At 65.5% G+C, this 56,372-nt stretch carries 49 protein-coding genes, 1 pseudogene and 1 riboswitch (1 of these 51 running past the window's edge); of the genes and pseudogenes, 24 read left to right on the top strand and 26 right to left on the bottom strand.

What is annotated here, in order from left to right; translation table 11 throughout:
• The 3 genes from KLP40_RS13555 to KLP40_RS13545 all read right to left on the bottom strand — a co-directional run.
• Positions 1–287, bottom strand: the 5' end (the start) of a protein-coding gene (locus tag KLP40_RS13555; RefSeq protein WP_215594348.1) for a hypothetical protein. Its footprint begins 580 nt before the window's first position; the window shows 287 of its 867 coding nt (coding positions 1–287); the start codon lies at positions 285–287; its stop codon lies off the left edge, out of view.
• Positions 288–571: 284 nt separating this feature from the next.
• Entirely contained in the window at positions 572–1,126 is a 555-nt protein-coding gene (locus KLP40_RS13550; protein ID WP_215594347.1) for an acyl-CoA thioesterase, read from the bottom strand.
• A 205-nt stretch (positions 1,127–1,331) separates the two neighbouring features.
• The gene (locus tag KLP40_RS13545; RefSeq protein WP_215594346.1) at positions 1,332–1,991 is read right to left on the bottom strand and encodes a protein-L-isoaspartate(D-aspartate) O-methyltransferase; all 660 of its coding nucleotides are present in this window, start codon (positions 1,989–1,991) and stop codon (positions 1,332–1,334) included.
• Positions 1,992–2,198: 207 nt separating this feature from the next.
• On the opposite strand from KLP40_RS13545, the gene KLP40_RS13540 reads away from it, so the two are divergent.
• From KLP40_RS13540 to KLP40_RS13525, 5 genes are all read left to right on the top strand, one after another.
• Positions 2,199–3,617, top strand: coding sequence for a sugar transferase (locus tag KLP40_RS13540; RefSeq protein ID WP_246558839.1), 1,419 nt, complete (start codon positions 2,199–2,201; stop codon positions 3,615–3,617).
• Positions 3,618–3,738: 121 nt separating this feature from the next.
• Complete coding sequence (locus tag KLP40_RS21435) at positions 3,739–3,993, top strand: GxxExxY protein (RefSeq protein WP_317196775.1); 255 nt, start codon at positions 3,739–3,741, stop codon at positions 3,991–3,993.
• On the top strand, positions 3,965–4,126 hold the full coding sequence (locus tag KLP40_RS21430) for a GxxExxY protein (RefSeq protein ID WP_317196774.1): 162 nt from the start codon (positions 3,965–3,967) through the stop codon (positions 4,124–4,126). The genes KLP40_RS21435 and KLP40_RS21430 overlap by 29 nt, the downstream gene beginning before the upstream one ends.
• A 109-nt stretch (positions 4,127–4,235) precedes the next feature.
• A complete protein-coding gene (locus KLP40_RS13530) occupies positions 4,236–4,826 on the top strand; it encodes a riboflavin synthase (RefSeq protein ID WP_215594345.1) in 591 nt (196 codons plus the stop codon).
• Between the two features lie 78 nt (positions 4,827–4,904).
• Entirely contained in the window at positions 4,905–5,954 is a 1,050-nt protein-coding gene (locus KLP40_RS13525) for a serine hydrolase domain-containing protein (RefSeq protein WP_215594344.1), read from the top strand.
• Here the strand turns inward: KLP40_RS13525 and KLP40_RS13520 are convergent.
• Complete coding sequence (locus KLP40_RS13520; protein ID WP_215594343.1) at positions 5,938–6,522, bottom strand: flavodoxin family protein; 585 nt, start codon at positions 6,520–6,522, stop codon at positions 5,938–5,940. The two genes, KLP40_RS13525 and KLP40_RS13520, sit on opposite strands and share 17 nt — an antisense overlap.
• 107 nt (positions 6,523–6,629) lie before the next feature.
• Here KLP40_RS13520 and KLP40_RS13515 point away from each other — a divergent pair, with 107 nt between their 5' ends.
• Together KLP40_RS13515 and KLP40_RS13510 are read left to right on the top strand one after the other, a co-directional pair.
• On the top strand, positions 6,630–7,211 hold the full coding sequence (locus KLP40_RS13515) for a hypothetical protein (protein WP_215594342.1): 582 nt from the start codon (positions 6,630–6,632) through the stop codon (positions 7,209–7,211).
• Positions 7,212–7,274: 63 nt separating this feature from the next.
• On the top strand, positions 7,275–7,475 hold the full coding sequence (locus tag KLP40_RS13510; protein ID WP_215594341.1) for a hypothetical protein: 201 nt from the start codon (positions 7,275–7,277) through the stop codon (positions 7,473–7,475).
• 91 nt (positions 7,476–7,566) lie between these two features.
• Here the strand turns inward: KLP40_RS13510 and KLP40_RS13505 are convergent, their stop codons facing one another.
• On the bottom strand, positions 7,567–8,157 hold the full coding sequence (locus KLP40_RS13505; protein ID WP_215594339.1) for a phosphatase PAP2 family protein: 591 nt from the start codon (positions 8,155–8,157) through the stop codon (positions 7,567–7,569).
• Positions 8,150–9,139: an oxygen-dependent coproporphyrinogen oxidase gene (gene hemF / locus KLP40_RS13500; protein WP_215594337.1), complete on the bottom strand. Its 990-nt coding sequence runs from the start codon at positions 9,137–9,139 to the stop codon at positions 8,150–8,152. Before hemF ends, KLP40_RS13505 begins: the two co-directional genes overlap by 8 nt.
• 269 nt (positions 9,140–9,408) lie before the next feature.
• Here hemF and KLP40_RS13495 point away from each other — a divergent pair, with 269 nt between their 5' ends.
• Together KLP40_RS13495 and KLP40_RS13490 are read left to right on the top strand one after the other, a co-directional pair.
• The gene (locus KLP40_RS13495; protein ID WP_215594336.1) at positions 9,409–10,437 is read left to right on the top strand and encodes an MBL fold metallo-hydrolase; all 1,029 of its coding nucleotides are present in this window, start codon (positions 9,409–9,411) and stop codon (positions 10,435–10,437) included.
• 232 nt (positions 10,438–10,669) lie between these two features.
• Entirely contained in the window at positions 10,670–11,806 is a 1,137-nt protein-coding gene (locus KLP40_RS13490; protein WP_215594335.1) for an MBL fold metallo-hydrolase, read from the top strand.
• Positions 11,807–12,010: 204 nt separating this feature from the next.
• Here KLP40_RS13490 and KLP40_RS13485 read toward each other — a convergent pair whose 3' ends face one another.
• Positions 12,011–12,556, bottom strand: coding sequence for a GNAT family N-acetyltransferase (locus KLP40_RS13485; protein ID WP_215594334.1), 546 nt, complete (start codon positions 12,554–12,556; stop codon positions 12,011–12,013).
• A 174-nt stretch (positions 12,557–12,730) separates the two neighbouring features.
• Between KLP40_RS13485 and KLP40_RS13480 the strand changes: the two genes are divergently transcribed.
• The gene (locus KLP40_RS13480) at positions 12,731–14,908 is read left to right on the top strand and encodes an alpha-ketoacid dehydrogenase subunit alpha/beta (RefSeq protein ID WP_215594333.1); all 2,178 of its coding nucleotides are present in this window, start codon (positions 12,731–12,733) and stop codon (positions 14,906–14,908) included.
• A 131-nt stretch (positions 14,909–15,039) separates the two neighbouring features.
• Here KLP40_RS13480 and KLP40_RS13475 read toward each other — a convergent pair whose 3' ends face one another.
• The gene (locus KLP40_RS13475; RefSeq protein WP_215594332.1) at positions 15,040–18,321 is read right to left on the bottom strand and encodes a T9SS type A sorting domain-containing protein; all 3,282 of its coding nucleotides are present in this window, start codon (positions 18,319–18,321) and stop codon (positions 15,040–15,042) included.
• 352 nt (positions 18,322–18,673) lie between these two features.
• A complete protein-coding gene (gene tamL, locus KLP40_RS13470; RefSeq protein ID WP_215594330.1) occupies positions 18,674–21,319 on the bottom strand; it encodes a translocation and assembly module lipoprotein TamL in 2,646 nt (881 codons plus the stop codon).
• Here tamL and KLP40_RS13465 point away from each other — a divergent pair.
• Entirely contained in the window at positions 21,310–22,056 is a 747-nt protein-coding gene (locus KLP40_RS13465; protein WP_215594329.1) for an RNA methyltransferase, read from the top strand. The genes tamL and KLP40_RS13465 overlap by 10 nt on opposite strands.
• A 123-nt stretch (positions 22,057–22,179) precedes the next feature.
• Here KLP40_RS13465 and KLP40_RS13460 read toward each other — a convergent pair whose 3' ends face one another.
• The 7 genes from KLP40_RS13460 to KLP40_RS13430 form a co-directional block, all read right to left on the bottom strand.
• Positions 22,180–23,379 (bottom strand): porin family protein, encoded by a 1,200-nt coding sequence (locus KLP40_RS13460; protein ID WP_215594327.1) that lies wholly within the window; start codon positions 23,377–23,379, stop codon positions 22,180–22,182.
• 31 nt (positions 23,380–23,410) lie between these two features.
• Positions 23,411–24,277 (bottom strand): hypothetical protein, encoded by an 867-nt coding sequence (locus KLP40_RS13455; RefSeq protein WP_215594326.1) that lies wholly within the window; start codon positions 24,275–24,277, stop codon positions 23,411–23,413.
• A complete protein-coding gene (locus KLP40_RS13450) occupies positions 24,258–24,839 on the bottom strand; it encodes an RNA polymerase sigma factor (protein ID WP_215594324.1) in 582 nt (193 codons plus the stop codon). The genes KLP40_RS13455 and KLP40_RS13450 overlap by 20 nt, the downstream gene beginning before the upstream one ends.
• Positions 24,840–25,132: 293 nt before the next feature.
• Positions 25,133–25,492: a CoA-binding protein gene (locus KLP40_RS13445; protein WP_215594322.1), complete on the bottom strand. Its 360-nt coding sequence runs from the start codon at positions 25,490–25,492 to the stop codon at positions 25,133–25,135.
• 127 nt (positions 25,493–25,619) lie between these two features.
• Positions 25,620–27,200 (bottom strand): NAD(P)/FAD-dependent oxidoreductase, encoded by a 1,581-nt coding sequence (locus tag KLP40_RS13440; protein WP_215594320.1) that lies wholly within the window; start codon positions 27,198–27,200, stop codon positions 25,620–25,622.
• Between the two features lie 193 nt (positions 27,201–27,393).
• A complete protein-coding gene (locus KLP40_RS13435; protein ID WP_215594319.1) occupies positions 27,394–27,708 on the bottom strand; it encodes a hypothetical protein in 315 nt (104 codons plus the stop codon).
• 129 nt (positions 27,709–27,837) lie between these two features.
• On the bottom strand, positions 27,838–28,254 hold the full coding sequence (locus KLP40_RS13430; RefSeq protein WP_215594317.1) for an acyl-CoA thioesterase: 417 nt from the start codon (positions 28,252–28,254) through the stop codon (positions 27,838–27,840).
• A gap of 189 nt (positions 28,255–28,443) precedes the next feature.
• A riboswitch (cobalamin riboswitch) is annotated at positions 28,444–28,649 on the bottom strand.
• Between the two features lie 289 nt (positions 28,650–28,938).
• Here KLP40_RS13430 and KLP40_RS13425 point away from each other — a divergent pair.
• From KLP40_RS13425 to KLP40_RS13415, 3 genes are all read left to right on the top strand, one after another.
• Positions 28,939–29,757 (top strand): class I SAM-dependent methyltransferase, encoded by an 819-nt coding sequence (locus KLP40_RS13425; protein ID WP_215594315.1) that lies wholly within the window; start codon positions 28,939–28,941, stop codon positions 29,755–29,757.
• A gap of 36 nt (positions 29,758–29,793) precedes the next feature.
• Positions 29,794–31,089, top strand: a complete 1,296-nt coding sequence (locus KLP40_RS13420) for an O-antigen ligase family protein (RefSeq protein WP_215594314.1) — start codon at positions 29,794–29,796, stop codon at positions 31,087–31,089.
• A 279-nt stretch (positions 31,090–31,368) separates the two neighbouring features.
• A complete protein-coding gene (locus tag KLP40_RS13415) occupies positions 31,369–31,881 on the top strand; it encodes a DUF2911 domain-containing protein (protein WP_246558837.1) in 513 nt (170 codons plus the stop codon).
• Between the two features lie 71 nt (positions 31,882–31,952).
• Here the strand turns inward: KLP40_RS13415 and KLP40_RS13410 are convergent, their stop codons facing one another.
• A complete protein-coding gene (locus tag KLP40_RS13410) occupies positions 31,953–33,176 on the bottom strand; it encodes an acyltransferase family protein (protein WP_215594312.1) in 1,224 nt (407 codons plus the stop codon).
• 2 nt (positions 33,177–33,178) lie between these two features.
• On the bottom strand, positions 33,179–34,159 hold the full coding sequence (locus KLP40_RS13405) for a tryptophan 2,3-dioxygenase family protein (protein ID WP_215594310.1): 981 nt from the start codon (positions 34,157–34,159) through the stop codon (positions 33,179–33,181).
• Positions 34,160–34,372: 213 nt separating this feature from the next.
• On the opposite strand from KLP40_RS13405, the gene sdaAB reads away from it, so the two are divergent.
• The 6 genes from sdaAB to KLP40_RS13375 all read left to right on the top strand — a co-directional run bounded on the left by sdaAB (position 34,373) and on the right by KLP40_RS13375 (position 40,450).
• Entirely contained in the window at positions 34,373–35,053 is a 681-nt protein-coding gene (sdaAB, locus tag KLP40_RS13400) for an L-serine ammonia-lyase, iron-sulfur-dependent subunit beta (RefSeq protein WP_215594308.1), read from the top strand.
• Between the two features lie 128 nt (positions 35,054–35,181).
• Positions 35,182–36,714 (top strand): TolC family protein, encoded by a 1,533-nt coding sequence (locus KLP40_RS13395; protein WP_215594307.1) that lies wholly within the window; start codon positions 35,182–35,184, stop codon positions 36,712–36,714.
• Positions 36,715–36,837: 123 nt separating this feature from the next.
• Entirely contained in the window at positions 36,838–38,256 is a 1,419-nt protein-coding gene (locus KLP40_RS13390; RefSeq protein WP_215594305.1) for an efflux RND transporter periplasmic adaptor subunit, read from the top strand.
• Between the two features lie 202 nt (positions 38,257–38,458).
• Complete coding sequence (locus tag KLP40_RS13385; protein WP_246558836.1) at positions 38,459–39,448, top strand: NAD(P)H-dependent glycerol-3-phosphate dehydrogenase; 990 nt, start codon at positions 38,459–38,461, stop codon at positions 39,446–39,448.
• Between the two features lie 156 nt (positions 39,449–39,604).
• A complete protein-coding gene (locus KLP40_RS13380) occupies positions 39,605–40,009 on the top strand; it encodes a DUF4259 domain-containing protein (protein ID WP_215594304.1) in 405 nt (134 codons plus the stop codon).
• Positions 40,010–40,021: 12 nt separating this feature from the next.
• Positions 40,022–40,450, top strand: coding sequence for an EamA family transporter (locus KLP40_RS13375; RefSeq protein WP_215594303.1), 429 nt, complete (start codon positions 40,022–40,024; stop codon positions 40,448–40,450).
• A 21-nt stretch (positions 40,451–40,471) separates the two neighbouring features.
• On the opposite strand, the gene KLP40_RS13370 is transcribed toward KLP40_RS13375, so the two are convergent.
• Positions 40,472–40,864 (bottom strand): STAS domain-containing protein, encoded by a 393-nt coding sequence (locus KLP40_RS13370; RefSeq protein ID WP_215594302.1) that lies wholly within the window; start codon positions 40,862–40,864, stop codon positions 40,472–40,474.
• 137 nt (positions 40,865–41,001) lie between these two features.
• A complete protein-coding gene (locus KLP40_RS13365) occupies positions 41,002–43,290 on the bottom strand; it encodes a sensor histidine kinase (RefSeq protein WP_215594301.1) in 2,289 nt (762 codons plus the stop codon).
• Between the two features lie 149 nt (positions 43,291–43,439).
• Between KLP40_RS13365 and KLP40_RS13360 the strand changes: the two genes are divergently transcribed.
• Positions 43,440–44,909, top strand: coding sequence for a DUF389 domain-containing protein (locus KLP40_RS13360; protein ID WP_215594299.1), 1,470 nt, complete (start codon positions 43,440–43,442; stop codon positions 44,907–44,909).
• Between the two features lie 408 nt (positions 44,910–45,317).
• Here the strand turns inward: KLP40_RS13360 and KLP40_RS13355 are convergent, their stop codons facing one another.
• Positions 45,318–47,393: a tetratricopeptide repeat-containing sensor histidine kinase gene (locus KLP40_RS13355; RefSeq protein ID WP_215594298.1), complete on the bottom strand. Its 2,076-nt coding sequence runs from the start codon at positions 47,391–47,393 to the stop codon at positions 45,318–45,320.
• Between the two features lie 318 nt (positions 47,394–47,711).
• Between KLP40_RS13355 and KLP40_RS13350 the strand changes: the two genes are divergently transcribed.
• Positions 47,712–49,136 (top strand): T9SS type A sorting domain-containing protein, encoded by a 1,425-nt coding sequence (locus KLP40_RS13350; RefSeq protein WP_215594296.1) that lies wholly within the window; start codon positions 47,712–47,714, stop codon positions 49,134–49,136.
• Between the two features lie 148 nt (positions 49,137–49,284).
• On the top strand, positions 49,285–50,175 hold the full coding sequence (locus KLP40_RS13345; RefSeq protein WP_215594294.1) for a DNA/RNA non-specific endonuclease: 891 nt from the start codon (positions 49,285–49,287) through the stop codon (positions 50,173–50,175).
• 270 nt (positions 50,176–50,445) lie between these two features.
• Here the strand turns inward: KLP40_RS13345 and KLP40_RS13340 are convergent, their stop codons facing one another.
• On the bottom strand, positions 50,446–51,045 hold the full coding sequence (locus KLP40_RS13340; protein ID WP_215594292.1) for a TlpA family protein disulfide reductase: 600 nt from the start codon (positions 51,043–51,045) through the stop codon (positions 50,446–50,448).
• Between the two features lie 336 nt (positions 51,046–51,381).
• Between KLP40_RS13340 and KLP40_RS13335 the strand changes: the two genes are divergently transcribed.
• Positions 51,382–51,915, top strand: a complete 534-nt coding sequence (locus KLP40_RS13335; RefSeq protein WP_215594290.1) for a hypothetical protein — start codon at positions 51,382–51,384, stop codon at positions 51,913–51,915.
• On the opposite strand, the gene KLP40_RS13330 is transcribed toward KLP40_RS13335, so the two are convergent.
• The 4 genes and pseudogenes from KLP40_RS13330 to KLP40_RS13315 all read right to left on the bottom strand — a co-directional run.
• Complete coding sequence (locus tag KLP40_RS13330) at positions 51,912–52,955, bottom strand: LacI family DNA-binding transcriptional regulator (protein ID WP_215594288.1); 1,044 nt, start codon at positions 52,953–52,955, stop codon at positions 51,912–51,914. The two genes, KLP40_RS13335 and KLP40_RS13330, sit on opposite strands and share 4 nt — an antisense overlap.
• Before the next feature lie 252 nt (positions 52,956–53,207).
• The gene (locus KLP40_RS13325; protein ID WP_215594287.1) at positions 53,208–54,920 is read right to left on the bottom strand and encodes a sodium:solute symporter family transporter; all 1,713 of its coding nucleotides are present in this window, start codon (positions 54,918–54,920) and stop codon (positions 53,208–53,210) included.
• A 136-nt stretch (positions 54,921–55,056) separates the two neighbouring features.
• A complete protein-coding gene (locus tag KLP40_RS13320) occupies positions 55,057–56,112 on the bottom strand; it encodes a UDP-glucose--hexose-1-phosphate uridylyltransferase (RefSeq protein WP_215594286.1) in 1,056 nt (351 codons plus the stop codon).
• A 42-nt stretch (positions 56,113–56,154) separates the two neighbouring features.
• Positions 56,155–56,372: pseudogene (locus KLP40_RS13315) on the bottom strand (IS701 family transposase); the annotation flags it as partial.

Genomic DNA, 56,372 nt, shown 5'->3' with positions numbered 1-56,372 from the left:
GGCTGCACTACGGGAGCTACTGTCGGAGCAGTCGCCACTGGAGCGGGTGCAGCCGGTGGCACCGCCACGGGGGCCGGAGTTGGCGCCACCGGCGGCGGGGCAGGCACGGCCGCGGCTGCGACGGGTGCTACGGCCGGGGCGGCGGGAGGCAGGGGTGCCGGCGGGGCTTTGGCTGGGGATACGGCTGCGGCCACTGCTTCAACGGTCCCGGCGGGTTCGGCTACCACGTACAGGGAGGCTTCAGTGTAGAAGTTCTGAAAGAAGGCGAGCGTGGCGGCGTTATCCATACAAATCGGCAAAAAGAAAGCGTACCGGCAATTTACGGCCTGCATTCCGGCGGTCCTAACCGGCGCAATGGCCCGGTGAACAGGAGCAGGCCCCAGAGCGTCATTCCGAGCGGAACCGAGGAATCTCGCGTGCTGACGGTGCAATGGTAACCCAATAGCAGGATTACTTTGGCAACCTCAGCACGCGAGATTCCTCGGCTACGGCTTCGCCTTCGCTCGGAATGACGTTCTTTCCCTAATCCCTAATCCCTAATCCCTAATCCCTAATCCCTAATCCCTAATCCCTAAGAGCCGGCCGGCTCGTCGTCGGCGGCCTGGGCCACCAGGTCGAAGAGGGCTTTGAGCTCGGTGGCATCCTGGGGAGCCATGCGCCCGCCCAGCACCAGGCGCAGCTGGCGGCGGCGCAGGGCTCCGTCGTAGAGGGCTACTTCCTCGGGCGTTTCGGGGGTGGCGTCCGGCACGTCAATCGGGCGGCCCGACTGGTCTACGGCCACGAAGGTGAAGAAGGCTTCGTTGGATTTTACCTTGGTGCCGCTGGGGATGTCCTCGGCCCACACGTCGATGTGCACTTCCATGCTGGAGCTGAACGAGCGCGTCACCTGGGCTTCGAGCGTCACCACGCTGCCGAGCTTGATGCCCTCCCGGAACGAGACGTTATCGACCGAGGCCGTCACCACGATGCGGTTGGAGTGGCGCTGGGCCGAAATGGCGGCGGCCACGTCCATCAGGTGCATCATGCGGCCGCCCATCAGGTTGTTGAGCGTGTTCGTGTCGTTGGGCAGCACCAGCTCGGTCATCCGAACGAACGAGTCTTTCACGGGCTTCTGTTTGCGCAGCATTATCGGGGTTGTTGAAATCAGCGAAGAAAGTGCAAAGGTAGGCGGTGAATGAGTGAGGTGGTGAATGAGTGAACCATTCGGTCATCCTGAGCGGAGCGAAGGACCTTGTCACGTGAGCACGGCCCCATCAACGGCTCGTTCCAACGTGATGAGGTCCTTCGCTCCGCTCAGGATGACCGAACCGTTCACTCATTCACCACTTCACTCATTCACCACTGCCCCATCCGGCTTTGCCCAGCAGGGGCACGAAGCGGAACTCTTCCAGGTCCTGACGGGAAAACTCGTCCTCGCTCTCACGCACCACGCGCACCATACGCTGGCTGGTTTCGTCGCCCACGGGGATGACCAGGGCCCCGCCCACCCGCAGCTGGCGCAGCAGGGGCCGGGGCAGGGTGGGCGCGCCGGCCGTCACCAGAATCTTGTCGAAGGGCGCGTGCTGGGGCAGGCCCAGGGAGCCGTCGCCGCAGAACAGCTGGGCCGGGCGCTGCATGGTGGTCAGGCGGCGGGCGGTGCGCTCGAACAGGACCGGGTTGTACTCGATGCTAAAGACCTGGGCCGTAAGCTCGAGCAGCACGCAGCACTGGTAGCCCGAGCCCGTCCCGATTTCCAGCACCCGGTCCTGGGGCCGGATGCCGAGCAGCTCGGTCTGGTAGGCCACCGTGTAAGGCTGGGAAATCGTCTGGCCCTCGCCGATGGGAAAGGCTTTGTCGTGGTAGGCGTGGGGCTGGAAGGCCGAGGCGAAGAACTGGTGGCGGGGCACCGCACCCACGGCCGCCAGCACCCGCTCGTCGCGGATGCCTTTGCGGCGCAGCTCTTCCACCAAGGCGCGGCGCATTCCCCGATGACGATAGGTATCAGCGTGCATGAGAGCAAGGAAAGGAGGCGAACAGTAAGCAGAACGGCGGGGGGAGCGGCGCCGGGGCGCCCGGATAGCGGCTAATTCCTACCTTTGCCCAGCTCCCCAAAATGGCCCCGGTCGCTGGGGCCGGGCAACAACTGAGGCGTAAAACTACGGCTTCAGCCCCGAAAAATCATTCCGGCGGCCCGGCTGGCCTGCTTAGCTCTCCCGCTCTTGATTCGTACTCTCCAAAAACTGAAGCTGATAGCCGCCGACTTCGGGGCGGCCCTGCTGGCGTGGGGATGTTTTTTTCTGCTGCGCAAGTACCTGCTGCGCGAAATCAGCCCCGGTTACGACCTGGCCACGGATGCCCCCTTCGTGGCCGGGGCGGCGCTGATGATTGCCACCTTCTGGACCGGCCTCTACGCCCTGCTGGGCGAGTACCACGACATTCTGCGCAAGTCCCGCCTGGCCGGGGTGATTCGCCTGGGCCAGGTGTCGGTGCTGGGGGGCGTCATCATTTTCTTCGTGCTGCTGCTCGACGACCAGGGCGTGCAGAACTACCGCAGCTACTACAAAACCATTTCGGCCTACTTCCTGCTGCACTTTACCATCTCGGCCGTGCTGCGGCTCTGGGCTGTAAGCAGCGTGCAGCGGCTGGTGCGCGGGGGCGTCATCAGCTTTAACACGCTGCTGGTGGGCTCGGGGGTGCTGGCCCGCGACACGTTTCAGGAGCTGCGCCGCACCGGCCGCCACCTGGGCCTGCGGCTGGTGGGCTTCACGCCCCTGGGCCACACCCCCGCCGACGAACAGCTGGCCGCCGAGCTGCCCGACCGGGGCTCCTACCAGCAGTTGCCGGCCCTGGTGGAGGCGCTCAACATCGAGCAGATCATTATCGCCATTGAGTCGAGCGAGCACCGCGTGATTGAGGAAATCCTGACCCTGCTGGAAGGAACCACCGCCCGCGTGAGCATCCTGCCCGACCTCTACCAGATGCTGCTGGGCTCGGTGAAGGTGAGCCACGTGTTCGGCACGCCCCTGATCGAAATCAAGCAGGACCTGCTGCCGCTCTGGCAGAAGGTGCTCAAGCGCCTGCTCGATGTGGTGGCCTCCGTGCTGTTCCTGCTGCTGGCCTGGCCGGTGTATGCCTTCACGGCCATCATGGTGAAGCTCTCCTCGCCGGGGCCGGTATTTTACTCCCAGGAGCGCATCGGGCGGCACGGGGTGCCGTTTCGCATCTATAAGTTTCGCTCCATGGTCGTCGAGGCCGAGCAGCAGGGGCCGGCCCTCTCATCCGACCACGACCCGCGCATCACCTCCTGGGGCCGCTTTATGCGGCGCGTCCGCCTCGACGAGCTGCCCCAGTTCTGGAACGTCATCCGGGGCGATATGAGCATCGTCGGGCCCCGCCCGGAGCGGCAGTTCTTCATCGACCAGATTGTGCGGCTCGCGCCCCATTACCGCCACCTGCACCGCGTGCGCCCCGGCCTCACCAGCCTCGGCCAGGTGAAATACGGCTACGCCGAAACCGTCCCCCAGATGGTCGAACGCCTCAAATTCGACATCCTTTACATCGAAAACATGAGCCTGGCCATGGACTTCCGGGTGCTGCTCTACACGCTCAAGATCATCATTGAGGGGCGGGGCAAATAAAATCACAGATGTTGCCGATGACGCCGATGTCACAGATTTGTTCTGGCGGGGTGATGCGTTCTGCTGGGGGATTTCTAATGCATTGATTTCGGTGAAACAGGGATGATTACAGGCTTTGAAGATGGGAGAGTATAAGCATCAGGAATTGACGAGGGAGGTTGTTGGGGGCGCTATGCGGGTGCATACGCAGTTAGGACCGGGGTTTCCCGCAGTGGTGTCCCAGCGGTGTCTGGCGATTGAACTGCGGGAGAGCGGGCTGGCTTTTGAGCGGGAACTGGAGTTGCCGTTGTTCTACCGGAACGAGCAGGTTGGTAGCCGCCGCGTCGATTTTCTGGGGGGAGAAGGTTGTGCTGGCAGAGCCGAAAGCGCTGAGTGACAGCATCCCGGCCCATCATGCGCAGGTACTAGATTACCTCAATGCCTACCAACTTGAAGTCGCCCAGCTTCTGAATTTCAGTGCCCCTCGTCTAACCTACAACCGTTTCGTCGGTTCTCCTCGCCCAACCTAAACCACCCACCAGCACGAATCTGCCACCAGAACGAATCAAACCCAACCAGAACAAATCCGCTACCAGAACGAATCTGTGGCATCTGTGTCATCTGCAACATCTGTGATTCATGTTTACCGGCATCATTGAAACCCTCGGCACCATTACGGCGGTGCGCCGCGACGAAACCAACCTTCACTTCACCGTGCAGTCGGGCTTTGCCCAGGAGCTGAAAATCGACCAGAGCGTGGCCCACGACGGCGTGTGCCTGACGGTGGTAGCCGTCGACGGCCTGGCCGGCACCCACGTCGTCACGGCCATCGACGAGACCCTGCAAAAAACCAATCTGAGCCAATGGGCGCCCGGCCGCCGCGTGAACCTGGAGCGCTGCCTCGCGGCCAACGGCCGCTTCGACGGCCACATCGTGCAGGGCCACGTGGACCTGACGGCCACCTGCGAAGCCGTGGAGGACCAGCACGGCAGCTGGCTCTACCGCTTCCGCCACGAAGCCGGTCCCGGGCGCGTGACGGTGGAAAAGGGCTCCATCTGCATCAACGGCACCAGCCTCACCTGCTTCAACAGCACCGACGACGGCTTCTCCGTGGCCATCATCCCCTACACCTACGCGCACACCACCTTCCAGGACCTGCGCCCCGGCGACCGGGTGAACCTGGAGTTCGACATCGTGGGCAAGTACGTGGCCAAGCTGCTGGGCAAGTAGGGGCGCGTTGCCCGCGCCCGCCAGCGGAGGCGCAAGTACCAAGCGAAACTCAAACGCCTGTCGTACTTTCAGCGCCCTATGCGCTATCTGTTTCTGGTTTTACTGCTGCTGCCCCGGCCCGCTGCTGCCCAGCAGCCGGTGGAAACCATCCTGGCGGCGGAGGCGGCGGCCGGGCGGTTCAGCGGGGCGGCCCTGGTGGTGCAGCAGGGCCGGGTGGTGGCCCGCGCGGCCCACGGCCTGGCCGACCGGCCGGGAGCGGTGCCCATCACCGACAGCACCCGCTTCCCCATCGCCTCCCTGACCAAGACGCTGACGGCCCTGCTGGTGCTGCAATTCCAGGAGCAGGGCCGGCTGCAGCTCACGGACAAGGCCTCGGCCTACCTGCCCGACCTGCCGCCCGACTGCCGGAACATTACGCTGCGGGAGCTGCTGACCCACTACGCGGGCCTGCAAAACGAGCCCGGCCGGGCCTACGCCGCCCGGCTCTCTACGGCGGAGTTCGTGCGCACTTACGTGCGGCGGAAGGCGGCCGCAAAGGCGCCCGGTTTCCACTACAACAACGTCGATTACATCCTGCTGACCCGGGTGCTGGAGGTGGTGGGCGGCCGGCCGTACGCGGAGCTGCTGCGGGAAGGCCTTCTCGCGCCGCTGGGCCTGCGCAACACGGGCGTGCTCACCGGCCGCGGCGCGGTTCCGAACCTGGCTTACGGCTACCACAACTACAGCTTCGGGGAGGGCACCGGCCAGGAGCCTTTGCTGGCCGATACGCGGGAGCTTACGAATTACGCGGGGGCGGGGGCCGTGTATTCCACCGTGGCCGACCTGGCCCGCCTGGTGCAGGCCCTGCACGGGCACCGTCTGCTCCGGCCCCGGACCATGCGGCGGCTGGTAATCCGCCCTCAGCAGCCCGACTTTATCGACTACGCCCGCGGCCGCCCCACCATCGGCTTTTACTTCAACGACCACACGTTTTCCCGCCCGGTGCTGGAGCGCCGCGGCAGCATCGAGGGCTTCAACTCCCTGCTGCTTACTACGCCCGATTTCACCACCGCCGTCATCCTGCTCTGCAACACCGACACCGGCGACCTGGAAAAAATCGGGGATGCCGTGTTCAACGCCCTCCGGTAAGCGGGCGGTGAGCCTCGGCCGCAAAGAAGCTTTCCGCCGCCCGCAGGGCCGCCGTATCCCGGAGCACGTCGCCGGGACGGGAGCCGTTGCCGAGCAGGTAGCCGCCCCAGGGCAGGTGCAGGTAGGCGGCGCTGAGTTGCAATGTTTCGCGCAGGGGCCGGGCTTCTTCGGCGCTGCCACTGCTGGCCACTACGGCCCAACAGGTTTTGCCCCGCATGCGGGCCCGGAACTCCAGGCCGGGCGTGCGCAGCCAGGCGCTCCAGTAATCGAGGTAGCGTTTGGCCGGCCCCGAGAGGGTGTACCAGTACAGGGGCGTGACCAGCACGAGGTCGGTGGCCCACAGGGTGGCTTCGAGCAGAATCTGTTCGGGGCCGGTGGGGGTGGGGTAGGGTGCATCGTGGCGCCGGTCCACGAAGGGCGGCAGGTCGAAATCAGCCAGAAACAGCCATTGCTGCTCCGTGTCGGGGGGCAGCTGCCAGGCCGCGTGCCGGGCCAGCAGCTCGCTGTTGCCGGCGCGGCGGGTGCTGCCCAGCAGGAAGAGGAAGCGGCGGGGAGCAGTGAGCGGCATGGTATCGGAGAAAAAAGCTGTACCCTATCCGGCAGGATGGAAAAAATAGGGTACAATCTTGTACCTTATCGGAGTAATAAGTTTTCATAAGGTACAGATTCTCCGCTATGCCGCGTTCAGCTATTCGTTCCAACACCCTGCCGGCCCAGGTGCGCCGGTATTTCGGGCTGCCTCAGTGGGAGCTGGCGGCGTTTCTGGGCGTTAGTCCCGAGCTGGTAAAGCATATCGAAGCCGGCCGCCGCAGCCTCAGCAGTCCGGTGCTGCTGCGCCTCAACGAGCTGGCCCGCCTGTTGCCGGCTGAGCCGGAGCCCCCCGCTACGGTTGCGCCGGCCGGCCCGGGCGCGGTTTTTCCGGGCTGGCCCGAAGCCGCGCCCGTGCTGGCCCGCCTGGATGGGTGCCAGCATCAGGCCGCCCGCCACCGCCGTCAACTGGCCCGCCTGACGGCGGCCCTGGCCCTGGCCCGGCGCTGGGAGCAGGCCCTGCCCGGCTTGCAGGCCACTGCGCCGGCCCTTACCGATACATCGGCGGGGGCGGCCCGGCGGCGGCGGTGGCTGGCGGCCCGGGAGCAGCAAACCCGGGAGGCCCTGGGGCCCGCGGCGGCAGCCCGCTACCAGCTGCTACGGGTACGGATGGAGGCCCTGGAGGCGGAGGCCGCCGCGCTGCGGGCCCTGCTGCCGGCCCACGACTAAGCGGCCCCGGAACCGGAATGCGGCCCGGCGCGTAAGAAATCGGGTACCAACTGCTATAGAATTATGTCGAAACGCGAATTAATCGAGCCCAACGAGGGCGATAAGCGCTACATCCGCCGCGACGAAGACGGCAAAATCAAGGAGTCCGTCGACCTGAACCGGTCCCTGTCCCAGGACGACCGCCACAACGCCCGCACCACCAGCAAACCCGGCCACGGCGACGAGGGCGACGGCCACACCGGCAACCGCGAGCCGGCCGGGTAGAGGCCGGAGAATACACTTAAAAAGCCCGCCGTACCAATCGGAACAGCGGGCTTTTAAGTGCTTGATGAGTTAGCCGGGAGCTGGCGCAGCGTCAGGGGGAAAGTGCCTCCTGCCCGGCCGGCCACCAGCGGGCGGCCAGCCGCTCGTAGGCGGTGGCGCAGGCCCAGGCCGTAAGCGTGCCCAGCAGGGCCCCGGCCACTACGTCGGAAGTGTAGTGGGCAGCCAGGTAGATGCGGCTGTAGCTGACGACGGCGGCCCAGCCGAAGAACAGGGCCTTGGCCACCCGGAAGCGCCGGGGCAGCACCAGGGCCATGAATACGGCCAGGGCAAAGGCGTTGGCGGCGTGGGAAGAAATAAATCCGAACTGCCCGCCGCAGCCGTTGGCCAGGTTGAGGGTGGCCGAGAGGTCGGGGTCGTGGCAGGGGCGCAGGCGGGCGAAGTAGGGCTTGAAGAAGCGGCTCGACACAACGTCGGCCAAGCCTACGCTCAGCAGCAGCAGGGGCAGCAGCAGCCGGGCCCGCCGCCCATAATAGTAGGCCAGCACCACCAGAAGAACGAAGTAGGCCGGAAACCACCCGAAGCGCTCCGTGAAAAACACCATCCACGTATCCAGGGTGGGGGTGCGGTGGGCGTTGGCCGCCACCAGCAGCCAGCGGTCCAGGGCCTGGAGCTGCTCAACCACCGGCTGCGGGCTCAGCAGTGGGCGCCACCGTCTGCCCCAGCCAGTCGATGCCGGGACGCAGCCACTGCTGGGTGGCGGCTTCTTCCGAGCCGGGGGCGGGGGGCTGGTTGTAGTGCCATTCGCACTGGGGCGGCAGGCTCATGAGGATGCTCTCGGTGCGCCCCCCGGTTTCGAGGCCGAAGCGGGTGCCCCGGTCGATGGCCAGGTTGAACTCGGCGTAGCGGCCGCGGCGCACCAGCTGCCACTGCTTCTGGGCGGCGGAGTAGGGGCGGGCGGCGTTGTGGCGCATCAGGGCGCAGTAGGTGCGCCCGTACACCTCGGCCACGGCCCGCACGAAGGCGAACAGGCTCCCGGCGTCGGCCTCTTTGCCCACAATAAGCCGGTCGAAGAAGATGCCGCCCACCCCCCGGGTTTCTTGGCGGTGGGGGATGAAGAAGTATTCGTCGGCCCACTGCTTAAAGCGCGGGTAGTAGTCGGGGTGGTGCTGCTCACAGACCTGGGCAATCTGCTCGTGAAACCAGCGGGCCTGGGTTTCGTCCACGTAAATCGGGGTCAGGTCGAGGCCGCCGCCGAACCAGGCTTCCCCGTTGCCGGCCTCGAAGTAGCGCACGTTCATGTGCGAAATGGGCACCCAGGGGCTGCGCGGGTGCTGCACCACGCTCACGCCGGTGGCGAAGTAGTTCGGGTCGGGCATGAGCAGGACCCGGGCCGCGGCCTCGCTCATCTGGCCCGTGACGCCCGAAAAGTTCACCCCGCCCTTCTCGATAATGGTGCCCTCGGTGAGTACCCGGCTGCGGCCCCCGCCGCCGCCGTGGTGCTGCCAGGCATCCTCGCGGAAGCGGCCGGAGCCGTCGGTGGCCTCCAGCTCGGCGCAGAGCCAGTCCTGAAACTGGCGCATCCAGTCCTCCACGGTGTCGCGGAAACGGGGCTGGGTACGCGGGGCGGGAAACGGGGCGGCGGCGGGAGCGGGCAGAACAGACATCGGGGCAAAGGTAAAAAACAGCGGTGGGTTTCGGGGTAAGCCGAACGCCGGAAGTACAAACCGGCCCGGCAGCACGTCATTCCGAGCTTGCCGAGGAATCTTGCGTGCTGACGTTGCAATGGTAAACCCAAGTAATCCAACGTCAGCACGCGAGATTCCTCGGCAAGCTCGGAATGACGTGCTGCGAATGACGTGCTGTTCCCCATCCATTAAAGTAAAACCCGCCGGGATTCGTCCTGTTATGGGCACCTTCGCTTTCGCTCCTGCTCATGCTCAAAACTTTCGGCGCGGCCCCTTCGCGCGATACGCAACGGCGCTTTGCCACCCTGCCCAACTACGCCGACGGGCGCTTCGAGAACCCGGGGGGCGTCCGCTTCAGCCCCTCGGAGGCGCCCATGGGCCGGATGCTGCTCGACTTCCTGCGCAAGCCCGCCACCGTGACGCCCTCCCGGCCCGTGCCCACCGTCCGCACCGATTTGCGGGCCCCGGCCCCGGCCGCGCCCACCATTGTCTGGTTCGGGCACTCCTCGTATCTGATCCGGGCCGCCGGATTGAATATTCTGGTTGACCCCGTCTTCAGCGGGGCCGCCTCGCCTTTCGCCTTCGCCGTGAAAGCCTACCCCGGCGCCGATGCCTACGGGGTGGCCGACCTGCCGCCCATCGACGTGCTGGTGCTCACCCACGACCACTACGACCACCTCGACTACGCTACCATACTGGAGCTGCGCGGGAAAGTGAAGCGCGTGGTGATGCCCCTGGGCGTGGGCGCCCACCTGCGGGCCTGGCATTTCGACCCCGAGCTGCTGACGGAGCTCAACTGGCACGAGTCGGCGGAGCTGGCCCCGGACGTGCAGCTCACGGCTACGCCCGCCCAGCACATGTCGGGCCGCCTGGCCCAGCGCCAGACGCTGTGGGCCTCCTACGTGCTGGAGCTGCCCGGCGCGCGCCTGTTTCTGGGTGGCGACAGTGGCTACGGCCCCCACTTTGCCGCCATCGGGGAGCAGTACGGGCCCTTCGATCTGGCCCTGCTCGAAAACGGCCAGTACAACCTGCACTGGCACGCCATCCACACCCTGCCCGAGGAAACCCTGCAGGCCGCCCGGGACCTGGGTGCCGCCCTGCTGCTGCCGGTGCACTGGGCCAAATTCACGCTGGCCTACCACCCCTGGAACGAGCCCATCCAGCGCCTGCTCGCGGCCGCCGACGCGGCCGGGCAGCCCGTCACGGTGCCCCGCATCGGGGAGCCCTACACCCTGGGCCAGCCGGTGCTGCGGGAGGCGTGGTGGGCGTTTGACTGACCGGAGCCCTGGATTCGCGCCACGCCATTCGATGCCTGACCGATGTAGAGACGCGTATTCGCGTCTCATCGTTGAACGATGACGTTGTACCGATAGAGCGACGACGCGGCCCCGGTATCTATGCCGTCGTTTCGAAACAATGGACGACGCTGCCCCGATACCAGATGATAACGTTACAACGAAACCGTTCAACGACGAGACGCGAATACGCGTCTCTACAGCATTTAATTGCATGAAACACACTCGTCGCACTGTTTTCCGGACGCTTCTGGGTCTTGTCGTCATCTTGCTGCTGGCTGGGGCGGCGTTTGCGGGGCTGAGTCCGCAGTTCGGGGGCAAGCCCACCGCGGCCGAAAAGGCCCGCTTTGCCCGCACCGGCCGCTACGTGGACGGGGAGTTCCGGAACCTGATTCCGACCGAGCTGATGACCGGCAGCAGCTTGGCCACGGTGATGTGGGAGTTTCTGTTCAAGAAAACGCCCGGCAAGAACCCGCCCGGCCCGCTGCCCATGCGTTTGCTCGATTCGCTCAGCCTCGTCGGTCAGTCGCCCGGGCTGCTGCGCGTAACCTGGTTCGGGCACTCGGCCAGCCTGCTCGAAATCGGGGGGCACATGATTCTGATTGACCCCATGCTGAGCCAGGAGATGGGGCCGGTTTCGTGGCTGACGCCCAACCGCTACAATCCCCGCGTGCCCATTCGCACCGAGCAGCTGCCACCCATCGACGCGGTGCTCATTTCCCACGACCACTACGACCACCTCGACTACGAAACCATCACCAAGCTCAAGGGCAAAACGGGCCTGTTCTGCGTGCCCCTGGGCGTGGCGGCCCACCTGCGGGCCTGGGGCGTGGACACCGCCCGCATCCGGCAGCTCGACTGGCACGACTCGGTGCAGGTGGGGAATCTGACCATCCTCAGCACCCCGGCCCGGCACTTTTCGGGCCGGGGGCTCACCAACCGTAACGCCACGTCCTGGAGCTCCTGGGTGGTGAAAGCGCCCGGCCAGCGCGTGTTCTACAGCGGCGACGGGGGCTACGGCCCGCACTTCGCCGCCATCGGCCGCCGCCACGGCCCCTTCGACCTGGCCCTGATGGAATGCGGCCAGTACGACCCCCACTGGGCCGACATCCACATGCTGCCCGAACAGAGCGTGCAGGCCTCCCTCGACGTGCGGGCCCGGGTGATGCTGCCCGTGCACTGGGGCGCCTTCACGGAGGCCAACCACCCCTGGAACGGCTCCGTGCAACGCGCCTCGGCGGCGGCGGCCCGCCTCGGCCAGACCCTCACCACCCCCGAGCTGGGCCAGCCCGTGACCCTCGGCGCCGGCCCGCTTCCCCAGACCCGGTGGTGGGAAGCGGTGAGTGAGTGAGTGAGTGAGTGAGTGAGTGAGTGAGTGAGTGAGTGAGTGAGTGAGTGAGTGAGTGAGTGAGTGAGTGAGTGAGTGAGTGAGTGATTAGCACGTCATTCTGAGCGAAGGCGCAGCCGAAGTAGAAGAATCTCGCGTGCAATGGTAACTTCTTATAAAAGAATTACTTTGACACGCGAGATTCTTCGACTTCGGCTGCGCCTTCGCTCAGAATGACGTGCTGTTTTTCTGCTTCACCGTCTTCCGCAGCACCTGCAGCACCAGCGGCTCGGGGTGGCGGGGGGTGCCGAAGCGGGTGTCGGTGGGGAAGGCCACGGTTTCGGGGGTGCGCTGGTAGCCCAGGCGCTCATACCAGACCAGCAGCTCGTGGCGGACGGAAATGACGGTCATGCGCACGGCCGCGCAGCCTTGGGCGCGGGCGTAGTCCTCGGCGGCCTGCACCAGCCGCCGGCCGATGCCGCCGGCCTGGAGGGTGGGCTCCACGGAGAGCATGCCCAGGTACAGCTCCGGCCCCTGCACCTGCAGAAACACGCTGCCCACCAGCTCTTCATCCGCCGCGCGGCGGGCCAGCAGGAAGGTGGCGCCGGGCCGGCCGAGCTGCTCCAGCAGATCGGCCTCGTCGGTGCGCTGCCCGGCCAGCAGGCCCGATTCGGTGGTCCAGCCCTGCTCCGAGGCTTCGCCCCGGTAGGCGCGGTTCACGAGGCGGTTGAGGGCGGGCACGTCGGCGGCCGTGGCGGGGGCAAAGCGAAGCATGAGGGAAAATGGTGAGGTGGTGAAATAGTGAGTTGGCGTTCTGTAGGCGTGGCTTGCGCGGCTGGCAAACGGGCAAGCCCGGCGCAAGTTGGGCCGCCGAAACATCAAACTCACCATTTCACTATCTCACCATTTCACCTTTCGTAACTTCGCCCCAGCACCCAACCCCCGCCCATGACCCCCGAAACCGCGCCCGCCCCGCAAACCGACTTCTCCACCACCGTTCACCCCAGTTCCGAGATCCTGCGCCGCGCTTACCGCCTGCTGCGCACCGGCGATGAGCTGGCCCGCCTCTACGAAGACAATAAGGCCGTAACGGCCAAATACGTGCACGCCACGGCCCGGGGCCACGAGGCCATCCAATTGGCCGCCGCCGCCTGCCTCATGCCCCAGGACTACGCCGCGCCCTACTACCGCGACGACTCCCTGCTGCTGGGCATCGGCCTGACGCCCTACGAGCTCATGCTTCAGCTCATGGCCAAGCGCGACGACCCCTTTTCGGGCGGGCGCACCTACTACTCCCACCCCTCGCTGCGCCGGGCCGGGTTGCCCACCATTCCGCACCAGAGCTCGGCTACCGGCATGCAGGCCATTCCCGCCACCGGCGTCGCCCAGGGCCTCAAGTACCTGGAATCAATTAAGAATTCTGAGAACGGAGCTGAAGCAGATACATCGGAAAAATCGAACGATTCAATTCTTGATTCTTCCTTGTTAATTGTTAATTCGCCGCAGGCGTCACCTCTCGTGCTGTGTTCGATTGGCGACGGGGCCATGACCGAAGGGGAGGTGAGCGAGGCCCTGCAGATGGCCGTGCTGCACCAGCTGCCCATTATTTACCTGGTCCAGGACAACGACTGGGGCATTTCGGCCACCGGCCGGGAGATGCGCACCATGAACGCCTACGAGTTTGCCGCCGGCTTCAAGGGCCTGCACCGCCTGCAAACCGACGGGGCCGATTTCCTGGCCAGCTACGCAACCATGCAGGAGGCCGCCGACTACGTGCGCGCCCGCCGCGGGCCGGTGCTGGTGCACGCTAAATGCCCCCTGCTGGGCCACCACACCAGCGGCGTGCGCCGCGAGTGGTACCGCGGCGACGACCTCGCCCAGCATGCCCAGCAGGACCCGCTGCCCCGCTTCCATGAGCAGCTGCTGAGCCTGGGCTTCGCCGAAGCCGAGCTCCAGGAGCTGGCCGACCAGGCCCGCGCCACCGTGCTGGCTGACTACGAGCGCGCCCTGGCCGCCCCCAATCCCGACCCGGCCACCTTCCAGGACCACGAATTCGCGCCCCCGGCCGTGACCGAGGAAACCGGCGAGCGAACCCCCGCCGGCGCCGATAAGGCCCTGATGGTGGACGCGGCCCTGCACGCCGTCGACGACATTCTGCGCGAGTTTCCCGAGGCCCTGTTCTACGGCCAGGACGTAGGCGGGGAGCTGGGCGGGGTGTTCCGCGAGGCCGCTTTGCTGGCCAAAAAGTACGGCGACACCCGCGTCTTTAACACGCCCATTCAGGAGGCCTACATCATCGGCAGCACGGCCGGCATGAGCGCCGTGGGGGCCAAGCCCATCGTCGAAATTCAGTTTGCCGACTACATCTGGCCCGGCCTCAACCAGCTGGTGGAGGAGCTCAGCAAATCCTGCTACCTGAGCAACGGGCAGTTCCCGGTTCAGAGCCTGATCCGGGTGCCCATCGGGGCTTACGGCGGGGGCGGGCCCTACCATTCGGGCTCCATCGAAAGCACCCTGCTCACCATCCGGGGCATCAAGGTGGTGTACCCCAGCAACGCGGCCGACATGAAGGGCCTGCTGCGCGCCGCCTTCCTCGACCCCAACCCCGTGGTGCTGCTCGAACACAAGGGCCTGTACTGGAGCAAGGTGCCCGGCACCGAGGACGCCAAAACCACCGAGCCCGCCGCCGGCTACGTCATTCCGCTGGGCAAAGCCAACGTTTTTCAGGAGGCCGACGCCCGGAAGCTGGCTAACGGCGAAACCTGTGTGGTCATCACCTACGGCATGGGCGTACACTGGGCCCGCACGGCCAGCCGGCAGTTCCCCGGCCAGGTCGAAATCCTGGATTTGCGCACCCTCAACCCCCTCGACTGGGCCGCCGTGCAGGCCGCGGTGCGCCGTCACGGCAAGGCCCTGGTGCTCACCGAGGAGCCGCTCATGAACTCCTTCGCCGAGAGCCTGGCCGGCCGCATCCAGCGCCACTGCTTCCAGCAGCTCGATGCGCCCGTGTTTACCCTCGGCGCCGCCAACCTGCCCGCCATTGCCCTCAACGTGGAGCTGGAAAAGCAGATGCTGCCCAACCCCGATAAGGTAGCCACCGCCCTCGGCGAGCTGCTCGGGTACTAACGCCCCGCCGGCTCCCGGCTCAATTGTCGGCCAGCACTCGTTCGCGTCCCTGCTCACGAACACTGACTACGCCACAAAAAAGGCCTTCCGTACGGAAGGCCTTTTTTGTGGCGTGGCAAACGGTGGCGCACTTATTCCTTCACCAGTTTCACGGTTTGATGCCCATCGGGGCCGCTGAGGCGCACTAGATAGAACCCCTTCGCCAGCGCCTGGGTCCGGAGCGGATTCAGCGTGCCGCCGGTGGCCGTCAGTTCGGCGACAATTCGACCGTCGGCAGCCAGGATAGTGACCTGATAGGGGCCGGCCGGCAGCAGCGTGAGGTCGAGGGTGGCGGCGCCCGGCGTGGGGTTGGGGTACAACCGGATCATGCCCGATTGAGGCGGGCCGTCGAAGGCCACCGTCCGGATGCCGGAATAAGTGAACTGGCCATCGGTATCGTTCTGGCGCAGGCGGTAGTAGCGGATTCCGGCCCGGGCGCCGGCCTGGCGGTCGAGGTAGCGGTAGTTGGTGGGCTGGGCGCTGGTGCCGCGGCCGGGGAGGGTGGCCACGGTTTCAAACGTTATCCCGTTGGAGGAGCGCTCTATCCCGAAGCCGGCGTTATTGACTTCCTGAGCCGTATTCCAGGTGAGCAGGGCGTCGCGGCCGCTGGCCTGGGCCCGGAAATCTACCAGCGTTACGGGCAACGGGGCCGCCACCGACCGGAACAGGGCTTCGGTATTGCTGGCATTCATTGGCAGCAGGGAAGGCTGACCGCCAAACGCTGGGTCGTGCAGGTCCACCAGGCCGTTAAAGTTGTCGTCGTGATAATAGGGGCTGTCCGGGTCGGCAAAGTTCGGGGTGCCGTCCTCGTCGCTGTCCAGCAGAAAGGCCGGCGGGGTAGTTGCGCCGTTGGCCGCCAACTCGTAATAGTTGGCTTTGGCGGGGTTTGCCAGGGCAAAAGCATTGGCTTTGCTTTGCATTTCCTGGCTAATGGCGCCATCGTTATCCGTATCGAAGCCTTCAGTCCAGTCGCTTATCTGCTGGTAGGCCGGCTGGCCGGTATGGCTGGCATTGTCGCCATCGGAGTCGGCATCGAACATATCCGGCAGGGCGGAGCCGCCGGAGTTAACCGGGCTGCCCATGGCCGTGCCGCCCGCGCCCGGGTCGTAGGTGTCGCGCAGGCCATTGTTGTTGGCATCGGTGCTGAAGTTGGCCTGCCCTTTCCGGGTAGTGTAACTGGCCGTCGTCTGGGCCTCTACCTCGTCCGTGATGCCGTCATTATCGGAATCGACGTCGAGAAAGTTGTAGTTGCGCACCGTTTGGGAGCCGGCCGTCCGCAGGTCGTTGTCGTTGTCGGAGAGGGCGTAGCGGCTGCTGTTCGTTTCGGTGTTGCCATTGCCGGAACGGTCTTCCACGGCATTGGGCAAGCCATTGGTGCCCACCACACCCACGAACTTGCTCAGGCTAGGGTTGTATTCGCTCGGGTTAGGGTTATTGATATTACGCCGCCACGTGGGATTGACGTGGTTGTTGGCCTCGAAGGCATCGGGCAGGCCGTCGCCGTCAGCGTCCAGGTCAAAGCTGTTGGGCAGGCCGTCGAGGTCGAGGTCAAAAAGGTCATTGATGCCATCGGCGTTCAGGTCACGGAAGGCTCCGAGTACCGGATGCACGTAGGCCGCATCCAGGTACACGAGCACGCCGTTGCCGTTGCTGGCGGGTACGCCGCCGGCTGTTTGCGTCTGGGGGTTGAGTCCGAACATTTCGGTTTCGTCAAGGATACCATCATTATCGTCGTCGATATCGTCCTTGTCGGCAATACCGTCGTTATCGAAGTCACAGTTGAAATCGAAGGTGTACACCTGCTCGGCGGCGGCCGAAATAAAGCCGTAGGTCCAGGTATTAAGCGTGTAGTTGTCGCCGCCCTGGTTCGTGTTGGCCCCCGTCCAGCGGTGGACGCCCAGCTCGGAAACAACGCCGTCGGGGCGGTAATTGCGGGAATCGGGCGCGGCGGGCGTGGCGGAGAAACGGTTGGTGGGCAGGTTGCGGTCGTCCCAGTAGAGGCGGTCGAAGAAGCGGTTATTGCCCTGGGAAGGCCGCACGTTCTGCACCCGCAGGCCATCGGTGTTGCCTTCCACGTCGAAGAGCGGGAAGTTAACCGGAGCCCCGTTGCTGACGAAGGTCAGGCGCAGGGTAGTGCCGGCGGCCACGGCCCGGCCCGCGTTATCGAGTCCGTTCCAGTACACGGTGGCCGGCACGTTGGCATTTACCGTTTGCTCAATCACCACGTCGTCGCCATCCTGCACGCCGTTGTTATTAATGTCGATGAGGACGGAAGTGGAGCCGGCTTCCTCGCTGATAGTGGTGAAAGCGGCGGCCCCGCGGCCGGTAATCGGGTTGCAGAACGGCTGTACGGTACGGCTGAATACGGGCAGCGGGGCGCTGGGCCAGATGGCCGGGTCAGGGTCGTTCACGAAGTTATCGTACTGGGGGTAAGTTTGCTCGCTGGTCTGGCTTTTGCGTGCGTCCGCGAAGGTGCCGGTGCGACTGGTGCCGTTGGCATTGGTCACGAAGTAGAAGGCGTAGGGGTTCATGCCGGCCAGTTCCACGGCCTTCACGTAGTAGCGGCCGGGCTGCCGCACGCTTTCCACCAGCGGGTAGAGGCTGAAGGTGGCCGACAGGCGGTTGCCGAAGGCGCCGGTAGTGAACGACCAGAACTTGCTGCGCAGGCGCCCCTTCACCTCCTGGCCCGAGGCGTCGGCGGTGGTGCGCACCGTGAAGTCCCAGAGGTCGTACTGGGATACCTTCTGGGTCTGGCTCATGGTGGCCTCGCCCTGCTGGGTGAACTCCACCCAGAAGTCCCGGTCGGTGCCGGTGGTGTTGGTGTAGGTCAGCGGGTTATAGCCGGTGGTGGCCGACGCCGTGCCCGCAATGCGCGGCCCGGCCTGCACCTGGGCGGCATCGTCGATAACGCCGGGGCCGGCGGCCAGCAAGGAGCGGCGGGTGTTGCCAGTGGCCGTGCTGTAGTTGAGCGTGCTGGTGGCCGCCGGGGTTTCCGTGCCGTTGTTGTCGTACTTGAGCGTGAGAATGAGGTTGTTCTGGTTGCCGCTACCTACTTCGCTGGCCATCCGGTGTACGCCGTAGAAGAGGGTTTCGCCTGCCTTCAGGCGCACCAGCAGCCGGTAATCGGTGCTGAAGGGCCGGCTCGAACCGCCGCTCCAGGAACTGGGCTTCAAAAACCCCTGCGACTGGTACTGGCCGCTTACAATGTTATTGAAATCGTGGGTCAGGTAGCCGGCCCGGGTGTTTGCCGTGGAGGTCAGGTTGGTAGGGGTGCCAGCGGTGTTGGGGGTGAGTTCCCGGGAGCCTTCGGCCCGGGCCAGACTAACGGGCAGGCACAGGAAGCCCGCCGCCAGCAGGCGTAAAAATGTAAGCATATTGTAAGGGGTAAGGTGGAGAGGACGCGGGTGGACAAGGAACTGCCGGAAGCAGTATTCCCAAATCGGCACAAAGAGCCGAAGCAGAGCTAACCAGAACGGCAGCTGAAAGGAGTTTAATACCTCCTGATCAGCCTAAAATCACGTAGGTGAGGAGTATGCACGAACAAATATATTAGCAATATTGATAAATACTATAAAAATACCGCTAAAGGTGTTGGAAAGCGCGTGATTGGGCTGCCTGCTACAGACTGAAAAAACCTTTTATCCCCATGGCGTTCTGATGTAAAAAGAAGCGGCTAGCCCAGGCTAGCCGCTTCCGTTCTACTTAGTAGAGGATTAATTCCCGTTTTTAGAAAGGGTAGCCAATGCCCAGGTTGAAGGCCGTCTGGTCTTCGCGGAAGCTGAACCGGCGGATGGCCCACTTGCTGCCCGGGGCAGTGGGGTCGTAGACCTTGGTGGCCACGTCGAGGCGCAGAATCAGGAAGGTGAAGTCGAAGCGGAAACCGAAGCCGGAGCCCACCGCCAATTGCCGGTAAAACTCACGCAGCTGGAACTGGGCCCCCGGCTGCTGCGGATTGGCGCGCAGCGTCCAGACGTTGCCGAAGTCAGTGAACAGGGCGCCTTTGATAAAGCTGTAGAGCGGGAAGCGGTACTCCACGTTGCCCTCCAGCAGCACTTCGCCGGGCTGCTCCAGGTTGTAGTCGCGCACCAGATTCCCGTTCTCGTCGCGCAGAAACTCGGCCGGATTGGCGGGGTCGTAGCGGTACTGGGTGTAGGAGCCCAGGCCCAGGCGGCGCGGTTTCCAGGCCCGCACGCTGGAACTGCCACCCGCAAACAGGTACTTGTCGTAGGGCACGAGGTAGGCCGTTTCGGTGGTGCGGGCGCCGTTTTCGCTCACCGACGTGATATCGGTGCGCGACAGGGCCGTGGCCAGGCCGCCGGCCAGGCGGTACACCAGGTAGGTCTGGGGCGTGAGCTTGTAGTAGCGCCGGTAGTCGGCCGTGAGCTTGGCGAAGTCGTAGATTTTGAGCTTGTTTCTCCTCAGGTCGTCGGTATAGCTGATCAGGGGCTGCTGCTGCACGAGCTGCCGGCCCAGGCCGCCCACTTCGGCAAACAGGCGCAGGTACTTGGCGTCGCGGGTTTGGTTGAAGTCGTTGGAGTTGAAAAGCGAGGTGGCGTTAAAGCTGGGAATGAACAGGTTATCGAAGCTGCGGTAGAGCGGGGAACCCTGGCGGAAGCGCAGGGCCTGGAGAGTGGAATCGAAGCGGGGGCTCAGGTCGGCGGTGCGGATGACGCTCAGGTCGAAGGGCGTGAACACGTACTGGTGAAAGGCCGAGCGCTGCCAGAGGTAGTCGAACGTGCCTTCGGCGTTGGTGCGGGTGTAGTCGGGGCGCCGCACGTAGGTATAGGAGGCGTTGAGGCGGGTGCGCGGGTTGTACTGGGCAAAGTAGCGGTTGGGCCGCCAGGGCACCAGAAACTGGGGCAGCACCAGGTTCACGTTGGCCCCGAGCTGGGTAGTAAGCTGGCTGTTGAGGGCGGCGGTGTTCTCCGCATTGTTGTTGCCGGTAATGTCGTACTGGCCCTCGAAGCCGGCCCGCACCCCAAATTCGAGCAGCTCGGCCCCGCCGAAGACGTTGCGCACCTTCAGGCGCAGGTTGGCGAAGGGCCCCACCAGTTGGGCCACGTAGGTACCGCCGCCCTCCACCGTCTCCTGGAATTTCTTGGCCGGCGAGGCGTTGATGGTGGCATCGAGCAGGCCCCGGGCCGAGTCCAGGGGCGCTTCGGGCCCGCGCACGCGCCGGTAGGTAACGGTACTGAAGCGGAACATGTCCAGGGCCGCCAGCTGGCGCTGGGTGAGCTGGGTGTTGCTGAGGCTGTACGGCTGGCCGGGGCGCACTTCCAGCTTGCGGTCCAGGGTTTTGGGGGCGAACCGGTGCTGGTAGGCCAGGTAAAACACCGAGTCGCGCACCAGCGTGTCGCGCTGGCGCCCGAAGCGTACGAGGCCGGCGTCGGTGATGAAGTTGACGTGGCGGATGGTATAGAGCCGGTGCTGGTTGCCGCGGGGCGGGTCGGCAATGAGCGTGCGCAGGCGCACGGTGGCGGGGGCGAAGCTGGTATCGGCCTCCAGGGTGATGTACTGCTGGCGGAAATCGTAGAAACCCTGGTTTTTGAGCAGGTTCTCCAGGCGGGCCCGCTCGTTGCCGATGACTTCCTCGTCGTACTGGTCGCCCACGTGCAGCAGGCTCCGGGGCTGGCTGGCCAGCACCCGCCGGGCCACGGTGGTATCGGCAATGTCGTAGTCGAGCTGGGCATAGTGGAACGCCGGCCCCTCCTGAATGCGGTAAGTAACCGTGACGCGCTGGGAATCAGTGTGGAAGGGCGACTGCAGGGCCAAGACGCGCAGGGGCGCAAACCGGCTCGTGGGCACCGTGTCGGTGGCCGTCACGGTGCTGCGGAAAAACCCCTTCGACTTAAGAAAAATGCCCAGCTGCTGCACCGAGCTGGCGGTCAGGGCCGAGTCGTAGATGACCGGGGGCTCGCCCAGGCGCATGATGGCGTTGCCCTTGTCGAGGGCCAGCTGGTGGCGGCGCACGTGCCGCTCGCGCTTGGTGAGCAGCTTGCCCACCCGGGAGGAGTCGGTGCCGGCGGCCTTGATGAGCTGGTTGTAGCGGGCGCGGTCTTCCTCCAGCTTACGCCGGATCTTCTCCTCGTTATAAAAAGAGCGTCCTAGCTGGTAGATGGCTACCTTTGGGAGCGGGAAGGTGCTGTTGGGCGTCTGCTGCACCAGCGTCTGCAGGCGCTCGGCATCGGCTTTGTCCTCGCCCTCAATCCGGACCTGGCTCAGCAGCCGCTGACCGGGCCGGAGCAGGCGCAGGGGCGAGCAGCCGCCCAGGCCGCCGGCCAGCAGCAGGCCGCCCAGGGCCACCCGCACCGTTAATTTACCTGAAAAAAGGCCCGGCAAGGGCTGGCCGTTTGTCTGCGAATATGGTTTCAAAAGCAGTAGCGAAATACGTGCACGCGCTGCACCTGAAAAAGTACCGTCTCCGGCACGGAGCATTCCTGGTTGAAGGCGGCAAGAGCGTGCGGGAGCTGCTAAGTTCCGGGATTCTAACGGAACGGCTGATAGTCACGGCTGAATTCGCCGGCAAATTTGCGGCGGAGCTGCCGCCGGGCGTGCCGGTGGAGGTGGTCACGGAGGAGGAACTCACCCGCCTGAGCACCCTGAGCACCAACAACACGGCCCTGGCCGTGGCCCGCCTGCCCGCCGAAATCCCGCTCCAACCCGCCCCCAACCAGCTGCTGCTGGCCCTCGACGAAGTGCGCGACCCCGGCAACGTGGGCACCCTCATCCGGCTGGCCGACTGGTACGGGCTGGCCGGGGTGGTCTGCTCCGAAACCTGCGCCGACCCCTGGGCGCCCAAAACGGTGGCCGCCACCATGGGCTCCTTCACCCGGGTTCCCGTCTGGCAGCGCCCCCTGCCCGCGTGGCTGGCCGCCCTGCCCGCCGGCCTGCCCGTGTACGGGGCCGACCTGCACGGCGACAACGTGCACCGTCTGCGCCTGCGCCCCCACGGCGTGCTGGTGATGGGCTCCGAAAGCCACGGCCTCACGCCGCCCGTGGAAGCCTGCCTCACCCAGCGCCTGCACATCCCCGGCCGGGGCCAGGCCGAAAGCCTCAACGTGGCCGTTTCGGCGGCCATTCTGCTGGATAATTTCTACCGGAACGAGTAGGGAGGTGGTGAAATAGTGAGCTAGTGAAATGGTGAGTTGATGTTCAAAGGCCCTAACCGCGCCACTTGCGCTAACAGGACTTGTGAATATCAACTCACCATTTCACTAGCTCACTATTTCCCCTCAGTTCAACAGCGAGAGGCCGAAGCTGATGGTCTGGGCCTGGGGGCCGCGGTTGTCCTTGAAGGTGTTGTTGAGGTTGTACTTGACAAACAGATCAATGCTGCGGATGCCGATGGTGCCCTGCAGGCCGTACTGGAAGTCCTCGAGGTTGTAGCTGCCGCGGTCCTTGTCTTTCTTGGTGCTGCCGTTGTCCTCGTACTTGATTTTGGTGTGCGAGCCCAGGCGGTAGCCCAAGAACCCGCCGGCCCCGATGCGGAATGAGTCGTGGCCCTTCTTGTCCTGGAAGCTGAGCATGGGCATCAGGGGCAGGTTGATGCTCGAAACGGCCAGCTTGCTCTTTTCCAGGTTGCGGCCCACTTCGGTGGGTTTCTGCAGGAACGTGACGCCGTTCTGGTTCACGAACTGGTAGTTGTTGTCGAGCATGTAGTTGTTGAAGGCCAGCTCGGGGCCGGTGCGCAGGAACAGGACGGAGCCCTTGCGGCCCAACCGGATATCGTAGTGCCAGTTCAGGCTCAGGTAGCGCGAGGCCACGGGCCGCAGATCCAGGGAGTTGCCGTACAGGTCACGCTGCTTGTTGGTCAGCGCATTCAGGCCCAGATCGATGTTAAAGTTGCTGTGCACGGCCCGGTTGGCCTTTTCCTGCTGCCTGGCCTTGCGCTCGGCGTTGCGCACCGAATCCGACTTGGCCGAAGTCCCCACCCGCACCGATACCCGGTCGTTGCCGCTGCCGTCGGTATTCTCATCCACCGACACGCCGAACACCCGGCCCAGGGTTACGTCCACGTGGTCGCCCGATTTGCCGGGGCGGCCCGGGCCTTTGGGGTCGTTGTGCATGGTAATGCGGATCTGCTCGGGTACCTGCTTGCCGGGCTGGTCCTTGGCGGGGTAGAACTCCATGGTCACCTGCTCCGAGGAAGAGCCCTTGCTGGCCGTTTCGGCCTGGGTAATATAGGTGTCGAGCAGCACGATGAGCGAGTCGAGCTTGTAGTTGCGCAGTTCGCGCAGCTGGGCTTTGTTCTTCACGAAGAGCGTCATGGTAGCCTGGTTGGGCAGGCGCACCAGAATCGTGTCGTCGTTGGCGGCGCGGGCGGCAGGGCGGGCCAGCGGGGCCGAGGGAACGGCGGCGGGACGGGGGCCGGCGAGGCTGGCCGAAGCCAGACCCAAAACCAGCAGGGCGGGAAGCAGGGAGGAGCGTTTCATAAGACGGGGGCGCTGGAACAGCGGCTGAGCGTTAGAGTTGAATGACTTTGGTGAGCGTGTGCCCGGCTAGGCGGGCCTGCACCGTCACGGATTCCGGTAGGCCGGCTTCCGTGAGGCTGACCCGCTCGCCCTTCACCACCTTGCCCGCCTGCCGCAGCAGGGACACCAGGCCGGGCCGGCGGTCCGCGGTCACCGGCGCCGGGGCTTCGGTGGCGGGCCGGACTTCCACCTCAATGGGGCCGGTCAGGGCCACCGCGGGGGTGGGCAGGCTGGCGGGCCGGGACAGGGCCGCCGGGGTGCTGGTGGTGGGCAGGCTGGTAGCGGTGCTGGTCAGGGAGCTGACCGACGCCGGCACGTTAGCCGACGCAACCGACGCAACCGGAGCGGCTGGAGCCGAAGGCCGACGCTCGGCGGCGGGGTCCGGTTGTACACCCGCGGACCGGGCTGCCGAAGCGGGCGTCGTAGTGGCCACTACGGGGGCGGGCTGCTGGGCCGAAGCCGCTTCGATTGCTTCTGAGGGGCTAGATGAGGGAGCGGAAGCGGGCGTTGCCTGGGCCAGCATCTTTTTTTCGGAGGGCGTTGGGTTGGTCGATTCAGTGGCAGCGGTGGCTGCTGCTTCGGGCTCCGCTGCCGATGCCGGCGCGGCACCGCGGGCGGGGGCCGTGGCGGCCAGCTCAGCTCGGCCGGCGGAGTTTAGCCCCGAGCCCGTGAGCACCCACCAGGCCCCGCCCAGCAGCGTGAGCAGGGCCACGGCGGCGGCGGCCAGCCACATGACGGGGCGGCGCTTTTGGGCGGGCTGAATTTCGGCCTCGATTTCGGCCCACACGAAGGCGGGCGGCGTGGGCGCGTGGCCCGCGAGCCGCTCGCGAAACAGCTGATCAATATCTTCCGGTTGCATACAGTTCTTTCGGTGAGGAGGTGGAGGGCCGGGCCTGCGCGTTGGCCACCGCGAGGCGGCGCTGGAGCATGCCCCGTGCCTTACTGAGCTGCGACTTACTGGTGCCCTCCGAAATACCGAGCAGCTCGCCGATTTCGGGGTGGGTGTAGCCCTCGAGGGCGTACAGGTTGAATACGGTCCGGTAGCCGGCCGGCAGCTCGGCCAGCAGGGCCAGCATGTCGTCGGCCGAGAGCTGGCTTTCGGCCGTGGCCGCCGTAGTCGGCACGTCGTAGGTCAAGTCGTCGATGGCCAGGTGCAGGGGCTCCTTGCGGCGCAGCATCCCGAGGGCCTCGTTGACCACAATGCGGCGAATCCAGCCCTCGAACGAGCCCTCGTGCCGGTACTGGTCCAGGGCCCGGAACACCTTGGTAAACCCCACGATGAGGGCTTCCTCCGCGTCCTCGCGCCGCCGCAGGTAGCGCAGGCACACCGACAACATCAGGCCCGAAAACTGCTCGTAGAGCTGTTTCTGGGCCCGGCTGCTGCCCTGGCGGCAAGCGGCAATTAACTCGGTTTCAGTCACGGGAGCAGCGTAAAGTTCGGGTCAGAAGCAGGGCGTTTGGGGCGTCAGATGCAACCTTTTCAGCAACCGTTGCCTCGGGAAGGTGAAAAGTTGAGAAGTTTTTAGGTTAGAAAGGTAGAAAGTCAAAAAACGGGTCATCCTGAGCGCAGCGAAGGACCTTCTCACGTGCGCACGAATCGTTGTTGCGAAACTCGTGCGGCCGTAAAAAAGTCCTTCGCGGCGCTCCGGATAACCCGTTTTTTAACTTTCTAACTTAAAAACTTAAAAACTTACAAACTTCCCAACTTCCCAACTCAATACTGCCCCACGCTCAGCATCACCAGGGTGCAGGCTTCCTCGGTCCGGATGCCGCGCTGCTGGGCCAGCTCCTCCAGCTCGGGGTTTTCGGTGCCGGGGTTGAAGATGATGCGCTTGGGGTTGAGGTCGAGGATGTAGTCGTACCAGGCGGGCTGGTTCTGGGGGCCCACGTAGAGCGTCACCGTATCCACGGCGTCGGCCGCGGGCCGGTCGTTGCGGATTTCGAGGCCGGCCACGTGGCCCTTGCGGATGCCCACCGGCACCACTTCGTGGCCGTGCTGCTGGAGTTGGTGCACGGCGCGGTAGGCGTAACGGGCCGGATTATCGGTAGCCCCGAGGACGAGGGTCTTTTTCATAAGAAGGTCTGAAATGAATCGGGGGCCGGCTGACGCGCCATACGCCGTCAGCCGGCCCCCGTGAAGGACCTTATCACGCAAAAGCGCCCAAATTGGTTTCGTGGCGGCTATCTTCTGCCTCACCGTTTTAAAACGTCGCCAGCACGGCTTCCGCGCACCGCTCACCGTCCATGGCGGCCGAGACGATGCCGCCGGCGTAGCCCGCGCCCTCGCCGCAGGGAAACAGGCCGCGCACTACGGGGTGCTCGAGCGTGTCCCGGTCGCGGGGGATGCGGACGGGGGAGGAAGTGCGGCTTTCCACGCCCACAATCTGGGCCACATTGGTGGCGTAACCGGGGATTTTGCGCCCGAAATTGGCAAAGCCCTGGCGCAGGCGCTCGGCCAGGCCCGCGCCCAGCACCTGCTCCATATCCACCGACACGAGGCCGGGCTGGTAGCTGGTTTCCAGGAGCTGGGCCGAGGTTTTGCCCTTCAGGAAGTCGCCCAGCAGCTGGGCCGGGGCCAGCTGGGAGTTGCCGGCCAGCTGGCAGGCGCGCTGCTCAAGCTGCTGCTGGAAGTGCAGACCGGCCAGCGGGCCGTACTGGCGCAGGTCCAGATCGGAGAGCTCCACGGCGGCCACGATGCCGGAGTTGGCGAAGCGGGAGTCGCGGCGGCTGGGGCTCATGCCGTTCACCACCACCTCGCCGGGGGCCGTGGCGGCGGGCACGATGAAGCCGCCCGGGCACATGCAGAACGAAAACACGCCCCGCTGCTCATTTTTTACCTGGGTCTGGTGGACCAGGGCATAGGAGGCGGCCGGCAGCGGGCCGCGGTCGGGGCGGCGGTACTGGGCCTGGTCGATGAGCTGCTGGGGGTGCTCCACGCGCACGCCCAACGCAAACGGTTTGGCCTCGATGAGCACGCCCCGGCGGTGGAGCAGCTCGTAGATGTCGCGGGCCGAGTGGCCGGTGGCCAGAATCACGGCGTCGGCCGTCAGCTCCTCCCCGGCGGCCGTCACCACCCCGCGCAGGCGGTTTTCGGAGAGTACCAGGTCATCCACCCGCGTCTCGAAGCGTACTTCGCCCCCGGCCGCGCGCACCGAGTCGCGCAGGGCGGCCACCACGGCGGGCAGCTTGTTGGTGCCGATGTGGGGGTGGGCGTCGACCAGAATATCGGGGGTGGCGCCGTGCTGCACCAGCAGGCGCAGGATGCGCTGCACGTCGCCGCGCTTGGTGGCGCGGGTGTAGAGCTTGCCGTCGGAGTAGGTGCCGGCCCCGCCCTCGCCAAAGCAGTAGTTGCTGTCGGGGTTCACGAGGTGCTCCTTGTTGAGGGCGGCCAGGTCGCGGCGACGGGTGCGCACGTCCTTGCCGCGCTCCAGTACAATCGGCCGGATGCCCAGCTCAATGGCCCGCAGCGCCGCAAACAGCCCGGCCGGCCCCGCGCCCACAATCAGCACCGAGCGGGTGGCCCGGCTCACGTCGGGAAACGTGAACCAGGGCCCGAACAGGTCGGCGGGCGGGGCCTGGCGGTAGATGTCGGCCCGCAGGCGCACCAGCGGCTGGCGGCCCCGGGCATCCACGGAGCGCTTGCGCAGGTGCACGAAATCGGCCTGGCCGGGCACGAGGCCGGCGGCGGCCAGCAGGGCTTCGTAGCGGGCCAGTTCGTCGTAGGCCTGCTCGGGCGGCAGCAGCAGCTCAATTTCCTGAGCCGCGGAAGGGGAGAGGGACATAGTAATGGGGAAAGGGAGTTATCCTTTTACGCGGGGCAAAGATACGCCCCCGCCCGGCTCCGACGGGAATCGGCCCCCAAATAAACCACCGGGCCCGGCCCGCGCCCGCGCCAAAAAAAAAACGCCTTTCGGAGCCGGGCCACCCAAGGGCACGCGGTTCCAAAAGGCGTTCCGAATCGCAACGGCCGGTGCGTTAGCCGTTATCGGGGGCTGCATCAGGCCGGCGCTTGGGCCAGAACTGCTCCATGCTCTCGTTGAACAGGAGCAGGGTCTGAGCCCGGATTTCGCCCGAAGGGTGACGCAGCAGCTTTCCCAGCAGATGGCGGTACATTTCGGTGGTTGCCTCGAAGCCCTGGGAGCCGATGAGCCCGTGGTGGAGCAGGTCGCAGTTGGCCGCCACCGAGTTCATCATCGAGTCGGACAGGTCCTCGCGGGCCTCATCGGCCGCCCGGAACGAGTCTTCCAGGCGCGTATTCATATCGGAAGGGTACTGCGGGTTGCGGGCCATAGCGTATGAAAAAGGAGAGAATGGATTGCTAAACCCCGCCGGCGCCGGATAAAGTTCAGTCAGGACCCGGAAAAGTCTTGTCCGACCATTCCGAAATAGTAGAATAAAAAGAAGGTCAATTTGTTATGATCAGCTCGGCTCGGTGGGAAACCGGGCCGGATCCAGGATGCGGACGGGCTTCTTGTGCTCGTCGATGGCCACGAAAGTAAACAGGCCCGACACGGCCCGGTGGCGGTCTTCGGAGTACATCTGCTCCACGAACAGCTCCACCCGCACCTTCAGGCTGGTGCGCCCCACCTGCTCCACCCGCCCGATGAGCTCGACGAGCGTGCCGCCGGGAATGGGGTGGGTGAAATCGACTTTGTCGGACGAGACGGTGACCATTTTCAGGCGCGAAAAGCGGGTGGCCGTGATGAAGGCTACCTCGTCCATCAGGTGCAGGGTGGTGCCCCCGAACAGGGTGTCGTAGTGGTTGGTGGTGTTGGGAAATACGGCCTTGAAGATGCGCGTTTCGGCGCGGTGGATTTTTTCGGCGAGGGTCAGCATACGAACAATCAGAAAAGGTGAAAAGGAGTAGAAAACGACTGGTCCGGCCGGTTTGCCGAAGCCGCCCCCTTTCTGCGTATGCCCGCTGAAGAACCCGCACCCGGCCCCGCCGGAGCCGGCCACCAACCGCGGACGGGCCCCTGGCCCGCTACGGCGTTCAGCAAGGCACCCAGGTCGCGGGGCAGCCTCCTCGGTCGAAAGCGGCGGGCAGGTCTCCTGACTTGGGCCCGGCTCCCCGCCCTTCTCACCCGCCAAAGCGGGCAATGGGTCCCGAGGGGAAGCCGGGGCCGCCGTAGCGGCCAACCCTTACAGTAGCGCGTCTGTCCGGGACTTGCACCCGGTTCCCTTTTAAGGCCTCACCCGAAAGCGGGGCCACCAGCCGCCCGCGTCTGCCGGTAAAGCAGACGAAGAACGGACCAAAGGTAGCCGCCCGGCCCGGATTTTCGCTGCCCCGCCGCGGCGGGCCAGCCAGGGCCCCGACAGGCTACCGCACGAAGCAGGCCGGCAGAACAACCAGGCCAGTCGGGCGCCGGGCCGCCGGCCTGCTTTGAGCCCGGGCGCGGGGCCAACGCGTTACCGAGGCGGCCCCTGGCAGACTTCAGGGAAACAGCAGGAAGAATCGCGGCAATGCGTCTAAATTTGCGCCCTAGAGCACCAGGTTCCGTCAGCATTCTACTCATCCAAATGATTCGCATTTCCCGGCTCTATTTCTCCGGCAGCAAGGATATCAAACAACTCATGAGCAGGTTGCTGCGGCAGCGGCAGGCCACGCTGGTGGGCAAACAGGTGCTGGAGTTGGGTGCCCACGTGACGGCTGCGGACCTGTACCCGGAGTTCTTCCGGTACCCGGCCATTGAGTGCATAAAGGCGAATCTGAACGGGGTGCTCCCCTTCGCTGAGGCCAGTTTTGATCTGGTTATTTGTCAGGAAGGCATTGAGCATATGCCCAACCAGCTGCACCTGTTTCAGGAGCTGAACCGGGTGTTACGACCCGGGGGGCGGGCTATCATCACAACGCCTAATTACTCGAACCTGCGCACCCGTCTGAGCTACTTACTGCTGGAAAGTGAAGCCTATACGCTGATGCCTCCCAACGAGGTCGATTCCGTCTGGGCGGCGGAGAATGCCCGTCACATCGACGACGTGTACCTGGGGCATATTTTCTTTGCCAACCTCACCCGGCAGCGGGCCTTGGCGGCCCTCTCGGGGCTGCGCCTAGTGGAAGTGCACCCCACGCGGGTTAACTACACTTCCCTGCTGCTGCTGCCCCTCTTTTACCCATGGCTGCGGCTGGCCGGCTGGCGGGCCCGGCAGCGGGGACTCAAAAATGGAATTCCTTCCGCCCGCCGGCCTGAAACATACGCGGAACTGGCTCAGCTCAACCAAAGCCTGACGGTGCTGGCGGGCGGCCACCTGATAGTGGAATACGAAAAACAACTGGAAACCACGGACGCGGTGCTGCTGCTCACGGGCAAGCTCACGCTGCAGAGCGCGCGCACCTGAGCCGCCGTCGGGAGCCATTATAGTGCATATTGCGTCATGCAGCAGGGGGTTGATTTTGTTCTCAGTGGCCGGTACTATCGTTCGGGGCGGCTCTCGCAGCACCTGCTGTGGCTGGCCTGCGGGGCGGGAGTAGCGGGGTTGCTGGCCTTTCGGGCCCTGATTGCGCTGAGCCCGGTAGTGGGCGTGGTGGCCGTATTAGCCAACCCCCACCTACGGTCCGTGGCTTCCCGCTACCGGCGCAACAGGGCGGCCGTATGGGCGGCGGCCCTGGTCGGGTTTCTGCTGCTGAGCGGCCTCTATACCAGCGAATGGGCCACCTGGCGCCACGAGCTGTTCCGGAGCCTGACGTGGCTGGGCGTGCCGCTGGCCTTTACCCTGGCCGTGCCCCTGAATGCGCGGCAGCGGCTGGCCGTGGGGGCGTTGTTCGTGCTGAGTGTGGCCACGGTGGGCTTGGTCACCACGGGACAGTATCTGCGCAACGTTGCCGGGGCCAACGAGGCTATTCGGGTGGGGCAGAACATGCAGGCCGCTACCGGCACGTTTCACATCGCGTTCGGGATTATGCTGGCCCAGGCTTTCTTCTGGAGCCTGCTGCTGCGCCGCAACCCGCGGGCCGGCCGGGTGCTGCGGGCCCTGCTGCTGGCGGCGGCGGCGGGCAGCGTGCTGACCCTGCACGTGCTGGCTTACCGGACCGGGCTGCTGGTGCTCTACGCGGGGCTGCTGGCCTGCGTCGGGTACTTGCTGCTGCGCCGCCACCTGGCCCTGGCAGTAGTGGTGCTGGGGGGACTGGTCCTGGGGCCCTGGCTGGCTTACTCCTCGCTTCACTCCGTACAGCGGCGGGTGGGCGCCACTATCTATGATGTGCAGCAGTATACCCAGGGCCAGGACATCAACGAGTATTCGCTGGCCCGGCGGCTGGCGGCCGTCGAAACGGCCGGTGCCCTTATCCGGCGGCACTGGCTGCTGGGGGTTGGCCCTGCCGATGCCTACGCCGCCATGCTCCACCAGTACACCTGGCGCGACTTCGGCCTGCGGCCGCAAAACCGCATCAACGTGCACAACCAGTACCTGAGTACGCTGGTGGGCGGCGGGCTCGTCGGGCTGGCACTGTGGCTGGCGCTGCTGTTCGGGCCCCTGCTGTACCGGCCCACGCGCCGCAACCCGTTTGTACTCGTCTTTATCTGCACGCAGGCGACGGCCATGATGGTAGTCGATATTCTGAGCCTGCAAATCAGCCTGAATCTGTTCGTGTTTGCCTACGGTTTTCTGGTGGTAGCCGCCGAAACGGACTATCAAATCAGCCGGGAAGAAACAGCGGCAACAGGCGCCTGATCACCGGCTTGCGCCAGCACATTTTTTCGCGTTGACTGCCGCCGCGCATCAGGCCCCGGCGCGGCGGCAGGCCGTACCGGGGGCAGCCCACAAGGGCATTACTGACCAGCGGCCCGGGCCCGGGAACGGCAAAGTTGTTGGCGGCCGGAAGCAACCTATTGCCGAACTTGAGGTATAGTTATTGCTGAAACGGCGCCACCCCCTGGTTGGACGCTTTCGCCCCGCCTCTTATTGCCTTCTATGTTCTGTACGCGTACTCCTCCCGTGCGATTTTCCGTTTTGCTTCTGCTCGCACTGGGGTTTCAGCTGACGGCCTGCTCCGAGCAGGCCCCGCAAACCGAAGAACGGGCTGCCCGGCCCAGTCCGCCCGCAGTCGTCACCACGACCGTGCCCGGCGGGGCCCGCCTCACCATCCGCTACAGCCGCCCCTCGGCCAAGGACCGCAAAGTGTTCGGCGGACTCGTACCCTACGGCCAGGTGTGGCGCACGGGAGCCAACGAGGCCACCACCTTTGCCGTTGATAAGCCCGTGCTGGTGCAGGGCCAGCCCCTGCCGGCCGGCCAGTACGCTCTGTTCACCATTCCGGCTGAAAAGGAGTGGACCATCATTTTCAACAACACGGCCAGCCAGTGGGGCGCCTACGAGTACCAGGCCGCGCAGGATACGCTCCGGGTGCCGGCCCGGCCCGTTGTCGTGCCCGAATCCCGGGAGCAGTTCACCATCTCCGCCGACAGCACCGGCCAGGTAACGCTGGCCTGGGAAAAAACGCAGGTCACGTTTGCGGTGAAGTAGCGTAGCGGGCAAGTTATTGGGCTAATCAGTGCCCCTTCTTTTCAACTATACGTCCTTCCTCTGTCCGTCTCTTATTGAGGTCGCCTCAACTGTTCTTTGCCTAATAATGCACTGCGACCCACATTCCGTAACGAGCTAGCAGTCCGGCGGAGTAAGCGGAGGGCAGGGGATTCAATCCCGGTGTAGAGGCCAAAGGCTACCAGGGAATAGACTATTAGTTTAAGCCATAGGCTGCCGGAAATATAATAATCAAATAAGGTGTCAAATACGCCCAAATGGAGTAGGTACAGAGCGTACGAACTCCGACCCAGCAGGGAGAAAAAGGCGGTTGATAGTACGTGACTGAACCATGTTCGCTCTGTAATCAGGCCATAAAAAAATAGGGTAATAGCTCCGGGTAACACAACGTTTTGCACAACGATAGACCACTGAGAAGTTGGCCAATCAGCGGTAGGAGAGTAATGAACTTTTATTATCGCCAACAGTATCGTGCAGAATAATATTCCGACCCCGCCAAGGAGCGTAGACCAGCCGGCTTTGAAGGGGTAGATGGTCCGCCAATGCAAGGCCAGGGCAATACCACACATAAATTCCGAGCAGCGCCCGAAAAAGGTGAAGCGCAGCATGAAATTCATGGAGGCCAGAAACCCGTACAAGTGATGCGGAACCAGGGCGCTGACCAGTACCAGCAAGCTGCCCAATGCTAAGAGTAGCGCTGGATAAAACAACAGGCGGCGAGGGTGTTGCCGCAACCCCAGTAGGAAAAACGGCGCGAATAGGTAGAAGCTTTCCTCAACCGTTAATGACCAAGCGGTAGGAATACCGGACAGCAGAAAAGCGCTGAAAAAGGCTTTAGTCAGAGTGAGGTTTAGAAGCAGTGTTAATAGTTTATCCTTCCATGCCACATCGGCTGCGTGCCAGTGGGCAATGGCTTCGTTCGGGAAATATTGTAACGTTAGAAAGGTGAATAGCGTCAGAATAAAATAGAGGGGATAAATTCTCGTAAATCTGTTCCAAAGATACGTTTTGAACCACGTTAATCGAATTTCAGCATGGGCCTGATAGCGATGCGCAATGAGAAAGCCGCTCAACACAAAAAAGATGGGTAGGCCTACATGGAGTTGCTGGATAAAATAGTCTAACCACCGCACCAAAACCGCCTGATGCACCTGACCCCGTAACGGGTTGAGATGAAATAGCAGTACCATGTAGCCAGCAAGTGCCCGTACCCCGGTCAGGGCCGGGAAATACGCCGCGTGGGCTCCCGGCGTCTGGTCGTTGGCAGATAGGGACATGGTTACTCCCCGCTGCCCAGTACGCTTTCTACCCAGCCCTTGCCCCAGTCGGCCAGCTCGGTTGCGGTCCAGAGTTGGGGGTAGAAGATGCGGCGCTGAAACTTGGGAGGCAGGTACTGCTGCCAGTTGGTTCCCCCGGTAGCGGCAATGGACTCGGGGTGGCGCTCCAGGTAGCGCACGGCCGATTTGTAGTGCATCAGGGGCCAGTTCACGTTCACGTTCACGTCGAGCTGCCGGAGCTGGCGCAGCAGGCGCGGGTGCTCCCGGCCCTCGGGCCCGGCGGGCAGGCGCTGCACCACGGCCCAGAGGTTGCGCTGCGCGTACTGGCGGGCGTGCTCGGTGAGCTGGCCGGTGTATTTCTTCTCGAATTCGAGCAGGGTGAGGGCCTTGGCCCCGGTTTCGACCACCGTGGCGCCGGCTTTCCAGTAGATGCAGCCCAGCAGCTCGTCGTGGGCGGCGGCCTCGCCCAGCAGGCGGCGCTGCTCCTCGGGCACGAGGTTGGTGAGGCTGGTGCTGGAGAGCTCAATCATGCGGTACTGCACGCTCTGGAAGCCCGAGGCCGGCATGAGCGCCATCCGGAACTCCAGAAACTGCTGCTTGTCCATGCCGTCCACCATCACGTCGAAGGAGTCGATCAGGTTCTCGAAGTAGCGGTTGATGCGCCCCACCCGCCGCGTGACCTCTTCCGTGGTGGGCTGGGCCAGGTCGCCGAGCTGCTCGTACTCGCAGAGGCAGAGCTTGAAGTAGAGCTCCGTAATCTGGTGGTAGATGATGAAAATCCGCTCGTCGGGGATGTTGGTCAGGGGCCGTTGCAGGCTCAGCAGGGCATCGAGCTGGATGTAGTCCCAGTAGCCCAGGTAGCGGGTGTGGTAGAGCCCTTCGAGGTAGGCGGCCAGGTCCTGGTCGTCGGCGGCGTAGCGGGTTTGCAGGCGGCGCAGCTGGGCCAGCACCGCCGGGGAGAATTCCGATTCGGGTGTCGTCATAAGCGGCGGTAAAGGTACTTTTTAATGTGATGAATGTGGTTTGAATGTGATGGAATGTGGACAGTGTAAATAATGTGATGAATGTGGTGGAATGTGGGCAATGTGAGGGAAGGTGATTGGCAACTACCACATTCCCATCACATTCTTCCCATCACCCACATTCCATCACATTCAAACCACATTCATCACATTAAAAAGTACCTTTACCCCGTTATGGCAGAGAAATCCAGTATTTTCGACATGATCGGGCCGGTGATGATCGGGCCGAGCTCCTCCCACACGGCGGGCGTAGTACGCATTGCGAGGGCGGGCATCCGCATTCTGGGCAGCACGCCCACCCACGCCGTCATCACGTTCTACAACTCCTTCGCCCGCACCTACGAGGGCCACGGCTCCGACCGTGCCATCGTGGCCGGGCTGCTGGGCATGAACACCGACGACGTGCGCATCCGCGAGGCCTTCGACCACGCCCAGGCGGCCGGCCTGCACTACACGTTCCAGGGCGTGGGCAACGCCTCCACCATGCACCCGAACACCATCCGTCTGCAACTGCGCGACGAGCGCACGGGGCTGGGCGTGGAAGTTATCGGCCAGAGCCGGGGCGGGGGCGTCATCCGGATTGTGGAAGTGGATGGGTTTCCGTCCGATTTTTCCACTTCCCTGCACACGCTCATCATCGACGCCGACGACGAAGTGGGCTCCATTGCCTTTATTGCCTCCGTTATTTCGCGCGATGAATGCAATATTGCCACTATGTTTGTCTCGCGGAAGGGCAAGCACGACGCGGCCCGGCAGTTCATCGAAATCGACTCCGAGCTGCGCCCCATCACCCTGGACTACCTGCGCCAGTTGCGCTGGGTACATCGCCTGACCTATATTCCGGCCCTCGACTGAGGCCGGGGCCGGGCCGGTTCAGGGCCGGGGGCGCGGCGTTGGTTGATTCCCGGGCCGTGGTTTCGGCGCTTCGGCTACCTTTGGCGCGCCCGTCTTCCTTATTCCAATCAGCCCCTAACTCCTGTTCCATGAAGCGTTTTTACTGGCTGCTGCTAAGTTCGGGCCTGCTGGCGGTACGGCCGGCCCTGGCCCAGGCGCCCTCCGCCACGCCCGGGCAGCCCCCTGCCGGCGCGCTGCCGGCCGCCGCGCCCACCGGCCCCTGGAGCCTGCCCGCCGCCGTGGAGTATGCCCTGGCCAACAACCTGAATGTGCGCCAGAGCCGCCTGCAAGCCCAGAGCGTGGACGTGGCCCTGCAGCAGAGCCGGGCGGCCCTGCTGCCCTCGGCCAACGTTAACGCCAGCCAGGCCTGGAACTACGGGACCACCATCAACCCGCTGACCAACGTTTTCCAGAGCCAGACCACGCGCAACAACAATTTCTCGGCCGTGTCGCAGGTAACGCTCTTTTCGGGCTTCCAGCTGCGCAATACCATCCGCCGCAACGCCCTCGACTACGAGGCCGCGCTCAGCGACGTGGAGCAGGCCCGCAACGACTTGTCGCTCAACGTGGCTTCGGCCTACCTGCAGATGCTGCTGGCCCAGGAGCTGGTGCGCACCAACCAGACGCGGGAGGCCAGCACCCGCCTGCAGGTCGAGCAGAGCCAGAAGCTGCTCAAGGCCGGCGCAGTGGCCGAAAGCAACGTGCTCGACAGCCAGGCCCAGCTGGCCACCGAGCAGTTCAACGTCATCACGGCCCAGAACCAGCTCGATATTGCCAGGATTCAGCTGGCCCAGCTGCTCAACCTCGACGAAGCGGCCAGCCAAACGCTGACCATTGCCACGCCCGAGTTGGCGGCCCCCGACGAAAACGCGCTGGCCGATGTGGCCCCGGACGAAGTATTCCTGACGGCGCAGACCCGGCAGCCCGAAATCAAGGCCGCCGACCTGCGCGTGCAAAGCAGCCTGCGCGGCGTGGAGCTGGCCCGCGGCGCCTACTACCCGCGCCTCTCGTTCGGGGCCAGCATTTTCACCGGCTACTCCTCCCTCTACACGCTGCCCGTTACCAGCTTCGACTCGGCCCGGGCAGTGCTGCCCGTATTCCCGATTGACCCCGTGACGGGGCAGCCCGGTACGGCGCCCGCGCCGTTTGTCGCCCTGACGCCCTTCCAGCCGGTGGTGCGCCGCACTACCGAAAACGTTTCGTACTTCACGCAACTCGACAATAACTTAGGGAAGTCGTTGCAGTTCAACCTGCAGATTCCGATTCTCAACGGCCTGCAGGCGCGCACCAACGTGCAGCGCGCCAAAATCAACCAGCAGCTGGCCGAGGTGCGCTCCGAGCAGGCCCGCCTGGTGCTGCGCCAGACCATTGAGCAGGCGTACGCCGATGCGCTGGCCGCCCAGCGCCAGTACCTGGCTTCCAGCCGGCAGGTAGAGGCCCTCACGCTGGCCTACCGCAACGCCGAAATCCGCTTCAACAACGGCCTGCTCAACGGCACCGAGTTCAACATCGCCAAAAACAACCTCACGGCCGCCGAGTCGAGCATGATTCAGGCCAAGTACAGCTTTGTGTTCCGCCGCAAGGTGCTCGATTTCTACCAGGGCAAGCCGATTGCCTTGTAGTTGTTGGGGTCCGGGGGACTGAGGGGCTGGGTTGACGTTCAACCGCCAGAATCAGAAGCTCCCAGTCCCCCAGTCCCCCACCAACCCAGACCCCCAGACCCCCAGTCCCCCAGACCCCCAACTATGAAAAACAACCGTACGCTGTACATTCTGCTGGCCCTGTTACTGGTAACGCTGGGCGGCTTTATGGTGGCCAAGAAGCAGGGCTGGATCGGCCAGCCGGCCGGCACCGAGGTGCTGGCGGCCAAGGCCGCGCCGGCCACCATCGTGGAGAAAGTCAGTGCCTCGGGCAAGGTGCAGCCCGAAACGGAAGTGAAAATTTCCCCCGACGTCTCGGGCGAAATCACGGAGCTCTACGTGCAGGAGGGCGATTCGGTGAAGAAGGGCCAGCTGCTGCTGCGCATCCGTCCCGATAACTACCAGGCCATGGTCAGCCAGCAGAGCGCCGTGGTGGGCACCCAGCAGGCCAGCGTGGCCCAGAGCCGGGCCCGCCTCCAGCAGCTCATCGCCAGCGCCCGCCAGACCGAGCTGACCTACCGCCGCAACGCGTCGCTCTACAAGCAGAAGGTGATTTCCCAGGCCGATTACGAGGCCAGCAAGGCCGCCTACGATGCCTCCCAGGAGGAAATCAACTCGGCCCGCCAGAGCATCCGCGGGGCCCAGAGCAGTGTGCGCTCAGCCCAGGCCGGCCTGGAGGAAGCCCGCCGCAACCTCGATAAAACCACCATCTACGCGCCCGTGAGCGGTACCGTGAGCAAGCTCAACGTGAAGCGCGGCGAGCGGGTGGTGGGTACCTCGCAGATGGCCGGCACCGAAATCATGCGCATTGCCAACCTCAACGAGATGGAGGTGCGCGTGAGCGTAAACGAGAACGACATCATCAACGTGAGCCTCGGCGACTCGGCCGACGTGGAAGTGGACAGCTACGCCAGCCAGGACCAGAAATTCCGGGGCACCGTGACGGCCATTGCCAACACGGCCAAGGACGCCCTCACGGCCGAGGCCGTAACCGAGTTTGAGGTGCGCATCCGCCTGCTGCCCGAGTCCTACACCCACCTGATCCGCTCGGTGCAGGGCCGCAGCATTGTGCCCTTCCGCCCGGGCATGACGGCCTCCGTCGACATCATCACCAACCGCAAGAGCAACGTGCTGAGCGTGCCCCTGGCCGCCGTCACCACCCGCTCCGACAGCGCCGCCGCCCCGGCCGCCGGCGCGAAAGGCAGCGCGAGCGTGCGGGTGAGCCGGGGCCCCAAAGCCCCCGCCGAGCCGGCCGCCGCTACCGGCGTGAAGCCCGACGTGCAGGAAGTGGTCTTCCTCATCCGCAACGGCAAGGCCGTGCTGACGCCCGTCAAAACCGGCATCAGCGACTTCCAGAACATGGAAATCCTGAGCGGCATCCAGGCCGGTGATCAGGTGGTGAGCGGGCCGTTCCGGGCCGTGTCCAAAACCCTCAAGGACGGGGCCCTGGTAGTGGTGAAAGATGCCAAATCCCTCGACAAAGCCGCCCTCAAGGAAGATGCCCCCGAAGAGGAGGAGAAGTAGGGTGAATGCGTGACTCGGTGAATGCGTGAACAACGTCATTCCGAGCGAAGCGCAGAATCTCGCGTGCAGTTGCTGAACGGTTATTCGGACAACGACTGCACGCGAGATTCTGCGCTTCGCTCGGAATGACGTTCTTTGTTTGCCTGTTCACCACCGAGTCCCGCATTCACCGAGTCCCTCATTCACCCATTCACCCATTCTCTTGGAAAAAATTGCCATGCTCGGCGGCGGCTCCTGGGCCACCGCGCTGACCAAAATCCTCTCCGAAAACGGCAGCCGCGTCCATTGGTGGATGCGCAGCAAGGACGACGTGCAGCACCTGCTGCGCACCCGCCACAACCCGCGCTACCTCTCCTCCGTGGCCCACGACCTGGAGTGGGTGCTGCCCACTACTGACCTGAGCGAGGCCGTGGCCGCCGCCGACTGGCTGGTGCTGGCCGTGCCCGCCGCCTTCGTGCAAAGCAACCTGGAAAAGCTCGACCGCGACGCGCTCAAGGGCAAGCGGATTATTTCGGCCATCAAGGGCATGATTCCGGGCAAGAACGTGCTGGTGACCGACTACGTGGCCGAGCGCTTCCGCCTGCCCCACACCCGCCTGGGCGTGGTGGCCGGACCCTGCCACGCCGAGGAAGTGGCCCTCGAAAAGCAGAGCTACCTGACCATCGGCTCGCCCGATGCCGACCTGGCCGAAGACTTCAGCCGCCTGCTGCGCAACCGCTACGTGAAGGCCAACCCCGCCACCGACCTCGACGGCATCGAGTACTTTGCCGTGATGAAGAACATCATTGCCCTCACCGGCGGCATTGCCCACGGCCTGGGCTACGGCGACAACTTCCAGGCCGTGCTGGTGAGCAACGCGGTGCAGGAAATGCGCCGCTTCGTGCACGCGCTCAACCCCCAGCCCCGCGACCTGTCGGGCTCGGCCTACCTGGGCGACTTGCTGGTGACGGCCTACTCGCAGTTCTCGCGCAACCGCACCTTCGGCAACATGGTGGGCCGGGGCTACTCCGTGAAATCGGCCCAGATGGAAATGAACATGGTGGCCGAGGGCTACTACGCCGTCAAGAGCATTTACGAGGTCAACCGCAAGCTCCAGGTGTCCATGCCCATCACGTCGGCCGCCTACCACATCCTCTACGAGAAGATTTCCCCGGCCGTGGAAATCGAGCTGCTCAAGGAGAAGTTCAAGTAGGAGGGAGGCACGGCACGGAAGCCGCTCTGCGCCTGCTGCGCACCGTCCGTGGGTTTGCTGGCTCCGGCCCCGGCTTCCACGCTGTTTCGCTACGATTACTGAGCCGGGCCTCGTATATTTCCACCTCACAGTTCATCGTTCACTTTTTCACGCGTCATGGGAGCCTGGGGCTACTACAATTTCGACAACGACCTGGCCGCTGATTTCGCCGAGGACTTCAAGGCCGAACCCTCCGCCGAACTGCTGGCGCAGGCCCTGGCCGCCGTCACGGCCGGCGAGTACCTCGACGGCGACCTGGGCAGCGAAGCCCTGGCCGCGGCCGAAATTGTGGCCGCCATCCTGGGCAAGCCCGCCCGCAACTTCCCCAACGATTTGCTGGGCATCATCCCGCGCCTGACCCTGGCCCACGTGGAGCCCCTGCGCCGCCCGGCTCAGCAGGCCGTGCTGGGCGTGCTGGGCGAGGAATCGGAGCTGCGGGAGCTGTGGGAGGAAAGCGACGAATTCGAGAACTGGGAGGCCCAGCAGCGCCAGCTGCTCAAGCGCCTCGATAAGCCCGCCTAACTTCCCCGCTTCATGCCCTGGCTGCTGCTGGCCCTGCTCACGGCCCTGTGCCTGACGGGCTATAACTTCTTCATCAAACTGGCCGCCGACCATATTTCGGCCGCCGCCGGGGCCGTTATTCTGCAGCTGGTGGCCGCCGCTTTGGGCAGCATCTGGCTGCTGGTGCGCCACCTGCAGGGCTACCCGCTCGACATCAGCCGCAAAGGCGCCGGGCTGGCGCTACTGGCGGGCCTGGGCGTGGGCCTGGCCGAAATCCTGACCTTCGTAGTGTTCAGCCGGGGCCTGCCGTCGTCGGTGGGCACGCCCGTGATTGTGGGCGGCTCCGTGCTGATCACGGCCCTGCTGGGCGTGGTGGTGCTGCGCGAAACCCTCTCGTGGAGCCAGGCGCTGGGGCTGGTGAGCATCGTGGGGGGCATTGCCCTGCTGGCCCGCGGGCACTAACCCGGGCCGCCGAGGGGCGGCTCAGTAGCCCGGAGCAGGCAGAGCCAGCAAGGCCTCCGGGTTGCGCAGCAGCTCCGCCGGCCCCTGGTAAGCAGTGGCAGGGCCCATTTTGAGCAGCAACGCCAGGCCGCTTTCGCGCAGTTGCTCCAGTACGGCGGGGCGCAGGCCGCACCAGTACAGGGTCACCCCGGCGGCGCGGGCCTGGTTATCGGCCCAGAGCCAGACGCGCTGGCCCAGCGGGCTCAGGCTTTCCAGCTGCTGGCAGTCGAGCCAGATTTGGGTGCGGGCCGTGGTCAGCAGCAGGGCCAGGCCCTGTTCCAGGCAGTTGGCATCGGCCGGATCCAGGCAGCTGCCGCGCAGGCTGATGCCGGCCCGGCCCTGGTGATATCCCGTATGAATGGCGAAGGAAGGCATAGGCTGGCAGCGGCAGGAGAAAGGAAGGGGATGACTCACTCGGATAGGATCTGAGCAAAGCTAACTTCGCCGGCCCAGGAATTGACTGGTTGAAGTACGGATTATCACTCCGTATTTACCCGTAAAGTACCATCGGATTAGTCGCCGGAGGGCCCGTTGTCGTTGGGGGCGGGAGGTGCGAGCGGCAGGCGGATGGCAATGGCCGTGCCCTGGCCCGGGGCGGAAGTAATGGTGAGCGTGCCACCAAGCAACTCCACCCGGTTGCGGACGCCCGCCAGCCCGATTCCCCCGGACGGATGGGGTGCCCCGGCCGCGAAGCCCACCCCGTCGTCGGTGACGCGGATGCGTAGCTGTTCCGGCTCCTGCTCTACGCTGATGCGACCCTGATGGGCGTTGGCGTGCCGCATCATGTTGTTGAGCAGCTCCTGCACGATGCGGTAGACGGCAATCTGGATCGGGGAGGCCAGCGGTGCCTCCAGGCCCCCGAGTCGGAGCTCCAGCTGAAGCGGGCTGGCCGGCACCCGGTCGGTGAGTTCCCGCAGGGCTACGGGCAGGCCGAAGTCTTCCAGAATACGGGGCGTCAGCTCAAAGGAAATGCTGCGGGTGGCCCGGATGGCTTCCTTGAGCAACTGCTGGCCGGCGTGGAGGGCGGGGCCGGCGGGCAGCTGACTCAGGTGCAGGCTGGTGGCGTACAGCAGCTGGCCCACGCCGTTGTGCAGGGCCTCGGCAATGCGCCGCCGCTCCTGCTCCTGGGTGGTCAGGATGGCGGAAAGTACCAACTGCTGCTGCCGGAGTTTGAGGCGGGTGGTTTCAGCGCGCAGCTGCTCGCGCTGGGTCACGTCGCGGGCGATGAGCAGGGCGCCGGGGGGCAGGTTGGGCAGGGCCAGCGGGAGCAGATTCATGTCGAGCTGTCCGGCGTAGTAGCGGCCCGTCCAGCTCAGCTCCTGGGCGGCTTCCCCGCGCAGGGCCTGGTGGATGAGCCGCTGAAAGGTGGGGTCGTGGGCCACTTTGGGGATAACCTCGGCGCAGCGGCGGCCCAGGGCCTGCCGGGCCGGAATGCCCGACATAACGGCCGTCTGGGCATTCCAGGCTATAATCCGCAGCTCGCTGTCGAAGGCAATGATGGCGTCGATGCTGTGGTCGAGCAGGCGCTGCGTGAACTGCTGCTGCTGCTCCAGCTCGGCCCGGCGCCGTTCGTGGTCGGTAATATCGATGCCGAACATGATGGCCTCGTTGCGTTCGGCATCAAAAAAACCGTACTGCTGAAAGTGCACCGGCTCATCTGCCACCACGCCGGAACTCACAACGTTGACCTGCTCGCCGGCCAGCAGGCGGTGCGCGGCCGCGGCCAGGGCCGGAAAGACCTCGAAAACGGACTGCCCGGCCAGCTCGTTGTCGGTCAGCTGCAGGCGGCGCAAGCCGGCCCCGATCAGCTCCCGGTACTCGCCCGCGGGGCTCAGGCGGGCCAGCAGCACGGGCAGGTGGGCCAGGATGTGGTCCAGCAGGCGGGTTTTGTAGCTGAGCTCCCGCTGGGTGAGGTAGTGGCCGGTGCGGTCGTGTACCAGGCCCAGCAGGCGGCCGGCCGGGTAGGCGGGCGTGGTTTCCACGTGCCCTGCCAGGGCCACGTAACCTTCCGTGCCATCGGTGCGCCGCACCCGGAACTCCAGCTCCCGCAGGGCCGGCGGGCCGGCCGGGGGGGGGCTGAGCAGGGCCTGAAATCCGGCGAGGTCGGCCGGGTGCAGGCGGGCGCGAACCGGGGCGCCGGGGCCGGGGCCGGCCGGCTCCGGGGCCAGGCCCAGCACGGTCTGGGTCCGGGCGTCGCCGGACCAGACGTCGGTAGCCAGGTCCCAGTCAATAAGGCCCAGCGCGGCCGCCTGCAGGGCCTGCTGCAGCCGCTGCTCGCTTTGCTGCAGCCGCCGGTCGGCCTGCTTCCGGGCCGAAATATCGCGCCAGGTGGCCTGTACCAGCACGCCCTGCCCATCGGCAACAACGGTTTGCATGATGTCTTCCCAGCACTCTTCCTGAGCTGTGTACCGCCAGCACCACTCAAACCGGGAATGGCCCTGGCGGAGCGTGTGGGCCCAGAGCTCGTCGGCGCGGGTGCGCGAGTGGTGGCCGTCGGGCTGGTAGTCCGGCGAGAAGTCGGCCGCGTGCCGGCCCAGCACCTGGGCTTTACTGGCAAGGTTGAGCAGACGCAGGGCGGCCGCGTTGCAGTCCACAAAGTGGTTGTCGCGCAGCAGCAGCATGGCATCCTGATTCTGCTCGAACAAACTGCGGAAGCACTGTGCGTCCCGGAGCCGGGCCTCGTAGTGCCCGATGAGCTCGGCCTGCCGGCGCTGCAGGTCCCGGATCTGCTGCCGGAGCCCGGCCGGCGTGGCGGGGTCGGAAGCGGCGCGGCTATCTTCCGGAAGGGGGAAATCAGTCATGGTCAGCCAACAAAACGGGGCGCCGGGGCCAGGCGTCCGGGCCGGTAAGTTACGCCAAACTCCGGGGGCGGCGCACGTAGCGGGCTGCGTATCTTTGGGGCCGCCGGAGCCGGGCCGCCCCGGCACTTCCCACCGTTACCATTGCCCTCATGTCCGTGTCCGAGTACCCCGCCGTGCTGCTGCGCTTCCTGCTGCGTTTTCTGCGCCACCGTTTCAACCTGCGCGACGATATGGCCACCCCGGCCGACATTGCGGAGGACATTGAGGCCGGCGTCTCGTTCCGGGGCACCAACCTGTGGGTGCTCATCTTCGCCATCCTCATTGCCTCGGTCGGGCTCAACGTCAATTCCACGGCCGTCGTCATCGGGGCCATGCTGATTTCGCCCCTGATGGGGCCGCTCGTGACGCTGGGCTACGGGCTGTCGACCAACAACCCGGGCCTGCTCAAGCGGGCCATCCGCAGCCTGGGGCTGGCCGTGGGCATCAGCCTGCTCACCTCCACGCTCTACTTCTGGCTGACGCCCCTGAGCGGGCCCCAGTCGGAGCTGCTGGCCCGCACCGAGCCCACCATCTGGGACGTGCTCATTGCCCTGTTCGGGGGGCTGGCCGGGGCCGTGGGCCTGACGCGCCGGGAAAAAAGCAACGTGCTGCCGGGCGTGGCCATTGCCACGGCCCTCATGCCGCCCCTGTGCACGGCCGGCTACGGGCTGGCCTCGGGCAACCCGGGCTACGCCCTGGGGGCCTCCTACCTGTTTTCCATCAACTGCGTGTTCATTACCCTGGCCTCGTTTCTGGTCATGCGCTTTCTGCAGCTGCCCGCCTATCAGTTTCAGGATGAGGAGCGGGCCCGGCGGGTGCGCCGCCTGATGCTGCTGGCCGCCGCCGTGGTGGCGGGGCCCAGCGTGTGGCTGGGTGCCCGCATCGTGCAGCGCTCCGTGTACGAGCACGCGGCCGAAACCTTCGTGGCCGAGCAACTTAACTTCCCCGGCAGCTACGTGGTCACGCGCCAGGTCGATTCGCGCGAGCGTACCATCAACGTGCTGCTGGTGGGCCGCCCCGTCGATACGCTGCGCCTGCGCCAGGCCCGCCAGCGCCTGGCCCGCTACGACCTGGCGCCCACCACGCTCACCGTCCGCCAGGGCCTGCAGGCCTACGATTCGCTCGATGCCAACGCCCTGCGCCAGAACCTGCTGGCCGATGTACGCGCCCGCCAGAGTCAGACCCAGAGCCAGTACGCGGCCGAGCTGGCCCGCCTTCAGCAGCTGGTGACGGCCAGTCACACGGACCTGCCCGCCGCCGCCGACCTGCTGGGCGAGGTGCAGGTGGAGCACCCCGCCGTGCGGCGCCTGGCCCTGGGCGAGCTGGTCCGCCCCGCCCGGCCCACCGACTCGCTGCCCCCCGACACGGTGCTGGTGGTGAGTCTGGAGGTGCGGCCGCGGCTGGCGTCGGCCGAGCAGCAGCAGCTCTCCCGCTGGCTGCGCCTGCGCACCAAGCGGCCGCGGCTGGAGCTGCTGGTGGAAGCCGCCCCGGCAGCGGCCGTCCCGACGGCTCCGGCACTGGCCGCCCCGCCGGCCCCGGAGCAACGTTCCCCCGCCCGGAACCGGCCGACAGCCAGGTAAAGCGGTAATTGCATCAGGAGGAGTATAGCGCCTGTGAATGAGTGGGCTACAGAGCGGATAATTCGAAATGGGAAGCCCTTAAAAAGCGCGAGCCCCGGACCTGAGTCCGGGGCTCGCGCTTTTTGGTTGTGGAAAAGGGGGACGGTAGGGACGGGCGACGACCGGCAGGCCGCCGTCCGCCCGAGGGATACGCAAAGATGGCCCCGGCCCGCCCCGGGGCCAAGGTCAGTGCCCCCGCCGTTGTGACATGCCGTACCGCCCGGCTGCCGGGCCTGTAAGCGGCCCGGTAACTGAATTCGGCCCTGGAAACCTGGTTTCAATCCCCTGCCTCGGCCAGCAACCGCGTTTAATTGTGACCCGGTCCCGGCCCCCGGCGGCTACTCCCGGCGGCCTTCGCTCGGGCTGGTTTCAGGGGCCGGGCGAGCCGGCGGGGGGCAGCGGCAGGCGGATGCAGTACTCGGTGCCCTCCTGGCCGGGGAAGCTGCGGGCCGTGAGCGTGCCGCCGTGCCCCCGCGTAATCAGGTCGTGGCTCAAAGCCAGCGAAAGGGCCCCCTCGGCCCCGGCCGGAAACCGTTGAAACAAGGTAGCCAGCGCGTCGGCCGACCGGGCCGGGCCGTTGTCGCGCACCCGGATTTCGAGGTTGGCCGCGGTAGCGCGGGTGCTGAGCTCCACCTGAGGGACGTAGTCTTCTTCCCCGGCCTGCTGGCGTTGCTGCACGGCCAGCAGGGCGGCGCTGAAGACGCCTACCAGGGCCCGGCCCAGGTCCTGGCGCACCACGCTCAGGCGTTCCAGGGTGGGGTCGAGGCGCAGGAGCAGGGCCGCGTTGAAGTAGCGGTTTTTGGCCCGCAGGTCGTGGTAGACCAGGCGCAGGTATTCCTCGGCCAGGCCGTTGAGGTCGGTGAGCTGCCGGGCCCCGCCGCCGCCCTGCGAGTATTCCAGCATGCCCCGTACAATGGACTCGGCGCGCTGGCTGTGAACCAGAATTTTGCGCTGATTCTGCTCCAGGTTGCGCAGCATCTCGTCGGTTACCTCCGGCTCGGTGCCGGGCGCCAAGCCGCCGCGGCCCCATTCCTGGCGCAGCTCCTGGCACAGCTCGGCGCTGACGGCGGCCAGCCGCCGCACGTTGTGCACGGGCTGCTGGATTTCGTGCGACACCCCGGCCATGAGCTCCCCCAGCGAGGCCATGCGCTCCCGGAGCACGAGCTGGCCCTGGGCAATCTTGAGTTCCCTGAGGGTGCGGACCAGGTTGTCGCGCTGCTCCGTGAGTTCCTCGGCCTGGCCCCGGAGCTGGGCGTGCAGGCCCTGCAGGCGCTGGTGGGCGCGCTGCCTGCGGCGGTTGCTGCGCCACAGCAGCAGCGAGGCCAGCAGCAGCCCGGCCACCCCCGCCAGCAGGGCCCCGGTACGCAGGCGGGTCAGCAGCTGCCGGCGCTCGGCTTCCAGCTCCAGCAGGCGGTTCTGCTCGGCAAAGCCGATGGCATCGAGCTGCTTGATGCGGCGCGGATTGTAGAGGCTGTCCTGGGCCATGCGCATGATGTGCAGGTACTGCAGGGCGCTGTCGAGCTGCCGGCGCCGCTCGAAGGCTTCGCTGAGCAGGGCGCTGTTGCGCAGAATGCCCACCACGAAGGGCAGGGGGTAGGCCAGGGCCAGGGCCTGGCGGGCGTAGAAGATGCTGGAATCGGCCTGGCCCTGCTGCTGGTAGAGCTCGGCCAGGTACTGATAGGCCCGGCTGGCGCTGCGCCGGTCGTTTTCGGGCCGGGAAGCCTGGGCGCTGCGCCGGTAAAACGACCGGGCCTCGCGGTAATGGCCCTGACTGGCCTGGAGCAGGCCCAGCTCGCGCAGCAGGTAGGGGGCCGGGTTGCCCCAGCAGCTCCAGCCCCCGGGCCGGGCCCGGGTAGTCAGCTGCCAGGCCCGGTTGAGGAAGAAGGCCGCCGAATCGAGCTGGTGCAGGCCCTCGTAGCTGGCGCCCAGGTTGGCAATGACGCTGATGAGCTGGGACGTATCGGTGGTGCCGGCCCGGCGGTACAGGGCCAGGGACCGGGAGTAGTAGCGCAGCGAGGGCCGGTAGTCATCGAGGGCGAAGTAGAGCAGCCCCGTCTGGTTGAGGGTGCGGGCCGTGCCTTCGGCGTCGTGGCTGGCCTCGTTCAGGGCCAGGGCCCGCAGGTTCACGCGCAGGGCCTGGGGCAGGTTGCCCCGCTCGCCGAGCAGAATGCCCAGGCGGGACAGGCAGCGCCCTTCGCCCTTGGCGTAGCCGATGCGCCGGGCCAGCTGCAGGCCCCGCCGGGCGTAGTACTGCACCGAATCGAAGCGGGAGTAGCGGTAGGTAGCGGCCAGATCGGCCAGCAGCAGCACCCGCGTGGTATCGGCCCGGGTCTGGGCCAGGGCCCGCTGCAGGGGGCGGGTCTGGGGGCTTTGGGCGGCGGCCACCAGGGGCAGGAGCAGCAGCCCGCCACTCAGGAGCAGGGCCGGCAGAAAGCGGTAGAACATGAGGGAATGTAAGCCGCCGCGCCTGATTCTCCTAACGCGCCCCGCCGGCCTCCAACCCGTAGCCGTACCTAAGCCATTGCGTAGCATCGCCAAAAAAATGTTGCCGGTATTATTTCGTCGCCTGGCTGTTTTTCCGCGCAGGCCGGTATCTTTAACCGGAACAGGCAGCCCGGCTGCATTTTACCCCACCCTTTTCCCGCCGGGTTACGCTGCGGCCAGGCCGCCGGGAAGACTTAAAATACACGTGGGCGGCTTGCCTGCCTGACTACGCTTACTGATTTCCCACCTTCCATTTTCCCACATTTTTTCCCATTACCTATGTCCATTTTTACCCGTTTACTTGCCACGGCCTTCTTGGCCGCGGCGGCTCCGCTGGCCAGTGCGTCGGCCCAGGTGCTGTACGACAACTTCGAGGACGTGCGGCTGCTTAACTACGTCCGCACCGATGGCACTTTCACCCAGAACGCCCCCAATCCTGGCACGAATGCCGTGAATAGCAGCGCTACCTGCGGCAAGTACGTGCGCAATGCCGGCGTAGAGTTTGACGTGATTCAGATCCGGCCGGGCGTGATTTCGAATAAGCTGGCCGATGTGGCCGCCTACGCCGACGGGACCAAGAAACTGACCCTAAAGTTTTACAGCCCCGCCGTGGGGGTGCCGGTGCAGTTGGTACTCCAGAACGCGGGTAAAGTCACAACGTATCCTAATGGCAACTTCGGCGGGACTTTCAACGCCACTACCACCAAGGCCAACGAGTGGGAACTGCTTACCTTCACTTACGCGGCCGGCACGTCGGACCCTACGGTGACATCGACGGACACGGACCAGATTGTCATGCTCATCAAGCCCGGCTCGTTTACCGGCGACACGTATCACTTCGACGACCTGATGGGGCCGGAGTTCGTGGCCAGCACCACGCCCGTGGTTACCGACCAGCTTTACGACAACTACGAGGGGACCCGGGCCATTGGCTACAGCTACGCCAAAACGTCGGGCAGCATCAAGCTTGATACGCTGAACCCGGCCGTGGGCACCGATAACCCCAGCGCCCAGGTAATGCGCTACACCCGCTCCATCCAGCAGTACGACGCCCTGGTGGTGCGCCCCACCGGCGCCCCCCTGGCCGATGTAGCGCCCTTCCTGACTTCGGACAAGAAGATGACTCTGAAGGTCTACAGCCCGGCGCCGGGCATTGTGTTCCAGATCACACTCCAGGATTCCACCGTGGCCGACCCCTTTAACTACCCCGCCGGCCGCCACTCCGAGTACCTGGCTACCACTACTGCCACCAACGCCTGGGAAACGCTGACCTTCAACTTCGCCAACCGCCCCAGCGCGGCCGTAACCAATACCAGCATCAACGAAATCGTGCTGCTCGTGGCGCCGAACACCACCAGCCGGCTCCGCGTGTACCTCGACGACTGGACCGGCCCGCGTAAAACCAACTTCGTGCCTACCGGCGTCCGCGCCGTGCAGTCGGCCGCCGCGCTGCTTGAGCCCGTGTACCCGAACCCCGCCACCGGCCGCGCCCTGCTGCCCGTGCAGCTGCGCACGGCCGCCACGGTGGGCCTGAGCGTGCACGACGCCCTGGGCCGCCTGGTAGCCACGCCGCTGCCGACGCGCCTGCGGCCGGCCGGAGCCTTCGAGGCGGAGGTATCCACCGCGGGCCTGGCCCCGGGCCTCTACCTGCTGCGCTTCGCCGTGGATGGGGTGGTCATGACCCAGCGCCTGAGCGTGCAGTAAGTCTGCGCCCGCCGTTGCGCGGTCGGCGCGCCGGTGAAGCCCCCGGTTTTCGGTTGCCCTCCCCCGGGGGTGCCGGGAGCCGGGGGCTTTTTGGTGGCCCGCCGCGCCAGGCGCCCACTCATTGGCGGGCGCGGCCTATCTTTGGGCCATGCTCTTCTCTCTGCCGGCCGCCCTGCGGCCCGGGAAGCCCCTGCTGCTGCTGAGTGCCGCGCTGGTTGCCGCTTCCTGCTCCACCACCCACGACCCCGCACCGGTCGTGCCCGTTGTTCCGCCCGCCGCCCCGCTGCCCGAGCACCTTACGCTGGGCAACCCCAGCGGGGCCACCGCCGACACCACGGCCTATACCAACTTTCTGCTGCTCAAGCCCGAGTACGCGCTCAGCTACCACCGTGCCCAGGGCAAGCCCAACTGGGTAAGCTGGCACCTGACCCAGGCCGACCGGGGCAGCGCCGACCGGCAGGACGATTTCCGGGCCGATGCCGCCCTGCCCGCCGGCTGGTACCGGGTGCAGGCCACCAGCTACGTGGGCTCGGGCTTCGACCGGGGCCACAACTGCCCCTCGGCCGACCGCACCAGCTCGGTGGCGGCCAACTCGGCCACCTTCCTGATGACCAACATGATTCCGCAGGCCCCGCGCAACAACCAGCAGACCTGGGCCAACCTGGAGAATTTCAGTCGGGCCCAGCTCAGCGGCGGCACCTACGAGCTTTACATCCTGATGGGCAGCTACGGCCGGGGTGGCACCGGTTCCAAAGGGTTTCTGAACACCCTCGACAACGGCCGCGTGACGGTGCCGGCCCGCATCTGGAAGGTGGTCGTGCTACTGCCCGCGGGCGAAAACGACGCCGCCCGCGTTACGGCCGACACCCGCGTTATCGCCATCGACACGCCCAACGACAACACCCTCAGCACCGACTGGAGCCAGTTCCGCACCAGCGTGGACGCCATCGAAGCCGCCACCGGCCTCGACCTGCTCTCCGCCGTCGCGCCCGCCGTGCAGCAGGTTATAGAAGCCCGCACCGATAACGGCCCGCTGTAGGGTGAGAAGGAGAAGTGAGAAGTGAGAGGTGAGAAGTGAGAGGTGAGAGGTGAGAGGTGAGAAGTGAGAGGTGAGAGGTGAGAAGTGAGAAGTGAGAAGTGAGAAAGGGAACGTCATCCTGAGCGGAGCGAAGGATCCTGTGACCGTAGAACGATAATCGTTTTGACGGCTCGTTATTACGTGACAGGATCCTTCGCTTCGCTCAGGATGACGTTCCTTTTCTCACTTCTCACTTCTCACTTCTCACCTCTCACCTCTCACCTCTCACCCCTAATCCCCCGCCAGCTTTTCCAGGGCGGCGCGGAAGGCGGGGGTGTTGTAGTCGGCCATGCCTTCGTAGCGGGCGGCTACCTGGCCATCGGGGGCCAGGATAATGGTGGTGGGGATGGACTCGGTGGCGAAAACGGCCGGCAGGGCTCGGGTGGGCACGTATACCGGGAAACGGAAGCCTTGGCGGCGGATGAAGTCCCGGGCTTTGGCGGGCTTTTCGTCGAGGGAAATCATCAGGAAGGCCACTTTACTGGTGTCAACCCGCTCGTAGAGGGCTTCAATACCGGGCATTTCGGCGCGGCAGGGTGGGCACCAGGTGGCCCAGAGGTTCACAAATACCGCTTTACCCCGCAGCCGGCGCGCCTCCAGGGGCCGGCCTTCGAGGGTTGCCAGCCCCAGCTCGGCCGGCTGCCAGGCGGCCGCTACGGCCGGCGTGGTTGGCGCGGCCGCGGCGGGAGCCGGCGGGGCTTTGGCACCCCAGAGGCCCGTGGCCAGCAACGCCCGTTGGGCGGCCCCCAGCACGATGGGGCGCAGACCGGTGAAGAAAATCAGGCCGAACACCGCGTAGGGCAGTAAGTTGAACAGCGTTTTGCGGGTCATGGCGAGGGGAAGTAGCGCGAAGCCTTTACTTCGCGGTTCGTGGCGGACGATTGCCCGATGTCGTGCGCGGCCGCCGAGTTAGACCGGGCCGGGCCGTTGCGCGATGTGCGCCGCGCCTAACCGGCCCCGGCCCGGCCGAACCGTGCGCACAGAGCCTGGGTGGGGCGCCCGGCTGCCCAAAGATAGGGCCGGGCGCCCCGGCAACCGCCGACCTGGCCCGCTGCCGGCCTAACCGGCACCCGTAGGCGCTAAGCGGATGACGTGTAATTTTAACTCTCTCCGCGGAGAGTAATCACCTGCCACCTCACCCGAACGACCTCTTGAGCTCCTTCCCCAATGCCGCTTCCCGACGCCGTGTTGCCCGTTTCCTTTAGCCCGGCGCTGGTGGCGGCCGTGCGCGCGGGCCGCAAAACCGTGACCCGCCGCCGCTTTCCGGGGCTGCCGGGCCTGCTGGAGGCGCCGGACCGCTACCGGCTACTGGAGTTGGATGCGGCAGGGGCTCATTTCGAGGACGTGGCCACGGGCTGCCGCCTGCCGGGGCAGGCCTGCCCGCTGGGCCCGCCCGGGCAGCGGCTGCACCTTAGCCAAGCGCCGGAGCTGGAGCTGGTTGTGACGGCCGTGGGCGTGGAGCGGGTGCGGGCCATTACGGCGGCCGGGGCCCGGGCCGAGGGCATTAGGGAGCGGCCGCCGGCCCGGCACGAGCCCGGCGGGGCCCGCTGGGGCGGAGTGGCGCCCGATCCGGCCGGCGGCTTCCACTGGCACCCCGACCCGGTCACGGCCTTCGCCCACCTGCTCGGCGGCTTCTACCCCGGAGCCTGGGAGCGCAACGCCTGGGTCTGGGTGGTGGGGTTCCGGGTGCTGGCCCCCTAAACCTGCCCCGGCCCGGGCCGCTCCGACGATTCGCGGGGCAGCAGCCGGGGCGCCAGCACCACCCGGCGGGGCTGGAAGGCGGCCGTGCCCACTGCCAGGATTTCGAGGAAGAGCCGCACCGTTTCCTGGCCCATCTGCTCGCAGCGCTGGTCCACGGAAGTCAGGCGGGGCTCGGTGAAGGAAGTGAAAATTTCGTTGCTGAAGCCGGCCAGCAGCATATCGGCGGGCACGCGCAGACCCCGGGCCTTCAGGGTTTGCAGGGCCCCGACCAGGGCAAAGTCGCTGGCCGAAAACAGGCCGTCGGGGCGCTGGGCGGGGGACAGGGCCAGCAGCTGCTCCATGCCGGCGCTGCCGTCGGGCAGCTTCATGTCGGAGCCGATGAGCAGGGTCGGGTCCTCGGGCAGGCCGTAGGTGCGCAAGGCGGCCTGGTAGCCCAGCAAACGGTTGCGGTAGATGTTCAGGTGCTGGGGCCCGGCGAAGTGGGCAATGCGCCGGCAGCCCTGCTCGATGAGGTGGGTGGTGACCTGGTAGGCGCCCTGGTAATCGTCGAGCACCACCGCATTCACGTCGGGCGCTTCCAGCAGGCGGTCGAAAAAAACCAGCGGAATACCCCGCTGGCGCACTTTCTCGAAGTGGCGGGTGTCGTGGGTGGTGCGCGAGAGGGAGACCAGAATGCCCTCCACCTGGGCGTTGATGAGCGTGTCGATGTTGCTTTTCTCCTGGGCCACGTCCTCGTTCGACTGGCAGATCATCACCCGGAAACCGGCCTGGGAGGCCACCGTTTCGATGCCGTGGACCACGGAGGCGAAGAACGTGCCCTCGATGTGGGGCACGAGCACCCCCAGCAGCTTGCTGCGTCCGGTGCGCAGGCTGGCGGCCAGGTGGTTGGGGTGGTAATTGAGCTCCCGGGCCAGCTGCTGCACCCGCTGCCGGGTGGCCTCGCTGATGGTGGTGTGGTTATTCAGGGCCCGCGAAACGGTGGAGGTGGACAGTTGCAGCGCCTTGGCCAGGTCGGCAATGGAAGCGCGGTTATGTTGCACGGCAGGCGGGGGTAGAAGGGGAATTAAAAATTAAAAATGAAGAATTAAAACCAAACCGGCCGGCCGGGCCCGTAGCGCCCAGCGGTTACACGGGGCGGTCGGGACGCGTATTTGCGTGTGTTGCCTGAACATAGCCGTGCGCACGGCACCGCCCACGATGCGCAGGGGCAATCCATCTGACGCAATTCCGCCACCCAGCCGGAAAACCCCGGCGCGGGTGGCGGAACTACTGCCGAAAACCCGGCGGCGCGGTTACCAGAACTTCACGTACAGTGCCGAAATCAGCAGCAGAATTACGGTGATGAGGGCCAGCTGCCGGGGCGCCACCCGGAACATGGCCCGGTCCAAATGCAGGGCCCGGGGGTTGAAGGCCGGGCCGGCCAGGCTGATGAGGCCCATGAGCAGCACCGTCAGGAAAAACGACCAGCCCATGCTCACCAGAAACGGCACCTCGTACACCCCGCCGGCGTTGCGGTACGCGGTGTAGAAGATGGTTTCGGGGCCCAGCAGGCGCGGGGCCAGGTCGTTGAAAAACAGCGAGAAGCCGAAGCCCGCCAGCATGCCCGCCACGGCGGCCGGGGCGGTGGTGCGCGGCCAGAACATGCCCAGCAGGAACACGGCCACGATGCCGGGCGAGATGTAGCCGGTGTACTTCTGCACGAACGTGAAGCCGCCGTTGCCGCCTACGCCCAGCAAATCGTCCCAGGTAAAGCCGATGGCCAGCACCATGGCCCCCAGCACCGTCAGGCGGCCCACCCACACCAGTCGGGCCTCAGAGGCCTGGGGGTTGAGGTAACGGCGGTAGATATCGAGGGTGAAGATGGTGGAAATGGAGTTGGCCTTGCCGGCCAGCGAGGCCACGATGGCGGCCGTGAGGGCGGCCAGGCTCAGGCCCTTGAGGCCGTTGGGCAGGAAGGTGAGAATGGCCGAGTAGGCGTTGTCGGGGTTCACGCCGGCCCCGCCGGCGCTCATTTCGGCCTGGAGGCTGCCGTGCTGGTGCAGCACGTAGGCCGCAATGCCGGGCAGCACCACCACCAGGGGCATAATCAGCTTGAGCAGGGCCGCGAACAGGATGCCGGTGCGGGCCGTGGGCAGGTTGGCGCCCAGGGCGCGCTGGGTGATGTACTGGTTGCAGCCCCAGTAGTTGAGGTTGGCCACCCACTGGCCGCCGGCGTACATCACCAGCCCCGGCAGGGCCAGGTACTTGCTCACGTATTCCTGGGAGGAATTGGGCGTGGGCTTGGCGAAAATCAGGTGGAAGTGGTCGTCGGCGGCGTGCAGCAGGGTCCGGAAGCCGGCCACGGCGCTGTGGCCCAGCCCGAACTTCTCGCTCACCAGCGTCAGGGCCAGGTAGCTGGTGGCCAGCCCCCCGAGCAGCAGCACGGCCACCTGAATGACATCGGTGTAGCCTACCACCTTCATGCCGCCGAGCGTGATGAAGAGCGCAAATACGGCCAGCCCCACCAGAATCAGGTGGAAGCTGCCGCCGCCGGGGCTGCCCACCAGGTTGTTGATGGCCAGCGCGCCCAGGTACAGAATCACGGTCAGGTTGACGGCCACGTACAGGAACAGCCAGAAAATGCTCATTATCAGGCTCAGCGTGGCGTTGTAGCGCTGCTCCAGAAACTGGGGCATGGTGTAAATCTTCTGGCGCAGGTAAATCGGCATGAAAAACACGGCCACGAAAATGAGCACGATGGCCGCCACCCACTCGTAGGCCGCCACGGCCAGCCCCTGCGTGAAGCCCGCCCCCGAGGTGCCGATGAACTGCTCGGCCGAGATGTTGGAGGCAATCATGCTGGCCCCGATGGCCCACCAGGTCAGCGAGCCTTCGGCCAGGAAATAGTCCTGGGAGTTGAGCTGGGCGCTCTGCTTGCGCCGGTAGATGTAGTACCCGTAGCCCGATACCCCGATCAGGTAGCACAGGAATACCAGCAAATCAAAAGTAGTCAGGCCGTTACGCATCGAAGAAAAAGGCGGGGAAGAAAAAAAGGAAGAGGATTCAAAAGGACAAGCCGCTCCCGCCCGACCCGCCAGGCGGGCCGGTAAGCACGGGGCAGCTGATGGGGAATCAGGTTATGGCGCCAGGGCTAACAGCACATCAGCCCGTGGCCAGCGCGGCTTTGTAATGTACTTCGGACTGCGCCCGCAGCTGCCCGGCGGCCCATTCGGGCGTGATGTCGCGCTGGGCGTTGGCCAGCAGCTCGTAGCCCACCATGAACTTGCGCACGGTGGCCGAGCGCAGCAGGGGCGGGAAGAAGTGCAGGTGCAGGTGCCACTCGGGGTAGGCGGGGCCGTCGGTGGGGCGCTGGTGCAGGCCGGCCGAGTAGGGGAAGGAGGTCTGAAACAGGTTGTCGTAGCGGATGGTGAGGCGGCGCAGGGCGTCGGCCAGCCCGTTCTTTTCGGCCTCGGTGAGCTGGGTGAGGTCCGGCACGGCCCGGCGCGGGAGCACCAGCGTCTCGAAGGGCCAGCTCGCCCAGAAGGGCACCAGCACCACCCAGTGCGCGTTTTCGAGCACCACCCGGGTCTGCTCGCGCAGCTCAATCTCCAGGTAATCGGTGAGCAACGTGCGGCCGTGCTCCGCGTAGTGGGCCAGCTGCTGGCGGCCCTCCTTGGCCGGCTCGCCGGGCACGGTGCGCTGGGCCCAGATCTGGCCGTGGGGGTGGGGGTTCGAGCAGCCCATGACGGCGCCCTTGTTCTCAAAAATCTGCACGTAGCCGATGTCGGGCCGGGCCGCCAGCTCCTGGAACTGCGCCGTCCACACGTCCACCACGGCCCGGATGGCGGCGGCACTCATTTCGGGCAGGGTCAGGTCGTGGCGGGGCGAAAAGCAGATGACCCGGCCCAGGCCGGTTTCCGCCTCGGCCCGCAGCAGCCCGCCCTGGTTCAGGTGGCCGGCCGGGGTATCGTCGCGCAAAGCGGCGAAGTCGTTGTCGAACACGAAGGGGCCGGCGTAGTCGGGGTTTTGCTCGCCGTTCACGCGCCCGTTGCCGGGGCAGAGGTAGCAGGTGGGGTCGTGGGCGGGGCGGGCGGCCGTGTCGGGCGCTTCCTGCTGGCCCTGCCAGGGCCGCCGCGCCCGGTGCGGCGAAACGAGCAGCCACTCCCCATTGAGCGGGTTGTAGCGGCGGTGAGGATGCTGGGCCAGGTCGAAAGACATTTTTTTGGTAGTGAGTAGTGAGAACTTAGAATCTAGTAGGACTTACGCAAACCGGAGTGTGGGCTGAGCCAGCTCGCGGCGCAGGTAGTCGTCGAGCAGTCCTTGCTTGAGTTGGTAGACGGTGGTGTTGGCTTGGTAGGCCAGGTGCTTGAGGCGGGCCCAGGTGCGCAGGGCCAGGGCGATGTGGTTGCGCTGGCTGCGCGCCAGCCGGCACTGGCACGCCTGCAAGCCGGTGAGTTGCTTGGCCTCGCGGTGAACCT

Origin of the sequence: Hymenobacter piscis, from assembly GCF_018760735.1 — a bacterium.
Taxonomy (GTDB): domain Bacteria; phylum Bacteroidota; class Bacteroidia; order Cytophagales; family Hymenobacteraceae; genus Hymenobacter; species Hymenobacter piscis.
The sequence above is the reverse complement of the archived record's forward strand: the minus strand, read 5'-3'. Positions and strand labels throughout refer to the sequence as shown.

What these genes read in the sequence shown, in the direction of transcription:
- KLP40_RS13550 (WP_215594347.1), bottom strand. Translation starts at nt 1,126, where the DNA reads ATGCTGCGCAAACAGAAGCCCGTGAAAGACTCGTTCGTTCGGATGACC.
- KLP40_RS13545 (WP_215594346.1), bottom strand. Translation starts at nt 1,991, where the DNA reads ATGCACGCTGATACCTATCGTCATCGGGGAATGCGCCGCGCCTTGGTG.
- KLP40_RS21435 (WP_317196775.1), top strand. Translation starts at nt 3,739, where the DNA reads ATGGGAGAGTATAAGCATCAGGAATTGACGAGGGAGGTTGTTGGGGGC.
- KLP40_RS13530 (WP_215594345.1), top strand. Translation starts at nt 4,236, where the DNA reads ATGTTTACCGGCATCATTGAAACCCTCGGCACCATTACGGCGGTGCGC.
- KLP40_RS13525 (WP_215594344.1), top strand. Translation starts at nt 4,905, where the DNA reads ATGCGCTATCTGTTTCTGGTTTTACTGCTGCTGCCCCGGCCCGCTGCT.
- KLP40_RS13520 (WP_215594343.1), bottom strand. Translation starts at nt 6,522, where the DNA reads ATGCCGCTCACTGCTCCCCGCCGCTTCCTCTTCCTGCTGGGCAGCACC.
- KLP40_RS13515 (WP_215594342.1), top strand. Translation starts at nt 6,630, where the DNA reads ATGCCGCGTTCAGCTATTCGTTCCAACACCCTGCCGGCCCAGGTGCGC.
- KLP40_RS13510 (WP_215594341.1), top strand. Translation starts at nt 7,275, where the DNA reads ATGTCGAAACGCGAATTAATCGAGCCCAACGAGGGCGATAAGCGCTAC.
- hemF (WP_215594337.1), bottom strand. Translation starts at nt 9,139, where the DNA reads ATGTCTGTTCTGCCCGCTCCCGCCGCCGCCCCGTTTCCCGCCCCGCGT.
- KLP40_RS13495 (WP_215594336.1), top strand. Translation starts at nt 9,409, where the DNA reads ATGCTCAAAACTTTCGGCGCGGCCCCTTCGCGCGATACGCAACGGCGC.
- KLP40_RS13490 (WP_215594335.1), top strand. Translation starts at nt 10,670, where the DNA reads ATGAAACACACTCGTCGCACTGTTTTCCGGACGCTTCTGGGTCTTGTC.
- KLP40_RS13485 (WP_215594334.1), bottom strand. Translation starts at nt 12,556, where the DNA reads ATGCTTCGCTTTGCCCCCGCCACGGCCGCCGACGTGCCCGCCCTCAAC.
- KLP40_RS13480 (WP_215594333.1), top strand. Translation starts at nt 12,731, where the DNA reads ATGACCCCCGAAACCGCGCCCGCCCCGCAAACCGACTTCTCCACCACC.
- KLP40_RS13475 (WP_215594332.1), bottom strand. Translation starts at nt 18,321, where the DNA reads ATGCTTACATTTTTACGCCTGCTGGCGGCGGGCTTCCTGTGCCTGCCC.
- KLP40_RS13465 (WP_215594329.1), top strand. Translation starts at nt 21,310, where the DNA reads ATGGTTTCAAAAGCAGTAGCGAAATACGTGCACGCGCTGCACCTGAAA.
- KLP40_RS13460 (WP_215594327.1), bottom strand. Translation starts at nt 23,379, where the DNA reads ATGAAACGCTCCTCCCTGCTTCCCGCCCTGCTGGTTTTGGGTCTGGCT.
- KLP40_RS13455 (WP_215594326.1), bottom strand. Translation starts at nt 24,277, where the DNA reads ATGCAACCGGAAGATATTGATCAGCTGTTTCGCGAGCGGCTCGCGGGC.
- KLP40_RS13445 (WP_215594322.1), bottom strand. Translation starts at nt 25,492, where the DNA reads ATGAAAAAGACCCTCGTCCTCGGGGCTACCGATAATCCGGCCCGTTAC.
- KLP40_RS13440 (WP_215594320.1), bottom strand. Translation starts at nt 27,200, where the DNA reads ATGTCCCTCTCCCCTTCCGCGGCTCAGGAAATTGAGCTGCTGCTGCCG.
- KLP40_RS13435 (WP_215594319.1), bottom strand. Translation starts at nt 27,708, where the DNA reads ATGGCCCGCAACCCGCAGTACCCTTCCGATATGAATACGCGCCTGGAA.
- KLP40_RS13430 (WP_215594317.1), bottom strand. Translation starts at nt 28,254, where the DNA reads ATGCTGACCCTCGCCGAAAAAATCCACCGCGCCGAAACGCGCATCTTC.
- KLP40_RS13425 (WP_215594315.1), top strand. Translation starts at nt 28,939, where the DNA reads ATGATTCGCATTTCCCGGCTCTATTTCTCCGGCAGCAAGGATATCAAA.
- KLP40_RS13420 (WP_215594314.1), top strand. Translation starts at nt 29,794, where the DNA reads ATGCAGCAGGGGGTTGATTTTGTTCTCAGTGGCCGGTACTATCGTTCG.
- KLP40_RS13410 (WP_215594312.1), bottom strand. Translation starts at nt 33,176, where the DNA reads ATGTCCCTATCTGCCAACGACCAGACGCCGGGAGCCCACGCGGCGTAT.
- KLP40_RS13405 (WP_215594310.1), bottom strand. Translation starts at nt 34,159, where the DNA reads ATGACGACACCCGAATCGGAATTCTCCCCGGCGGTGCTGGCCCAGCTG.
- sdaAB (WP_215594308.1), top strand. Translation starts at nt 34,373, where the DNA reads ATGGCAGAGAAATCCAGTATTTTCGACATGATCGGGCCGGTGATGATC.
- KLP40_RS13395 (WP_215594307.1), top strand. Translation starts at nt 35,182, where the DNA reads ATGAAGCGTTTTTACTGGCTGCTGCTAAGTTCGGGCCTGCTGGCGGTA.
- KLP40_RS13390 (WP_215594305.1), top strand. Translation starts at nt 36,838, where the DNA reads ATGAAAAACAACCGTACGCTGTACATTCTGCTGGCCCTGTTACTGGTA.
- KLP40_RS13380 (WP_215594304.1), top strand. Translation starts at nt 39,605, where the DNA reads ATGGGAGCCTGGGGCTACTACAATTTCGACAACGACCTGGCCGCTGAT.
- KLP40_RS13375 (WP_215594303.1), top strand. Translation starts at nt 40,022, where the DNA reads ATGCCCTGGCTGCTGCTGGCCCTGCTCACGGCCCTGTGCCTGACGGGC.
- KLP40_RS13370 (WP_215594302.1), bottom strand. Translation starts at nt 40,864, where the DNA reads ATGCCTTCCTTCGCCATTCATACGGGATATCACCAGGGCCGGGCCGGC.
- KLP40_RS13365 (WP_215594301.1), bottom strand. Translation starts at nt 43,290, where the DNA reads ATGACTGATTTCCCCCTTCCGGAAGATAGCCGCGCCGCTTCCGACCCC.
- KLP40_RS13360 (WP_215594299.1), top strand. Translation starts at nt 43,440, where the DNA reads ATGTCCGTGTCCGAGTACCCCGCCGTGCTGCTGCGCTTCCTGCTGCGT.
- KLP40_RS13355 (WP_215594298.1), bottom strand. Translation starts at nt 47,393, where the DNA reads ATGTTCTACCGCTTTCTGCCGGCCCTGCTCCTGAGTGGCGGGCTGCTG.
- KLP40_RS13350 (WP_215594296.1), top strand. Translation starts at nt 47,712, where the DNA reads ATGTCCATTTTTACCCGTTTACTTGCCACGGCCTTCTTGGCCGCGGCG.
- KLP40_RS13345 (WP_215594294.1), top strand. Translation starts at nt 49,285, where the DNA reads ATGCTCTTCTCTCTGCCGGCCGCCCTGCGGCCCGGGAAGCCCCTGCTG.
- KLP40_RS13340 (WP_215594292.1), bottom strand. Translation starts at nt 51,045, where the DNA reads ATGACCCGCAAAACGCTGTTCAACTTACTGCCCTACGCGGTGTTCGGC.
- KLP40_RS13335 (WP_215594290.1), top strand. Translation starts at nt 51,382, where the DNA reads ATGCCGCTTCCCGACGCCGTGTTGCCCGTTTCCTTTAGCCCGGCGCTG.
- KLP40_RS13325 (WP_215594287.1), bottom strand. Translation starts at nt 54,920, where the DNA reads ATGCGTAACGGCCTGACTACTTTTGATTTGCTGGTATTCCTGTGCTAC.
- KLP40_RS13320 (WP_215594286.1), bottom strand. Translation starts at nt 56,112, where the DNA reads ATGTCTTTCGACCTGGCCCAGCATCCTCACCGCCGCTACAACCCGCTC.